The sequence below is a fragment of the Deinococcus aquatilis DSM 23025 genome, assembly GCF_000378445.1.
In the GTDB taxonomy this organism is placed as follows: Bacteria; Deinococcota; Deinococci; order Deinococcales; family Deinococcaceae; genus Deinococcus; species Deinococcus aquatilis.
In genome coordinates this window covers 1-54,248 of the sequence record NZ_KB899728.1, presented here as the reverse complement: position 1 = coordinate 54,248, position 54,248 = coordinate 1, and the positions used below count along the sequence as shown (strand labels likewise).

51 protein-coding genes and 1 tRNA gene are annotated in these 54,248 nt (G+C 63.0%); 33 read left to right on the top strand and 19 right to left on the bottom strand.

Going from position 1 to position 54,248, the window contains the following annotated elements; all coding sequences use genetic code 11:
* A partial coding sequence (locus tag F561_RS27965; RefSeq protein ID WP_157451949.1) for a transposase occupies positions 1–215 on the bottom strand: 215 nt, incomplete at its 3' end.
* 115 nt (positions 216–330) lie between these two features.
* Between F561_RS27965 and murF the strand changes: the two genes are divergently transcribed.
* The 11 genes from murF (at position 331) to aroQ (ending at position 12,822) form a co-directional block, all read left to right on the top strand.
* The gene (murF, locus tag F561_RS0116835) at positions 331–1,626 is read left to right on the top strand and encodes a UDP-N-acetylmuramoyl-tripeptide--D-alanyl-D-alanine ligase (protein WP_019011137.1); all 1,296 of its coding nucleotides are present in this window, start codon (positions 331–333) and stop codon (positions 1,624–1,626) included.
* Between the two features lie 108 nt (positions 1,627–1,734).
* Positions 1,735–2,466 (top strand): hypothetical protein, encoded by a 732-nt coding sequence (locus tag F561_RS0116830; RefSeq protein ID WP_019011136.1) that lies wholly within the window; start codon positions 1,735–1,737, stop codon positions 2,464–2,466.
* A gap of 489 nt (positions 2,467–2,955) precedes the next feature.
* On the top strand, positions 2,956–4,134 hold the full coding sequence (gene pilM, locus F561_RS0116825; RefSeq protein ID WP_019011135.1) for a type IV pilus assembly protein PilM: 1,179 nt from the start codon (positions 2,956–2,958) through the stop codon (positions 4,132–4,134).
* Positions 4,127–4,825, top strand: coding sequence for a hypothetical protein (locus tag F561_RS0116820; protein WP_019011134.1), 699 nt, complete (start codon positions 4,127–4,129; stop codon positions 4,823–4,825). Before pilM ends, F561_RS0116820 begins: the two co-directional genes overlap by 8 nt.
* The gene (locus tag F561_RS0116815; protein WP_019011133.1) at positions 4,822–5,481 is read left to right on the top strand and encodes a type IV pilus inner membrane component PilO; all 660 of its coding nucleotides are present in this window, start codon (positions 4,822–4,824) and stop codon (positions 5,479–5,481) included. Before F561_RS0116820 ends, F561_RS0116815 begins: the two co-directional genes overlap by 4 nt.
* A complete protein-coding gene (locus F561_RS0116810; protein ID WP_026299006.1) occupies positions 5,478–6,908 on the top strand; it encodes a hypothetical protein in 1,431 nt (476 codons plus the stop codon). The genes F561_RS0116815 and F561_RS0116810 overlap by 4 nt, the downstream gene beginning before the upstream one ends.
* A 3-nt stretch (positions 6,909–6,911) precedes the next feature.
* Complete coding sequence (locus tag F561_RS0116805) at positions 6,912–9,110, top strand: type II secretion system protein GspD (protein ID WP_019011132.1); 2,199 nt, start codon at positions 6,912–6,914, stop codon at positions 9,108–9,110.
* A gap of 130 nt (positions 9,111–9,240) precedes the next feature.
* The gene (gene aroC, locus F561_RS0116800) at positions 9,241–10,389 is read left to right on the top strand and encodes a chorismate synthase (RefSeq protein WP_019011131.1); all 1,149 of its coding nucleotides are present in this window, start codon (positions 9,241–9,243) and stop codon (positions 10,387–10,389) included.
* Positions 10,390–10,621: 232 nt separating this feature from the next.
* Positions 10,622–11,209 carry a shikimate kinase gene (locus F561_RS25770; RefSeq protein ID WP_040381044.1) on the top strand — a complete coding sequence of 196 codons (588 nt, stop codon included), beginning with the start codon at positions 10,622–10,624 and terminating at the stop codon, positions 11,207–11,209.
* Between the two features lie 4 nt (positions 11,210–11,213).
* Positions 11,214–12,278 carry a 3-dehydroquinate synthase gene (gene aroB, locus F561_RS0116790; RefSeq protein WP_026299005.1) on the top strand — a complete coding sequence of 355 codons (1,065 nt, stop codon included), beginning with the start codon at positions 11,214–11,216 and terminating at the stop codon, positions 12,276–12,278.
* 112 nt (positions 12,279–12,390) lie between these two features.
* Positions 12,391–12,822, top strand: a complete 432-nt coding sequence (aroQ, locus tag F561_RS0116785; protein WP_019011128.1) for a type II 3-dehydroquinate dehydratase — start codon at positions 12,391–12,393, stop codon at positions 12,820–12,822.
* A gap of 3 nt (positions 12,823–12,825) precedes the next feature.
* On the opposite strand, the gene F561_RS25765 is transcribed toward aroQ, so the two are convergent.
* Both F561_RS25765 and F561_RS0116775 read right to left on the bottom strand, forming a co-directional pair.
* Positions 12,826–13,221 (bottom strand): hypothetical protein, encoded by a 396-nt coding sequence (locus tag F561_RS25765; RefSeq protein WP_019011127.1) that lies wholly within the window; start codon positions 13,219–13,221, stop codon positions 12,826–12,828.
* An 83-nt stretch (positions 13,222–13,304) separates the two neighbouring features.
* A complete protein-coding gene (locus F561_RS0116775; protein WP_157451947.1) occupies positions 13,305–14,510 on the bottom strand; it encodes a hypothetical protein in 1,206 nt (401 codons plus the stop codon).
* Between the two features lie 314 nt (positions 14,511–14,824).
* On the opposite strand from F561_RS0116775, the gene rplM reads away from it, so the two are divergent.
* Both rplM and rpsI read left to right on the top strand, forming a co-directional pair.
* Positions 14,825–15,250 (top strand): 50S ribosomal protein L13, encoded by a 426-nt coding sequence (rplM, locus tag F561_RS0116770; RefSeq protein ID WP_019011125.1) that lies wholly within the window; start codon positions 14,825–14,827, stop codon positions 15,248–15,250.
* A 2-nt stretch (positions 15,251–15,252) separates the two neighbouring features.
* Positions 15,253–15,654 (top strand): 30S ribosomal protein S9, encoded by a 402-nt coding sequence (gene rpsI, locus F561_RS0116765; RefSeq protein ID WP_019011124.1) that lies wholly within the window; start codon positions 15,253–15,255, stop codon positions 15,652–15,654.
* 46 nt (positions 15,655–15,700) lie between these two features.
* Here rpsI and F561_RS0116760 read toward each other — a convergent pair whose 3' ends face one another.
* The 3 genes from F561_RS0116760 to F561_RS25760 are packed head-to-tail and all read right to left on the bottom strand — an operon-like array spanning position 15,701 to position 17,800.
* Complete coding sequence (locus F561_RS0116760; protein ID WP_019011123.1) at positions 15,701–16,342, bottom strand: hypothetical protein; 642 nt, start codon at positions 16,340–16,342, stop codon at positions 15,701–15,703.
* 3 nt (positions 16,343–16,345) lie between these two features.
* Complete coding sequence (locus F561_RS0116755) at positions 16,346–16,822, bottom strand: NfeD family protein (RefSeq protein WP_019011122.1); 477 nt, start codon at positions 16,820–16,822, stop codon at positions 16,346–16,348.
* Between the two features lie 3 nt (positions 16,823–16,825).
* Positions 16,826–17,800 (bottom strand): SPFH domain-containing protein, encoded by a 975-nt coding sequence (locus F561_RS25760; RefSeq protein WP_019011121.1) that lies wholly within the window; start codon positions 17,798–17,800, stop codon positions 16,826–16,828.
* Between the two features lie 156 nt (positions 17,801–17,956).
* On the opposite strand from F561_RS25760, the gene F561_RS0116745 reads away from it, so the two are divergent.
* Entirely contained in the window at positions 17,957–19,408 is a 1,452-nt protein-coding gene (locus F561_RS0116745) for an ATP-binding cassette domain-containing protein (protein WP_019011120.1), read from the top strand.
* A gap of 84 nt (positions 19,409–19,492) precedes the next feature.
* Here F561_RS0116745 and F561_RS0116740 read toward each other — a convergent pair whose 3' ends face one another.
* Together F561_RS0116740 and F561_RS0116735 are read right to left on the bottom strand one after the other, a co-directional pair.
* A complete protein-coding gene (locus tag F561_RS0116740) occupies positions 19,493–20,332 on the bottom strand; it encodes an HAD-IIB family hydrolase (RefSeq protein WP_051096977.1) in 840 nt (279 codons plus the stop codon).
* A gap of 142 nt (positions 20,333–20,474) precedes the next feature.
* Positions 20,475–20,660, bottom strand: coding sequence for a hypothetical protein (locus F561_RS0116735; RefSeq protein WP_157451946.1), 186 nt, complete (start codon positions 20,658–20,660; stop codon positions 20,475–20,477).
* Between the two features lie 247 nt (positions 20,661–20,907).
* Here F561_RS0116735 and F561_RS25755 point away from each other — a divergent pair, with 247 nt between their 5' ends.
* From F561_RS25755 to F561_RS0116705, 6 genes are all read left to right on the top strand, one after another.
* Positions 20,908–22,779 carry a circularly permuted type 2 ATP-grasp protein gene (locus F561_RS25755; RefSeq protein ID WP_019011117.1) on the top strand — a complete coding sequence of 624 codons (1,872 nt, stop codon included), beginning with the start codon at positions 20,908–20,910 and terminating at the stop codon, positions 22,777–22,779.
* Positions 22,779–23,732: an alpha-E domain-containing protein gene (locus F561_RS0116725; protein ID WP_019011116.1), complete on the top strand. Its 954-nt coding sequence runs from the start codon at positions 22,779–22,781 to the stop codon at positions 23,730–23,732. Before F561_RS25755 ends, F561_RS0116725 begins: the two co-directional genes overlap by 1 nt.
* 274 nt (positions 23,733–24,006) lie before the next feature.
* Complete coding sequence (locus tag F561_RS0116720; protein WP_019011115.1) at positions 24,007–24,831, top strand: transglutaminase family protein; 825 nt, start codon at positions 24,007–24,009, stop codon at positions 24,829–24,831.
* A 546-nt stretch (positions 24,832–25,377) separates the two neighbouring features.
* Positions 25,378–25,809: a hypothetical protein gene (locus tag F561_RS0116715; RefSeq protein WP_019011114.1), complete on the top strand. Its 432-nt coding sequence runs from the start codon at positions 25,378–25,380 to the stop codon at positions 25,807–25,809.
* A gap of 127 nt (positions 25,810–25,936) precedes the next feature.
* A complete protein-coding gene (locus F561_RS0116710; RefSeq protein WP_019011113.1) occupies positions 25,937–26,140 on the top strand; it encodes a hypothetical protein in 204 nt (67 codons plus the stop codon).
* Between the two features lie 229 nt (positions 26,141–26,369).
* Positions 26,370–26,454 (top strand) — tRNA-Leu (locus tag F561_RS0116705).
* 136 nt (positions 26,455–26,590) lie between these two features.
* Here the strand turns inward: F561_RS0116705 and F561_RS0116700 are convergent.
* A complete protein-coding gene (locus F561_RS0116700; RefSeq protein WP_019011112.1) occupies positions 26,591–27,736 on the bottom strand; it encodes a glycosyltransferase family 4 protein in 1,146 nt (381 codons plus the stop codon).
* 72 nt (positions 27,737–27,808) lie between these two features.
* Here F561_RS0116700 and hisA point away from each other — a divergent pair, with 72 nt between their 5' ends.
* Positions 27,809–28,573, top strand: coding sequence for a 1-(5-phosphoribosyl)-5-[(5-phosphoribosylamino)methylideneamino]imidazole-4-carboxamide isomerase (hisA, locus tag F561_RS0116695; RefSeq protein ID WP_019011111.1), 765 nt, complete (start codon positions 27,809–27,811; stop codon positions 28,571–28,573).
* A gap of 119 nt (positions 28,574–28,692) precedes the next feature.
* On the opposite strand, the gene F561_RS0116690 is transcribed toward hisA, so the two are convergent.
* The gene (locus F561_RS0116690) at positions 28,693–29,820 is read right to left on the bottom strand and encodes a hypothetical protein (protein WP_019011110.1); all 1,128 of its coding nucleotides are present in this window, start codon (positions 29,818–29,820) and stop codon (positions 28,693–28,695) included.
* A gap of 272 nt (positions 29,821–30,092) precedes the next feature.
* Here F561_RS0116690 and F561_RS0116685 point away from each other — a divergent pair, with 272 nt between their 5' ends.
* Positions 30,093–31,265, top strand: coding sequence for a GGDEF domain-containing protein (locus F561_RS0116685; RefSeq protein ID WP_019011109.1), 1,173 nt, complete (start codon positions 30,093–30,095; stop codon positions 31,263–31,265).
* A 32-nt stretch (positions 31,266–31,297) separates the two neighbouring features.
* On the opposite strand, the gene F561_RS0116680 is transcribed toward F561_RS0116685, so the two are convergent.
* Positions 31,298–31,576 carry a DUF427 domain-containing protein gene (locus tag F561_RS0116680; protein WP_026299003.1) on the bottom strand — a complete coding sequence of 93 codons (279 nt, stop codon included), beginning with the start codon at positions 31,574–31,576 and terminating at the stop codon, positions 31,298–31,300.
* A gap of 95 nt (positions 31,577–31,671) precedes the next feature.
* On the opposite strand from F561_RS0116680, the gene F561_RS0116675 reads away from it, so the two are divergent.
* The 3 genes from F561_RS0116675 to F561_RS0116665 all read left to right on the top strand — a co-directional run bounded on the left by F561_RS0116675 (position 31,672) and on the right by F561_RS0116665 (position 36,585).
* Positions 31,672–34,749 (top strand): alpha-amylase family glycosyl hydrolase, encoded by a 3,078-nt coding sequence (locus F561_RS0116675; protein WP_019011107.1) that lies wholly within the window; start codon positions 31,672–31,674, stop codon positions 34,747–34,749.
* A 179-nt stretch (positions 34,750–34,928) separates the two neighbouring features.
* Entirely contained in the window at positions 34,929–35,567 is a 639-nt protein-coding gene (locus tag F561_RS0116670; protein WP_026299002.1) for a DUF47 domain-containing protein, read from the top strand.
* Positions 35,568–35,586: 19 nt separating this feature from the next.
* On the top strand, positions 35,587–36,585 hold the full coding sequence (locus F561_RS0116665; RefSeq protein ID WP_019011105.1) for an inorganic phosphate transporter: 999 nt from the start codon (positions 35,587–35,589) through the stop codon (positions 36,583–36,585).
* A 335-nt stretch (positions 36,586–36,920) separates the two neighbouring features.
* On the opposite strand, the gene F561_RS0116660 is transcribed toward F561_RS0116665, so the two are convergent.
* The 6 genes from F561_RS0116660 to F561_RS25740 all read right to left on the bottom strand — a co-directional run bounded on the left by F561_RS0116660 (position 36,921) and on the right by F561_RS25740 (position 43,402).
* The gene (locus tag F561_RS0116660) at positions 36,921–37,820 is read right to left on the bottom strand and encodes an ABC transporter substrate-binding protein (RefSeq protein WP_019011104.1); all 900 of its coding nucleotides are present in this window, start codon (positions 37,818–37,820) and stop codon (positions 36,921–36,923) included.
* Positions 37,817–38,671, bottom strand: a complete 855-nt coding sequence (locus F561_RS0116655) for a type III pantothenate kinase (RefSeq protein WP_019011103.1) — start codon at positions 38,669–38,671, stop codon at positions 37,817–37,819. Before F561_RS0116655 ends, F561_RS0116660 begins: the two co-directional genes overlap by 4 nt.
* Before the next feature lie 529 nt (positions 38,672–39,200).
* Positions 39,201–39,902, bottom strand: coding sequence for a hypothetical protein (locus F561_RS0116650; RefSeq protein ID WP_019011102.1), 702 nt, complete (start codon positions 39,900–39,902; stop codon positions 39,201–39,203).
* An 80-nt stretch (positions 39,903–39,982) separates the two neighbouring features.
* Entirely contained in the window at positions 39,983–42,268 is a 2,286-nt protein-coding gene (locus F561_RS27300) for a hypothetical protein (RefSeq protein ID WP_026299000.1), read from the bottom strand.
* A 4-nt stretch (positions 42,269–42,272) separates the two neighbouring features.
* On the bottom strand, positions 42,273–42,692 hold the full coding sequence (locus F561_RS0116640; protein ID WP_019011101.1) for an ExbD/TolR family protein: 420 nt from the start codon (positions 42,690–42,692) through the stop codon (positions 42,273–42,275).
* Entirely contained in the window at positions 42,689–43,402 is a 714-nt protein-coding gene (locus F561_RS25740) for a MotA/TolQ/ExbB proton channel family protein (protein WP_019011100.1), read from the bottom strand. Before F561_RS25740 ends, F561_RS0116640 begins: the two co-directional genes overlap by 4 nt.
* A gap of 263 nt (positions 43,403–43,665) precedes the next feature.
* Here F561_RS25740 and sufC point away from each other — a divergent pair, with 263 nt between their 5' ends.
* The 5 genes from sufC to sufD all read left to right on the top strand — a co-directional run bounded on the left by sufC (position 43,666) and on the right by sufD (position 48,243).
* A complete protein-coding gene (gene sufC / locus F561_RS0116630) occupies positions 43,666–44,451 on the top strand; it encodes a Fe-S cluster assembly ATPase SufC (RefSeq protein ID WP_019011099.1) in 786 nt (261 codons plus the stop codon).
* Between the two features lie 110 nt (positions 44,452–44,561).
* Positions 44,562–45,968: a Fe-S cluster assembly protein SufB gene (gene sufB / locus F561_RS0116625; RefSeq protein ID WP_019011098.1), complete on the top strand. Its 1,407-nt coding sequence runs from the start codon at positions 44,562–44,564 to the stop codon at positions 45,966–45,968.
* The gene (locus F561_RS28970; protein ID WP_157451943.1) at positions 45,961–46,428 is read left to right on the top strand and encodes a hypothetical protein; all 468 of its coding nucleotides are present in this window, start codon (positions 45,961–45,963) and stop codon (positions 46,426–46,428) included. The genes sufB and F561_RS28970 overlap by 8 nt, the downstream gene beginning before the upstream one ends.
* Positions 46,429–46,470: 42 nt before the next feature.
* Positions 46,471–46,827 carry a VOC family protein gene (locus tag F561_RS0116620; RefSeq protein WP_019011097.1) on the top strand — a complete coding sequence of 119 codons (357 nt, stop codon included), beginning with the start codon at positions 46,471–46,473 and terminating at the stop codon, positions 46,825–46,827.
* A 57-nt stretch (positions 46,828–46,884) separates the two neighbouring features.
* Positions 46,885–48,243 carry a Fe-S cluster assembly protein SufD gene (gene sufD, locus F561_RS0116615; protein WP_019011096.1) on the top strand — a complete coding sequence of 453 codons (1,359 nt, stop codon included), beginning with the start codon at positions 46,885–46,887 and terminating at the stop codon, positions 48,241–48,243.
* An 84-nt stretch (positions 48,244–48,327) separates the two neighbouring features.
* Here the strand turns inward: sufD and sthA are convergent, their stop codons facing one another.
* Positions 48,328–49,836, bottom strand: a complete 1,509-nt coding sequence (sthA, locus tag F561_RS25735) for a Si-specific NAD(P)(+) transhydrogenase (RefSeq protein ID WP_211214830.1) — start codon at positions 49,834–49,836, stop codon at positions 48,328–48,330.
* Positions 49,837–50,036: 200 nt separating this feature from the next.
* Positions 50,037–50,732 carry a 50S ribosomal protein L25/general stress protein Ctc gene (locus tag F561_RS0116605; protein ID WP_019011094.1) on the bottom strand — a complete coding sequence of 232 codons (696 nt, stop codon included), beginning with the start codon at positions 50,730–50,732 and terminating at the stop codon, positions 50,037–50,039.
* Positions 50,733–51,070: 338 nt separating this feature from the next.
* On the opposite strand from F561_RS0116605, the gene efp reads away from it, so the two are divergent.
* The 3 genes from efp (at position 51,071) to accC (ending at position 53,862) form a co-directional block, all read left to right on the top strand.
* Complete coding sequence (gene efp, locus F561_RS0116600; RefSeq protein WP_019011093.1) at positions 51,071–51,628, top strand: elongation factor P; 558 nt, start codon at positions 51,071–51,073, stop codon at positions 51,626–51,628.
* A 240-nt stretch (positions 51,629–51,868) separates the two neighbouring features.
* Positions 51,869–52,432 carry an acetyl-CoA carboxylase biotin carboxyl carrier protein gene (gene accB / locus F561_RS0116595; RefSeq protein ID WP_019011092.1) on the top strand — a complete coding sequence of 188 codons (564 nt, stop codon included), beginning with the start codon at positions 51,869–51,871 and terminating at the stop codon, positions 52,430–52,432.
* 92 nt (positions 52,433–52,524) lie between these two features.
* Positions 52,525–53,862: an acetyl-CoA carboxylase biotin carboxylase subunit gene (gene accC / locus F561_RS0116590; protein ID WP_019011091.1), complete on the top strand. Its 1,338-nt coding sequence runs from the start codon at positions 52,525–52,527 to the stop codon at positions 53,860–53,862.
* Positions 53,863–54,248: the final 386 nt, after the last annotated feature.

Below are 54,248 nucleotides of genomic sequence, written 5' to 3'. Positions count from 1 at the left end.
CGCTCATTCCACTCTTGAAAACGCTCGAAACAGGTGGATTTGGGCGGATAGTCCGGCCGGGGGAGTTGCGCCCACTGCGCACCAGTACGCAACACCCATAGGATGCCTTCAAGCAGCTCTTGGTCACCCCGCCGCGGACGTCCGCGGCGGGTCTGCTTCTGAGGGGGAGGAAGGAGGGGGGCGAGGATGGCCCATTGCTCGTCCGTCAACCGCATTCATTCAGGATGCCAGTCGTCCTCGCCTCGCTACCGTAACCAATTTCCGGATGATCTCTAATTGCAGCTCTTGAGACAAGTTTGCTCACCTTGCCCGCTCTGCTACCTTTTCCCCATGCTTGATCCGCACGCCGCTCTGCCCTTTGCTGCCACTGTTGACCCGCTGGCCCGACCCGCCCAACGCCTGACCTGGGACTCTCGGGAAGCCTCACCCGAGGTGGCGTTCGTGGCCCTGCCGGGAGAAAAGATGCACGGCAACCGCTTTGTCGAGGCGGCGCTGGCGGCGGGTGCACCCTTTGTGCTGACTGATCTGGATGTAGAGCGGGGGGTGCGTGTGCCTGACGCACAGGCGGCGCTGTTTACGTGGGCGCGGCAAGAGCGGGCCAAGAATCATCTGGTGGTGGGCATCACGGGCAGCGCAGGCAAAACCACGGCCAAAAGCTACGTGGCCGCCGCACTGGACGCCCATTTTATGCCCGTCTTTAATACGCCGCCTGCTATCGCCTGCTTTTTGATTCAGTACGGCAAGGGCGGCAAGCCGCTGGTGGTGGAAATGGGCATAGACCGCGTGGGCGAAATGGCCGAACTTGTGGATCTGGTGCAGCCCGACGTGGGCGTGATTACCACCATCGGGGCCACGCACCTGGAGGCGCTGGGCACAGTGGACAACGTGGCTTTCGAGAAAGGTCACATCCTGCGGGATATTACGGGCCAGCCGTTACGTAGATCGCTGGGGGCGCTGGTGGGCGCACAGGCCGCCGCCTATTTTCCTGAAACCGCTACTTACGGGTTTGGGGAAGCTACCTTTGCCGGAAAAGACCTGCATGTGACGCCAGAAGGCGCGACCTTCACTTTTGCGGGCCAACCCGTGAGCCTGCCGCACGCCGCCACCGTTCAGGCCGAAGCCGCCGTGCTGGGGCTGGCACTGGCGCAGGGTGCGGGAATTCCGCTGCACGAAGCCGCCGGACGCATGGCCGCTGTGCAGGTTCCGGCAGGGCGTTACCGGGTATATCCGGGCCGCTACACGGTCATAGACGATGCTTACAACGCTTCTCCGATTGCCGTACATGCCGCGCTGGAGGCCCTGAGCAGCTTTCCGGGCCGCCGCGTCAGCGTGCTGGGGCGAATGCTGGAACTGGGAGACACCGAACGCGCCCTACACGCCGAAGTCGGCCAGCAGGCCCGCGCCAAAGCAGACGTGACTTACGGCGTGGGCGCATTTGCCTCCGAACTGGGCGAGCGGGCCTACCGCAATGTGCCCGAACTGTTGGCCGCGCTGCTGGCCGATACCCAGGACGGCGACGTGATTCTGATCAAAGCCAGCCGGGGCATCAGCTGGACGCCCGAGCAGCGGGCCACAGAAGGCGTGGGGCTGGATACGGTGGTGGCGGCGTTGCTGGAGGAGCAGTAAGGGGCACAGAGATGGGCTGAGGATGGGCTGAGCAGAGGCTGCCGCTCAAGCCCCTCGCCCTCCCCCATCCTCACCTACCCCATGCCGCCATAGGCTGAAATACTCCCCATGTCCACGCCCGCCCGCCTGCTTCCCCTGATGGCCCTGCTGCTCTCGGCCTGTGCCCCTGCCTACTCTCCTCCCACCGGAGACGCTGGGTTTCGTGCGGCCTTCAGTGCCGATGGGGTGACGTGGGTGGCAGGCGGACGGGCCTGTGTGGCGCGGGTGCCGAGCTTCCGGGTGGTGTGCCCCAGCCTGCCAGTAGCCGTGGACGTGGCCTGGAACGCAGGTGAAGCGTGGGCCGCTGTGCCGAGCGCGGGTGTGGTGGTCACCCTTGACCGGGCCGCCCGTAGCGTACCTGTAGGCCGGGTGGTGGCCCTCAGCAGCACGCGGGCCTACCGGGAAGATGGCAGCGCCGTGACGTTCGGTGGCGCGGCGGCAACAGGTGTGGCAGGCGCACCCTCGGCAGCCGTCACGGGAGGCGACGGAGAGGACTACGTGCTGCTGGCCGGAAACCTGCGGCGCGTGACCGACAACGTGGTGACCGAGGTCAGCGCCGCCCCGTTTCTGGTGGCCCTGCCCACAGGCGCACGCAGTGCCGATCTGCCCACCGCCGTCACCTCCAGTGGCATCTACCGTCTCGCCAACGGACGTCTGGAACGAGGCGACGGCACAGGCCGAATCCTGAACAGTGTGGCGCATGGAGCAGGCCGGATCGGACAGGTGGGCAATGTGGTCGTTACCGTGTCGGCAGAAGGAGGCGTCAGGGTGTTCTCAGAAAATCTCGAACAGCTGCAATAGGGTCAGTGACTCTCATACAACTCAGCTTGATGAGTACTTTATGGAATTAAGGTTTCTTTATTGATCTCAGGGAAGGTGCCGCATTCCTCTGGTTTCCGCCAGATTGGGGGCTGCCCAAATATAAAGATTGGGATGCCAGGTTCTTCACAAAGCGCCACTGCCGTTCTGGAAATGGGGGGCCAGTCAGTCCAATGGGCCGATTTCTTCACGGCCTGGTAAGGCAGATACCTTCACAGTCTGGGGGTGGAGTATCGGTGACGGCGGCAAATACAAATGCACTGGGACGGGTGAACATTCGGGGTAAGGTGTGCGTGCTGGACGGCTGTGGAATAGCTCTCACCTGTCAGAGTTAAGTAAGCAGGCGAGTGGTTGCATGAAGCGTTCATGTCGCTCCCAGACCTATACCCTCACTCTCACCTCTCATCTTCCTCTGGTCTCAGGCCGTGCCAGATGAGTGAATGCTAAAATCTGTCTGACTCTGGAGGGAGAATGTCGAGCTTCTTGAACCGCCTACTCAATCCGCGCCCATCTGCTATCGGCGTGGAAATTGGCACGAGCGCCATTAAGGTTGTTGCGCTGCGTCCCGGCTCTCCCCCGTCCTTGCTGCATGCCGTCATGGTGCCCACACCCATCGGCAGCATGCGCGACGGGCTGGTGGTCGAGCCTCAGGCCGTCGCCACCGAACTCAAGAATCTGCTGGCCCAACACCGCATCACCACCAAATACGCTGTGACCGCCGTTCCCAACCAGTCGGCAGTCACACGTAACATCATGGTGCCGCGCATGGAACGCAAGGACCTTCAGGAAGCCATCAAGTGGGAGGCGGAACGCTACATTCCGTACCCCATCGACGAGGTCAGCCTGGACTTTGACGTTCTGGACGACATCAGCACCATCCCACCCGATGGACAGATGGAGGTCGTCATTGCCGCCGCGCCCACCGAAGCCATTGCGCGGCAGGTCGAGGTGTTGCGTCTGGCGGGCCTGGAACCCACCGTGGTCGATCTGAAAAGTTTCGCCACGTTGCGGGCCTTGCGCGGCAATCTGCTGGGCGAACACCTCACCAAAAGCACCCTGACCGGCACCAATTACACGGAAGCCGGAGAGGTGGCGCTCGTCATGGAGATCGGCGCAAGCAGCAGCGTCATCAATCTGGTGCGCGGTGACCGGGTGCTGATGGCCCGCAACATCAACGTGTCTGCCGACGATTTCACGACAGCGCTGCAAAAAGCCTTTGATCTGGACTTTACCGCCGCCGAAGACGTGAAGCTGGGTTACGCCACCGCCACCACGCCCACCGAGGACGAGGAAGACCTGCTGAACTTCGATATGGCCCGCGAACAGTACAGCCCCGCCCGCGTGTTCGAGGTGGTGCGCCCCGTACTGGGCGACCTGATCACCGAGATTCGCCGCTCGCTGGAGTTCTACCGGGTCCAGAGCGGTGACGTGGTCATCGACCGAACCTTCCTGGCGGGCGGCGGGGCCAAACTGCGCGGGCTGGCAGCGGCCATCAGCGACGCGCTGGGCTTCCGGGTCGAGGTAGCCAGCCCATGGCTGACGGTACAGACCGATCAGGCCAACGTGGATACCGGCTACCTGCAAACCAACGCGCCCGAATTCACGGTGCCGCTTGGCCTCGCCCTGCGGGGGGTGATGAGCCGTGGTTGAGATCAACCTGCTGCCTCAGCAGTACCGAAAGAGCAATGAGCCGAACGGGTGGCGGCTGGCGACCTACGCCCTGATTCCCGTGACGATAGCCGCCATTCTGATTCCCGAAGTGGTCACGGCCACCCGCGTGGGCGACCTCCAGAAGCAGCGCGACTCTCTGCAGGGCGAGGTGGCTGCCCTGACCCAGGCCAAGCAGGAATTCGACACGCTGACCGCCACCGAAACCCAGCTCAAGCAGGTGACCGATATCGCTACGCAACTGCGCGACCGCAAAACCTACTGGTCAAACGATCTGGCGACCTTCACAGCGCAGCTTCCGGCAGGCAGCAACGTTGCCCTGACCAGTATGAACGTGCGGTCTGTGGAAGCCTCAGCCCTGACCGGGCTACAGCAGAGCGGAATTTATACCGGCAAGAATGTACAGCGCGAAATAGAGCTGTCCGGTACGGCCACCAGTCAGCAGGCGGTGGTGAATTTCCTCAACGCTTTTGAGACCAATCCCAAATTCGGCGTGAACTTCCGGAGTCTGCAAAATGACCAGACCGCCGGAACCTATACCTTTGCTGCCACCGTGGGCGTCGTGAACGCTGAACCCATTGCCGCCGTGCCAGCAGGTACAGGAGCAGCAGCCACACCCGGCGCTCCGGCCACGGCTCCAGCGGCGGCACCTGCTGCGGGGGCCAGCCAATGACCGCCAGCAAACTCGATGCCCGCTCTATTTTTCTGATCGCGCTCGTGTCCTGCATGGCCCTGATCGCCGCCTGGTATTACCTGCGCTTTCAGCCCCGGCAAGCCCAGATCGTGCAGCTTCAGGGCGAGGTAGAAACTGCCCAGACGCAGGCCGATCTGTACCGCGCTGCTTCCCAGCAGTTGCCTGCCCTCAGAACCCGTGTGGCCGCCTTACAGGTAGAGCAGAGTCAGTTTTTGCGTGCGCTGCCCGATGCTGCACAGTTCGGTATCGTTCTGGACGAAGTGCGCCGCAACGTGACTGCCGCTGGAGGACAGCTCAACTCCTTCAATGTGCAGCCCGGCACCGGAACCGACCTTCCCAGCGGCGTGCGGCCCATCGCCCTCACCGTGGGGATCAGCGGGCAGTTCGCGCAGGTGTTTCAGTCGCTGCGCTCTATAGAAACCATGAACCGTTTTACCAATGTCACGACGGTCGGCATTCAGGTGCCTGAGGCCTCCAGCTTTAATCCACGCCTGGAAAGCACCATGGGCCTGACCGTGTACACCTTCGATGCTTCGCAGGCCACGCCCACCGCAGCGGGCAGCACGCCTGAGGCCCCCGCAGCAGGAACCGCGCCCGCACCCGCCGCAGGCTCCACCTCTGGAGGTGTCCGGTGACCCGCGCCCGCGCTCCACTGAACTTGAAGCTGTCCCGCGAGATGAAGATTCTCCTGATCTTGCTGCTGATGGTGGCCCTGATTGGCGGCTGGTACGTCTGGACAAGTACCCGCAATGCAAATGTCATCGCTGACAGCGGCACAGGCACGACCGGAACCGGCGGCCCAGACAACAGCGGAACCGGAAATGACGGCCCCGTGGTTATCGAGGGTGCACCCTCCGATGGCACTCCCACGACCGGCACCACCACAGTCGTCAGTCCTGACGGCACCGGGGCTGAAAACGGGACGGCAACGGGAGAAGAAGGAACCTCTGGTCAGAACAACGTGGCCTCCAACGGTACCGTGACGATTCCGACCCTGCCCCCGCTGGGCAACGATGACGGCACCGTGGCTGGCCCCAACGGAGAAGGCACCACCGTTGCCACGCCCACTCCCGGCGGCATCAACCCCGACACCCCTCTGGTCCTGCTGCCCGGCGTGAACCCCTTCCGGCCTCTGAGCGTGAAGACGGATGCCAACGCTGCTGGCACGACGCCCACCGGCAGCGTGACCGCCGTCAATCCTTCTTCTGGCAACGCCGCGCCCAGCAACACGGGCACGCTGGACAACAGCGGCGCGGTCAGCAACGGCGGGCTTGATCCCCTCGGCACCAACGGCGGCGCAATTCCCATCTCCCCTATTCCCGGTTCGGGCGAGACCGTTCCCGGCGATTCGGCGGATGTCTCAGGCGGCGCGTTCCCTCTGCCCAGCATTCCCGGTGCAGACGGTTCCGGCACAGACAGCGGCGTGACCATTACGCCCGGCATTCCCCCTGTGACGCCTCTCCCCACAACACCTGACCCCGTGATTGCCAACAACGGCGGCAACAGCACAGGCAGCAGCACCAGCAACCCGGCCACAGGCGATGCTGGCACGGGTACGAATGGAGCGGGCACCACTCCCGCCGAACCGCCCTTGCCGCCCATCAAACCACCTGTGGCAGGTGTCAACGTGCCCGGTGTGAGCCGCGTGCCCAACCTGACCGCCAACGCGGGCAGCAACGCCGGAACGAACGGCACAGCCAGCAACGGCGCGAACGGTACGGTTTCCGGCACAGATGGGGGCGTCAACGCTTCGCTGCCCACCACCGCGCCGCGTCCTGGTACGCCTCAGGTGATCACTGAACTTGCTCCTATCGGTACGGGTACGCCCGCCGAAACCACCCGCCCGCTGGATCAGAGCATTGCTGCCCGTGAACTGGCCTTCAACGCAGTGGTTCTCGGCCCGGTGAATACCGCCATCTTCCGCTCCAAAGACGGCTTCTTGGTGGTGTCGGTCGGACAGACCCTGCCCGATTCCGACATCGTGATCAAAGAAGTGACGGCGACCAGCGCCACCCTCGCACTCGGCAATGATACCCAGACCCTCGAACTGGACAAAAGGTGAGCCATGAATAAACGTCACGCCCTCTTGCTGACCGCCGCACTCGGCATGGCCGCCGCGCAGACCAGCACCACGACCGCCTCTCCCGCTGCACAGACCACCTCTGCTGCCACCACGCCCGACCCGCAACTGTCTCAGGCCAGCGTGACCGTGAACGTGGGTGTGTACACCGGACCACTTTCGAGCCTGCTGGCGGCACTCGCCAAGGCGGCCGGATACGAAGTCATTTTTGATGCCAACGTGGACGGCCTGAACACCGCCGCGAATCTGGCGGCTGCGCCTGCTGCGGCCTCGGCCAGCAGCATTCCTGCAACACCAAGCACGGCCACTTCCGGCACAGCCCGCCCGCTGGTTCTGTCCTTTACCGACAAGCCCTTCAACGAGGTCTGGCCCCTGCTGATGGACGTGTATGGCCTGAGCTACCAGACCCTGCCCCTCGGCGGCAAAACGGTGCTGCGCGTGGGCAACACGCCCCCCACCGTGCAGCGCATCTACACGGCACGCGGCACGCAGGCCGACATCCTGGCGCTGCTGACCGCCCAGTACCCCACATTGCGGGTTTCGGGCGTGGGACAGACCGGGCAACTGGTCCTCAGTGGCCCACAGACGCAGATCGATTCGGCACTGGCACTGCTGGCACAGGTAGACCGCCCTGTCATCACCACGGTAGATACCTCTCCCACCGTGCAGCGCGTGTATACCGTAAACGGCCAGCAGGCCGACGTCCTGACCCTGCTGACCTCCCAGTTTCCCACCCTGAAAGTCACGGGCGTGGGGCAGACCGGACAACTGGTGCTCAGTGGGCAGCAGAGTCAACTGGACGCCGCGCTGGCACTCCTGGCGCAGGTAGACCGCGCCCCCGTGCGTGCCCCCGAACCCGCCCCGACCGCTCAGCGGGTGTACTCGGTGAAGGGCCAGCAGGCTGACGTAACAGCCCTGCTGACCTCGCAGTTTTCAGGTCTGAAGGTGACTGGCGTGGGGCAGACCGGACAACTGGTCTTGACCGGGCCACAGACCCAACTGGAAGAGGCACTGGCGCTGCTGGCACAGGTAGACCGCCCGGCTCCGGTGGCCGCCCTGACCACCCAGCGCGTCTTTACGCTCGCCAACGGCAAGGCCGAGGAAATCAAGGCCGTGCTGGAAAATACCCTGGCGGCCAGCGTCACCGCCAACAGCAACGTTCAGAGTGCCACCGGAGGCGCGGCGGGCAGCGGCGGCATCGTGACTGGGGTCAATGTGGGCACCACACCTGCGGCCCAGCCCACGACCTCCACCACCCAGACCCCTGCCACCAGCACCCTGGGCACCCTCCTGGGGCAGACTGCGGGCACAGGCACGGCCACCACGCCGTCCAGCCCCGCCACCATCATTGCCGACAAGCGCACCAATACCCTGATCGTGCGCGGCACTGCCGAGCAGGTCGCGCAGGTGGCCGAACTGATCCCCACCCTCGATGTACGCGTGCCCCAGATCAATCTTCAGGTGCGAATCAACGAGATCACCGAAACGGGCCTGCGGACCCTCGGCGTGGGCTACAAGGCGTCACTGGGCGGCTTCAATGTCTCGCTGAGCAACGGGCAACTGGCTGCATCCTTCGATCCCACCCGTGCCTTCGTGGGATTCAATCTGGGAGCCACGCTGGACAACCTGGAACAGCAGGGCATGACCAAGCGCGTGTACGACGGCACCGTGATGATGCAGAGCGGCCAGACCAACGGCAGCGGCTCGGGCGGGGGCACCTTCCGTTGCGGCAGCCCCGACGATCAGAGCAACATCGCGGCGGCCTCACTGCAATCGGGCGGACGACTGGACATCAACATTGCTGGGTCAGGTGGCAGTGCTCCCGTGGTTCGTACCATTCCTTACGGCGTCAACATGTACTTCCTCGATCCCAGCGTCAATGCCGACGGCACTGTCAGCGTGCGTCTGTGCGGTCAGGTCAATCAACCCCGCACCGCCATTACCAACACGCTGCCCAACCTGTTGGACTTTGCCAACAGCAGCGCCCAGACGGTGGTCAGCTTCAAGAACGGCGAAACCCTCCTGCTCAGCGGCCTGCTGGGTTCCAACGAGGTTTCTACGCGCAAAGGTCTCCCCTACGTCAGCAGCATTCCCGTGGTCGGAGCCTTGCTGGGCGGCAGCGAGAACGTGACCAAAGACAGCACCCAGTTGCTGGTCATCATTACCGGAACCGTCGTCAAGTAAATTCACCCCTCCCAACCCGGACGCCTTCCCAGTGTTGGGGGCGTCCGGGTCTGTTTGGCTGGGCCTGCCTAGGGGGTTTGTTTGGTCATGGCTGCTGCCCCATCTGCACGCGGGCGCTAGAGTCGGAAGTATGAGGTATCTGACCGCCGGAGAGTCGCACGGGCCGCAATTGACGGCCATCATTGAAGGGTTGCCGTCGCAACTGCCGCTGGGCAAGGCCGACATAGACCCGTGGCTCCGCAAGCGGCAGGGCGGCTATGGGCGTGGGCGGCGCATGGTCATCGAAACCGACGAGGCCGAGATTCTGAGTGGCGTGCGGGCAGGCCGAACCACCGGTGCGCCCATCACTCTGGCGATTGCCAACAAAGATCACCGCAACTGGACCGAAATCATGTCGCCGGAACCGGGCGGAGAGCCGCGCAAAAAAGCCCTGACCGATGCCAGACCCGGACACGCCGACCTGACCGGAGGCATCAAGTACCGTCATAAGGACCTGCGCGACGTGCTGGAGCGGGCCTCGGCGCGGGAAACGGCGGCGCGGGTGGCCGTCGGATCGGTGGCCCTCAAGCTGCTGGCAGAATTGGGCGTGCAGGGCGCAAATTACGTGTCCAGCCTCGCGGGAATAGAAACGCGCCAGGGCTTTAGCTGGGACAACCTGGAAGCCATCGAGGAATCCGACCTCCGCACGCCCGATGCCGACGCCGCCGCCCAGATGCGCGAACGCATCGATCAGGCCAAAAAAGACGGCGACACACTGGGTGGCATTCTGGAGGTGCGCTTCCGGGGGCTTCCGGTGGGTCTGGGCAGCTATGTCCACTGGGACCGCAAACTGGATGGCCGAATCGCGCAGGCGTGCCTGAGCCTGCAAGCCATGAAAGGTGTGGAAATCGGCCCCGCGTTCGAGAATGCCCGCAAACCCGGCAGCGGTGTACACGACGCGGTGTATTACCGGGACGGCACATATGCCCGCGATACCAACGGCGCAGGCGGTCTGGAGGCAGGCATGACCAACGGTGAAGAACTGGTGGTGCGGGTCGCCATGAAACCGATTGCCACCCTGATGAAGCCGCTCCCCACCGTGAACGTGGTGTCTCATGAGGCCAGCGACGCGGCGCGGGAACGCAGCGACACCACCGCCGTGCCCGCTGCCGGAGTGATCTTGCAGACCATCATCGGCTGGGTCATTGCCGACGCCATTCTGGAAAAATTCGGCGGCGATACCCTGCCCGAATTGCAGGAGCGCGTGGCCGCCGCACACGCCTTTTCACGGGATTACTGAAGCTGTGCTGGCAAGCGTTTCGCCGGAACAGATCGAGGCGGGGCTGCACGCCTATCTGCAGGACCCGCCCCAGGACCCCGAGGAGCCAGACCGTGCCGCTGTTACGCCGCAGCGGAGCCAGTCTCGTACACTGTCCCCCATGACCGTTCCGCCTGAATCTGTGACGCCCGACTTTGGGCCACCCGGTTCAGAGCCGAATTCTGGTGCCACACGTCCTGCCCCCAACTTCGGCATGGGCCTGATCGAGCGCCCCGTCAGTTGGGTGGCGCTGGCGGGCTTTATGGGCACGGGCAAGAGCCGCGTGGGTTGGGAACTGAGCCGCGCCCTCGCCCTGCACTTCGTGGACACCGACAAACTGATTACGCGGGTGGTGGGCAAAAGCATTCCCGAGGTGTTCGAGCAGGAAGGTGAAGCCTATTTCCGCGCCTGTGAACAGGAAGTGGTGCGGCGCGTCTCGCGACTGGACCACGCGGTGGTCAGCCTGGGCGGGGGCACCTTTATTCACGAGGAAAACCGCCGCACGCTGCTGGAACGCGGCCCGGTGGTGGTGTTGTGGGCCACCCCGGAAACCGTGTACCAGCGCACCAAACACAGTGACCGGCCCCTTCTGGCAACCGCCGATCCCCTATCACGCATCCGCACCCTGATGACCGAGCGCGAGCCGTCTTACCGTCAGGGCACCATTCATGTGCACAGCGATGGGCGGCCCTCTGAGGAAATCGTGGAAGAAGTCATCGAGCGCCTGTGGGACTGGGCCGACGTGAACGCCGCGTGGGGCGAAGACCCAGCAGGGGGAGACAGTGAGCGGGCCGCAGACTGAAGCTTTGAATGTCCAGACCGTCCGGCAGGTGCAGGTCGGCGGCAACGTTCCCTACACCGTTCACGTCGGCCCTGGCGTACTGTCCCGCGCCCATGTGGAGGCCCGCCAGATTGCCCTGATCCACGATGAAGCCGTGCCACAGGTCTGGATAGATCGTCTGTCAGCGGCGCTCTCGCCTGCCCTGCTGCTGACCATTCCCGTGCCGCAGGGCGAGGCATGCAAAACACTGGACGTGCTGGCGGGCGTGCTGTCGCGGCTGGCGGCGGCCAACCTGCCCCGTGACGGCGCGGTGGTGGGCCTGGGCGGCGGCGCGGCCACCGATCTGGCGGGCTTCGCGGCGGCCAGCTACCTGCGCGGGGTGGCTTTCTACACGGCCCCGACCACCCTGCTGGGCATGGTGGATGCGGCAGTGGGCGGCAAAACGGGCGTCAATCTGCCCGAGGGCAAGAATCTGGTGGGCGCATTCCATCCACCCCGCGCCGTGTGGTGCGATACCAACACCCTGACCACCCTGCCGCCTGCCGTGTTCCGTGAAGGGGCCGCCGAAGCCTACAAACACGGCCTGATTTCCGACCCCAGCCTGATTCAGCGGGTGCTGGCCCCCGATTTTGTGCTGGGGTCGGCCATGTTTACCGACACATTGGCCGATGCCATCGCCGTCAAGGCAGGCGTCGTGACCCGCGACCTGACCGAGCAGGGCGAACGCGCCTACCTGAACTTTGGGCATACGCTGGCGCACGCGCTGGAAGCCGTGACCCATCACGCCATACCGCACGGCGACGCGGTGGGCTACGGCCTGCACTACGCGGCGCTGCTGTCTCGGGCACAGGGCGGCGAAGATCTGACCGAGTACACCCGCGCCTTTTTGCGCTGGCAACAGCCTGTCCCCCTTCCGGCCCTCTCCTACGACGAGGTACAGCCGTACATGGCCCGCGACAAAAAAGCCGATGCCGACGGCGTGCGCTTTGTGCTGCTGCACGGTCTGGCCCGCCCGTACCTGACCCGCGTGCCCGATGCCGTCCTGCGCGAGCAGTTTGGAGTGTGGCAGGCGGAGATTTCTGGCCTCTAATCTGGGTCAGACCAACTGCCGGGGCCATATCCACTCTCCACCTCCTGCCAGAGCACCCTGACACCGGGTTTCATACCCCTTCACCGCCCCTTTCTCCCCGGAGGTTTTCCCCTTGCTGCTGATCATCAACGGCCCCAACCTGAACCGCCTCGGCCTGCGTGAACCGGGCGTGTACGGCCTGCAAACGATAGAAGACCTGGAGCGGCAGTGCGAAACGTGGGGCGCGGAACTGGGCGAACCCGTGACCTGCCGCCAGAGCAACTTTGAGGGCCAGATTCTGGAATGGGTGCATGAGGCGCAGGAGCAGGGCTTCGGCGGCATCGTGATCAATCCGGGGGCGCTGACCCATTACAGCTACGCCCTGCGAGACGCGATTGCCAGCCAACCGCTGCCCGTGGTGGAAGTCCACATCAGCAACGTGGACGCCCGCGAAGAATTCCGGCACACGTCGGTCACGGCGGCGGTCTGCCGGGGCAAAATCAGTGGCCTCGGCTTTGTAGGCTACCGCCTAGCAATGGAGTATCTGACGGAGCTGGAAGGCTGAGGCTCAGGGCTGCCGCGCCCACAACAACTCGCCCACCGGCACCGGCAGCGTGACCGTGCTGGTGCGTTCTTCCTCGGCGGGCATCTCCAAGCGCACCCGGCATTCCTGCGGGCTGGCTTCCACAATAAATACCGAGCGCCACCCCCACGACGGCTGAGGCTGCTGCGGGTCGGTGTCTGTTCCCAACAGCAGCTCTGGCAGGAGGCACCACCAGCGCCCGTTGAGGGTCATCAGGCCGCGTTCATGCAGCAGGGCTGCGGCGTCGGCTTCGGCCTGCGCTGCACCCAACGGCATACCTACCAGCGTCACCGGAATAAACAATTCTCCGGCGGGCACGAGGTAGCCGACCAACTCATCATCGGCTGGGCGGCGGCATTCCTGCCAGGTGGGGGGAATCATGGGGGCAGGGTAGCAGGACAACACAGGGAGTGGCATGGCTCAAATGGCCTGCCACTCCTTTCTGTGGGCCTTCCTTTGGCTGATCAGTTCAGGGCCACTTTACCTTCCAGAAGTGCCTGCAAGTTGGTCACGATCAGTTTGCCTCGCAGCACGAATTGCACGTTGGCCTGATCTCCGGGGAGCAGGTCGGCGTCGGCTCCATCGGCCAGCGGGCCAAAGGCACTCATGACAGCTTTGCCGTTGTGCTGGGCACTGGCACTCAGCGTGCCCGTGACCTTGGAGAACCAGTTGCGGGCCTTCAGTTCGGTGTCGCTGAACACCACGTTGGTCAGGTCGCGCAGTTTCAGGTCGGCGCTGGCCGTGTTGTTGGGCACGTTAATGCTGGCGCTCATGTCGGCGCGGGTGGGTGTAAAGGCAAAGGTAGAGGGCGTGCAGCGGTTGGCCGTGCTGCCCCCGATGCTGGATTTGATAGAGGCACTGGCGCTGCGGGTCCGGGTCAGGTAGGTGGCTTCGGCACTGGTGGTCACGCCCGTGGCGGCCCACATATGGCTGAATTTCAGTTGGGCGGGCGAGTTGGATTCGCGGCCTGCCCACGCGGTCAGGGTGAGGGCATCGGGTCCAGTGATGCTCACGCACGCGCCGGGGGTCATGGTCATCTGGGCCGCCGCCCGCTTCACTGTGCCTTTGGTCAGGATGACGCGGGCATTGGTGGGCACTTCTACACGCATCGCCGCGCTCGTCAGGTTGCCGTCGCCATCAATCAGGACAGTTTTGCTGCCGCCCACTTCCCACTCGGCAGTCAGGGCTGTCGTAGACGACATCAGAATGTAGCCGTCTGTAGGTTGAGCACTGGTCTGGGTCAACTGGCCCTGTGCGCCCGCCACCCAGGTGCCGCGTGGCAGCAGCGTGGTTGTCGTCGTCAGTGCGCCCAGGCCAGAGGCAGGGCGGGAACGGGCGGTGAGCATCCCCTTGATCTGCTGGCCCAGTTGTGCAGGGCTTTGCATCCGTAGAGGCTGATTCATGCCGCTCATCACGCCGCCAAAGGTCTGCAACACCGCCGTCAGATCAGGGTCGAAGTCGGTGCTGGATGGGTTTAACATATCGCTGAAGGTGCGGGCCGCCTGATCAGCCACCATCGGCAAATTCTGAAGTTCGGTGGCCTGCCCCACCACGGGTACGGCGGGCTGGGTCAGCACTTCAGGTTGAGGCTCCACGATGGGATCAGGACGACAGGCGGAAAGAGTAAGCGACAAACCAAGAAGCACGGCCAACGACGGCAATTTGGACATAAGTCGGTTATAACAGCCAAGCCAAAAGCTCTGGTGCAGATATGACCACCCTGATGAATCCTGCAAGCCGATGCCCCCACTGAATACCCCTCCCCTTGCCCATGCCTCCCCCGCTCTGGTACACTGGCGTTTAGTGTCTCGCGCTTGGTAGAGCCGGGATAACCGGGAGGCTCCCGGACGCGCACGACCCTTTTCCCCCAGACGAGGCGGGGCGCGCTCACAGCCACGGCGTAACCTCGGCCAGATGCCAGCAGTTCCGGCAGACCGCAGAAGCGTTGCGCCACCAAATCCCACTTTTTTTACGGAGCAAAACGGTGAAAACCTACACCCCCAAAAACGACGAGCAAAACTGGATCGTAGTCGATGCCACGGGCATTCCCCTGGGTCGCCTCGCCACCTTGATTGCCAGCCGCATCCGTGGCAAGCACCGTCCCGACTTTACGCCCAACATGATTCAGGGCGATTACGTGGTCGTGCTGAACGCCTCTCAGGTGGCCCTCACCGGCAACAAGATGGACGGCAAGGTCTACACCCGCTACTCCGGTTACCAGGGTGGCCTGAAGACCGAAACCGCCCGTGAAGCCATCGCCAAGCACCCCGAGCGCGTGATCGAGCACGCCGTGTTCGGCATGTTGCCCAAGGGACGTCAGGGCCGCGCCATGCACGGACACCTGAAGGTGTACCCCGGTTCCGCCCACCCCCACGCCGCGCAACAGCCCCAGAAGCTTGAGGTCCGATAATCATGGCGATTCAACAAGTTGAGCAGTTCTACGGCACGGGCCGCCGCAAGACCGCCGTTGCCCGCGTGTTCCTCCGCCCTGGCGAAGGCAAGATCATCGTCAACGGCAAAGAGTTCCAGACCTACTTCCGTGGTCTGCTGCGTGCCGTTCACGCCCTGCAAGCCTTCCGCGAAACCGGCACGGCTGGCCGTTACGACGCCGTGATCACGGTGGCTGGCGGTGGCCCCACCGGTCAGGCCGACGCCATCAAGCTCGGCATTGCCCGCGCCCTGCTGAAGGTCAACCCCGACTTCCGCGCGATGATGAAGCCCAAGGGCCTCCTGACCCGCGACCCCCGCGAAGTCGAGCGCAAGAAGTACGGCCTCAAGAAGGCCCGCCGCGCTCCTCAGTTCAGCAAGCGCTGATTTCAGGAAAGCAACTTCGTCCCCTACCGTCTGGTGGGGGATTTTTCTATTCCCCGATCCATACCCGCCCGCGCTCCAGCCAGATCACCGCGCCGCCTGCCTGAAGTGGGGTGAGGCGGTGAGGCCGGGTGCTCAGCCACGCCTCTGGGTTCTCGGGCAGGTCTTCGGAAAGCAGCGGGACTTCATCCAGACTTTCGCGCCAGCGCAAAGCGGCGAGGCGGGCACGCAGGGCAGGCGTGAGGCCCAGCGCGGTGGGGAGGGGGGCAGACGTTTCGAGTACCGGGTGAAGCGAGCGGTAATACCTGGCCTGATCCCCGCTTGCCACCACCACCTGAGACTCCATGAACTGGGGCCATCCTACCCACACCGCCAGATACTCGGGCGGCTGGTGATCTGACGGCTGGCTCTCTGATGACTGCTTATCTGACGGCTGGGCCAGAGCTTTGGCCCAGGCTGCCCGAACATCCAGAAGCGCGGCAAGCATTTGGCGGCGCAGGCGTGCCGGGGGCGTACGGCGAGACAGGCGGAACCACGGGTCTAGGGTCAACCTGGCATAGTCGAATCCGTAAGATTCGAGGTGGGCCAGGTCGGGCGTCTGGTGGGCCTGCCGCCACGCCTCTACCCGCACCGCCTGGCGTTTGCCGCCGCGTACCTTCTTCTTGTTGCTCAGCGATCCGGCTTGCCCCACCTGCTACTTCACCCCTTCCAACAGGGCTTCGGGCACGACCTGCACCGTGCTGCCATCTGCACCCACCACCCGCACACGGCTTCCGGCGGGGGCGTCCGGCCCGGTGGCCCGCCAATCGCTGTCTCCGACCCGTACGCGGCCCACGCCGTTCTCTATGGCCGTGGTCACGGTGACGGTGCGCCCTGTGAAGCGGTGTGCGCCCATGTTCAGGCTTTCGCCCTCTTCTCCGCCAATTGGAATGCGGTTCAGGTAATAGCGGCCCACCACCACAGCCACCACGCTCAGGCCTGCAAACAGCAGCAGTTGCAGGGGCACAGGCATCGGGAGCACGAACACCAGCAGACCGAGACTGAAAGCCGACAGCGCCAGCCACACGAAAAAGACGCCGGGGGCCAGCACTTCCAGAATCAGGAGGGTAGCCCCCAGCACCCACCAGTGCCACGGTTGTATCCGTTCCAGCGTGGGCAGCCAGTCGGGCATGGCTTAGCCTCGGCCCCGATTTGGGCCAGAAGTATTGCCGAAGCCGCCAAGGCCCGCATTGCTGCCGCCCACGCCAAAGGCTTCCTTGGCGATCTCGGCAATGCCCTGCAAGCTGCCCAGAACGGCGGTGGCCTCGATGGGCAAGATCAGGGTCTTCTGGTTGGGAGCCACGGCGATTTCCTTGAGGGCGTCGATGTACCGCTGGGCAATGAAGTAATTGACAGCCTGAACACTGCCGCCCGCAATCGCGTCACTGACCACGCGGGTCGCCTCGGCTTCGGCCTGCGCCTGACGCTCGCGGGCCTCGGCTTCCAGAAAGGCGGCCTGACGGCGGCCCTCGGCGTTCAGGATCTCGGCCTGCTTCTCGCCCTCGGCCTTCAGAATGGCGGCCTGCCGGAAACCCTCGGCGTCCAGAATATTGGCCCGCTTTTCGCGTTCGGCCTTCATCTGACGGGCCATGCTTGCCACCAGATCGGCAGGCGGCTTGATGTCCTTGACCTCGATTCGCGTAACTTTCACTCCCCACGGCTCGGTGGCCTCATCCACCACCATCAGCAAGCGGGCGTTGATCTGGTCGCGGTTGGACAGCAGTTCGTCGAGGTCCATGCTGCCCATCACGGTGCGGATGTTGGTCATGGTGAGGTTCAGGGTGGCCTGCTCCAGATTGCGAACCTCATAACTGGCTTTGGCAGAATCCAGCACCTGATAGAACACCACACCGTCTACTGTGACCAGCGCGTTATCTTTGGTAATAATTTCCTGACTGGGCACGTCCATGACCTGTTCCATCATGTTCACGCGGCGGCCTATGCGGTCGATATAGGGAATGATGATATTCAGCCCCGGTTTCAGGGCACGCTGGAACTTGCCGAAGCGTTCCTGGGTCCATTCATAGCCCTGCGGCACGCTTTTGATGCCGGACAGCAGAGTGACGAACACCAGCAGCATCAGGACGATCACAAAAATTGTAAATCCCATACTGAAAGTACGCGGCGCGGGAGGCAGAAGTTCCCAGCCAGAGGCAGCCTCCAGAGGTTGTCCGGTAGGTCGGGGGATCAGCGTTGACGCCGGGCTACCAACCCCCAGCATCAGGGCAGAGGACGTTCCTAACTCCGGGCCGCTAAACTGGCCGGAATGACGGCAGAGACGGCAACAGACGCACACGCAGCAGTAAGAACCGCTCCCCTGATAGAACTGCGTGGGGTGCGGGCAGTGGCGGGCGGGCACACCCTGCTGGACGGCGTGACGCTGACGCTGAACCGGGGCGAGGCCGTGCGGCTGGCCGGGCCAAACGGGGGCGGCAAAACATCGCTGCTGAGGCTGCTGTCGGGTGAACTGGCCCCCGCAGCAGGCGAGAGGCTATATAGCTTTGAGCACCATGAAGGCCAGATTCAGCGCCACGCCGTCCACGCCCGCCGCACCCTGAGTGTGGTGGGACCGGACGCCGAAGCCTTCTTTCTGACCCGTGATTGGGAACAGACCGTACAGGATGTGCTGCTGGCCGGATTTGAGGGCGATACGCTGAGACTGTGGGAACCCACGCCCGCAGCCCTGACCCGGCTGGCCGAGGTGGTGGCCCTGACCGAGCTGGAGCCGCTGCTGGAGCGAGATTTCCGAATGTTAAGTCATGGGCAGCGGCGGCGGGTGGTGCTGGCCCGCGCCCTGATGCCCCGCCCCGAAGCCCTGCTGCTGGATGAATTCACCGATGGCCTGAGCACAGGCGCACGCCAGACGCTGGGCCGCGTGCTGGAGCGGATATACGCGGCGGGTGTGGCCGTGGTCCTGGCAACCCACAGACCCGAGGAGGCCCCCGATCTGCCCTGGCGCACGGTCAGCATCGCCGACGGACAGGTGCGGCATGAAGATGCACCCGCGCTTCAGCCTCAGCCCAGAGCCATCAACCTCCCCCTTCCTCCTGGCACCGGCGACCTGATTCGGCTGCACAACGTGATGGTGTACCGCAACGGACACGCCGCGCTGGGGCCGCTGAGCTGGACGTGGCACTCGGGGCAACACTGGCTGGTCACGGGCGAAAACGGCAGCGGCAAAAGCACGCTGGCAAGGCTGATCGCCGGAGAACTGGGCGCGGCATTGGGCGGAACGGTGGAGCGGCCTTACCTCGCGGCCTCCGGTCAACGCGACCTGCTCAGTACGCGCCGCCGCACCATCGGCCTGATCGGGGCCGAAGTGGGCATCCGCCAGCGCCGGGACTGGACCGGGGCCGACATTCTGGCAAGCGCTTGGGACGGCACCGAGGGCTTTGCGCCCGACCTGACGCCCGCGCAGGCCGATGCCGTGCAACACCTCGCCGCCCGCCTGCACCTGCAAGACCTGTTGCCCCGCACTGCCGATACGCTTTCACAGGGGCAGTTGCGCCGCCTGCTGCTGGCCCGCGCCGTGCTACACGCGCCCAAACTCCTGATTCTGGATGAAGGGCTGGACTTTCTGGACACCGACCACCGCCAGCGGTTTCTGGCCTTGTTACCCGAATTGGCGGCGGCGGGCACGCACATCATGGTCATTGCCCACCGTGAAAGCGACGCGCCGGAAAGACTGACGCATCATCTGCGGTTGGAAAAAATGTAGTTGGTCAGGAGTGAGGGGGCAGTGGAAAAGATGGAGGATACCCAGCAAGCCCACCGCCCAAAATCCCTCCCCCCGATTGACTTCTTACTGTTGCTGCCCTTCTACCCTGTCTGCCAACCCATTCAAATACTCCGCCAGTGCCAGATGATCCGGCAATTGCTGATGCGCGTGCTGGGCCAGCAGAGGCAGCGTGCCGACCTGCACGGCATGTCCAGCCACTTCCAGCATCGCCTGATCGTTGTCGCTGTCTCCAAAGGCAATCGTGTACTCTATCGGCACATTCAGCGCCTCCGCGATCAGGGTCAGTGCCGCGCCTTTGTGTGCCCCGTCTGGCGTCACAGTCAGAAAATGGGGGTAGGGCGGCTGCGCTCCAGTCAGCACCAGATGAGGATGAGATAGGCGCAACCGGCCTGCGAAATCCGCCACGCCAGGGTGGTAAAACCCCACCTTCTGGATGTCTTCCTGGGGCGCTTCCGAGATCGGTTTGTGGGTACGAAGCAACATCCACGGCTCTGGCTCTAGATTTTCGGGAATATCTACATAGAGGCAATCAGCGGCAAACAACACCATACGGGCGTCGTCGAGTTCATGCGCCAGCACCGCTTCCAGGTCGCCCGGCCCAAAGCGTGATTCCTGATGCAGCTGGCCGCCTATTTCGATGCGTCCACCGTTGTTGGTGGCAACGGCGTCAGGCTGCACAGCTTCCCGCACAGCATCGGGGGGCAGGTCGCGGCCCGTGATGATCGCAACTTGTACGCCCAATGCCTTCAGGCGGGCCAACGCCTCTGCCGTAGATGCTGGAATATCCCGCGATCCGTCGGCAATCAGGGTGCCGTCCAGATCGAAGGCCACCAGCAGGGGCAGCGTGGCGGGGGGCTGGGTGGTTTGAGGCTGGGTTGGAACGTCAGTGGGCGGGCGGGTCACATGGGTAGGGTAGCAGGCCCGGTGCCGGGGGAAAGTCAGGCCCAAACTTTACTTAGGGTTTCCAGAACTTCCTCTTCTTGACGACCCACACAGTTCATGCTCACTGATGCTTTTCCTGCTCACCACAGACAAAACGTTTGACTTAGCCAGACGCCTTATTTCCGTAAATCAGGACTTCTCCCACGAAGAACGCCCCCACGATCCAGCCGCGCAGGTGGGCAACGCCCAGCGCATCGGCAAAAAAAGCCAGGGCAGCGCAGGCCAGCGCCCACAACACCAGCCAGGGGACAGACTTCTTGCGGAAGATCGGTGTGGAAGGTGGGGTCACATCCAGCAGCATACAGTTCAACTGACCGGGCATCAAGCAAGTTTCCAACGCCGGGCAACCTCTGCCGATTCAGCCCATCCAGAACCGGAAATATCTGCTCTACAGCAGAGAAACCTGCGCCGTGCAGCCCTCTCCAGACGTCCTTTGTCTGCCGCTTGTCTGACTGCCGAGTGCTGTATTTTTTTTCGTCCGCTATCTTGGGGCATCTAGTCACAGCGAGGGAAACCTCACTAGAGGAGGCGGGGACATGAAGTACGAGCCAGGAGACAGGTTCTTTGACGAGATGTTCACGCCAGATGGACAGGTTCGCCCGCACTATCAGGGCGTCGAGGAGTACATCAGTGATCTGGGGGTGGCCGAGTTCGAGCGGCGTCACCGCCTGCTGGATCTGGCGTTTCGCAATCAGGGCATTACCTTTACCGTATACGGTGATTCTCAGGGCACCGAGCGCACCTTTCCCTTTGACCCCGTACCCCGCATCATTCCGGCCAGTGAATGGTCGCATGTGGAAGCGGGCCTGACCCAGCGCGTGAAGGCGCTGAATGCCTTTTTGCGCGACATCTACAGCGACGCGCAGATTCTGGGCGACGGCGTCATGCCTGCCGAACTGGTCTACACCTCGGCCCATTTTCGGCGTGAGGTCCACGGGGTGCAGGTGCCGCAGGGCATTTATACCCACATCGTCGGCACCGACCTGATCCGCAACGAGCAGGGCGAATATCTGGTTCTGGAAGACAATCTGCGCTCGCCCAGCGGCGTGTCCTATCTGCTTGCCAACCGTCAGGCCATGACCCGGATCTATCCCGGCATGTTCGAGGCGCAGGGCGTGCGGCCCGTGCAGCACTACGCCACCGCGCTGCTGGAGGTCTTGCAGTCGGTCAGTCCCCGAGACAACGGCACAGTCGTGGTGCTGACCCCCGGCATGTACAACAGCGCCTACTTCGAGCACGCCTACCTTGCCCAGCAGATGGGCGTGGAACTGGTCGAAGGCCGCGACCTGTTTGTCGATGCGGGCCGGGTCTGGATGCGCTCCACAGGCGGGCGCAAACAGGTAGACGTGATCTACCGCCGCATCGACGACGATTTCCTTGATCCGCTGGCCTTCCGCCGCGACAGTTCTCTGGGAGTGGCCGGACTGGTGGAGGTGTACCGTCAGGGCCGCGTGGCGATTGCCAATGCCATCGGCACCGGCGTGGCCGACGACAAGGCCGTCTACGCTTACGTGCCCGACATGATCCGTTATTACCTCAACGAAACGCCGCTGCTGAACAACGTGCCCACGTACCTCGGCTGGAATGCCGACCATCTGGAATACATGCTTGCCAACGCCGGAGATCTGGTCTTCAAGGCCGTGGGCGAGGCGGGCGGCTACGGCATGCTGATCGGCCCCTACGCCACCCGCGACGAGATCGACGCCTATCTGGTCAAGGTGCGCCTGGAGCCGCGTGAGTTTATTGCCCAGCCAGTGGTGGGCCTCAGCCGCCATCCCACCTTCTACCCGGACGCCAGCCAGTTCGAGGGCGCTCACATCGATCTGCGCCCCTACGTGCTGTACGGCACCAAAGACGTGACCATCGTACCCGGCGGCCTGACCCGTGTGGCCCTGCGGCGCGGCAGTCTGGTGGTCAACAGTTCTCAGGGCGGCGGCAGCAAGGATACGTGGGTGCTGGATCACGACGGCCCCGCCACCCCGCAGGGCATGAGTCAGATCATGCACGGCGACGGCCAGAATGCACAGAATCAGGCCCAGAGCCAGTTTCAGGGCGGGTTCGGCGCGGTTCCGGTGGGCGGCGGCCAGAGCCAGTCTCAGAGTCAATCGCAGGGGCAAGTCCAGGGCCAGGCACAGGGATTGGGGCAGGCACAGGGCCAGAGCCAGAGTCAATCTCAGCCCAGTTTCAGTCAGGCCCGCGTGCGTGCCGCCGAAGACGCCCAGATCGAGGCGTATGGGCAGAGTCAGCACCAGGGGCAATCTCAGACACAGACTTCTGAGGGCACCCTGCCACCGCCCGAACCTCAATCGCCGGAGCGTCATTCGTATCAGCAGGAGCTGGAAAAAGACCAACTGGACGGCGACGAGCTGAACCAGAATGAAGCCCAGACCAAAGAAGGGGAACGCTGATGCTGCTGCTCTCTCGTTTGGCCGAGAACCTGTTCTGGATCGGGCGCTACGTGGAACGCGCCGAGAATACGGCCCGGCTTCTGAACGTCAACTACTACGCCACGCTGGAAATGGCAGGCCGCGCCCGCGAATACTGGATGCCCCTGCTGGAACTGACGGGCGGCGACGCCGATCTGCGGGCCAAATATGGCCGCGTGGATGCCCGCAGCATCAGCGCGTGGCTGGCCTTCGACCGCGATAATCCGGCCAGCATTGCCACTAGCGTGGCCCGCGCCCGCGAAAATGCGCGTGGTCTGCGTGACCGGATTCCCTCGGAGATGTGGGAAGCCCTGAACCGCACCTACCTGAACCTCTGCTTTGAAAACGAATCGGTGCTTGACCGCGACGGCCTGTTTGAATACTGCGCCGCCGCCCGCGATGCCAGTCAGTTTTTCTTTGGGATCGCCTTTGCCACCCTGCCGCGTGATGAGGGCTGGTCGTTTATGCGGGCAGGACAGATGCTGGAACGCGGAGACAACACCCTGCGCGTGCTGCAGAGCCGTTACCGGGGCATCGATGCCCGCCCGGTCGAAGACCCCGGCCAGCGGGCCATGCAGGATCAGCGCTGGGTGAGTGTGCTGAAGGGAGCCAGCGCGTATGAGGCCTACCGCAAGCGCATCCACAGCGGTATAGACCCCCAGACCATCGGAGACTTCCTGCTGCTCGACGAGTTTTTCCCGCGCAGCGTCCGCTACAGCGCCGAGAATCTGGAAGCAGCACTGATGCAAATTGAACGCCACCACCCCGGCGCACATCCCGAAATTCCGCGTCTGTCTCGTTGGCTGGTGGCGAGGCTGCAATATGCCCGCGTGGCCGACATTCTGGATGAAGACAATCCCTCTCTGGAAGAGTTGCTGGGCGACTTTAACCGGGTGGGCGCCGCCATCAATGCAGCGTACTTCCAGCAAGAATGACCCACGAGAATGCACAGGCGGCAAGCAACATGAGGGTCACCATTCCGGCAAAGTCACCCCTTTTGCAGCATCCCCCCAAATGGCCGCCCTCGCTGCGCCCCCGCCTGTGTCAGACGACATCGGCGGCAGCGGGAGCCTGTTGCCTAGGCGGGTCGTCTGCTCTACGTAACATTGCGGTGCGGGGCCGCGTGTCAGACTGCCGCCCGAACATTCCCCCGCGCCGCCCTCATGTACGGCCCGGCAGTTGGTGCGGAATGAGGATGAGGCCAGAACCATGCGCTGCGAGATAAGGCATACCACCGAATACCACTACCCCGAACCCGCCTGGGATTCGTTCAATCAGGTGCGCCTGCACCCGGCCCGCGAGGTGCGCCAGAGCGTGCGCTCCTTTCACCTTCAGGTGGAACCCGACGCCGAAATCACGTCTCACAAAGACTATTTCGGGGCCATCGTGCACCATGTGCATGTTCACGAACCCCACCGCTACCTCAAAATAGAGGCGCAGGCCATCGTCGACACGCACGCCGTCACCATGCCCGCGCCCTCTCCTTTCAGCGTGCTGCGCAGTGCAAGGGCCAGAAACACCGAATTTTTGGTCGCCAGCCCCCGTGTGCCCAGCGGAGATTGGCCCGAAGTGTTCGGTGTGGCCCGTCCCAACCCCACCGACGACCTGCCCAGCTTCCTGATGGATCTCACCACCCGTCTGAACCGCCAGTTTTCCTACGACACCAAGGCCACCGCCGTGAATACTCCGCTGGCCGAATTTGCCCAGCACGGGCGCGGCGTATGTCAGGACTTCACGCACGCCATGTTGGGCATTACGCGGCAGCTCGGCATTCCGTCGCGCTATGTCAGTGGCTACCTGTACAGCGGCGGCGACATGCTGGGCGCAGAAGCCACCCACGCCTGGGCCGAGTGCCTGATTCCCGAATACGGCTGGCTGGGCTACGACCCCACTAACAACTGCTTGGCAGGCGAAAAGCACATCAAGATCGGACATGGGCGCGAATACGGCGACGTGTCTCCCGTGCGCGGCACCTACTTTGGCGGCGGGCGCGGCAAGCTGGATGTAGAGGTGAGGGTGTACGGCGAGCAGTAATCTACCGCTCTCAGGCAAAAAATGACTTTCTCCGTTCAAATCAGATCATTTTTTGGCTCAGCCCTCACAACAGTGTTGTTGAGTTCCTGTGGAGTGCCCCAGAACTTCACTCTATTCAGAACCTCTACTCCAGAGCTGGGCAGATTCTCACTTGTAGGCAGAAACGTTTTCGATGGCGGTATGTCAGAAATAAGAGTGAGTGAGCAATCCTTGATTATTAGATGTCAAAACAGCAGGAAGATCATTCTTGATAAAATAGTATCTGCGATGCCTGATAATATAGATTAGCAGCGAATCAAAGATGATTCCACCAAATACATCACCGTCTATCCCAACTCTATCCGGGCCAAGCTCGCCAATCTGACCGTAGACATTGATACAAGCAAGCTACCGAAATGCCACTGGTGGACACTGTTTTGAGGCCAACCAAACCCAAAGGGAGCGTGCCCGCCGTGACGCTCCCTTTGGATTACCCTCAAAGCGAGCGGCCCTCTGGTATGTCATAGGTGCGTGATTAGGGCACCTAGACTCTGGAAACTTCAAACCTTGGAAACCAACATCAATTCCTCTGATAAATTCTATAAATCAATGAAGGATTTAGGATTGCATGCTTTTGCATTTCTTTCTGTAGCCTCTCTTTTCTTCTTAACTTTTCTTTTCTCTGGCAACAAAAGTAAAGATACAACCCTCACCCAATTGAATCACCCGAGCTTGGGAAGTATTGAGATCATCGGGAAGGATTCCGAGATTGGGATCGGTGCAAGCTCAGGAGACGGCAGACAGTATGTAATAATCGAATGTTCAGACTATAAAAAGACCCTGTACGATAATGAGGTAATTGTTTTAGGTGACTATATATACTGGAACAATATTAAGAATGACCTAGCCAAATATATTACAGCCCATCCGAAATTCATTGAAATTAAGTTCACTCGTTTAACACTAAAGATTGATACAATCCGCTTGAGCAAATGTTAGAAACGAGTTTGTTTTAAAACACATCAAATCCAAAGGGAGCGTGCCCGCCGTGACGCTCCCTTTAGCTTGCCCTTAACTTGATTCCACTCCCAGCAACTTTCCCGCTCGCTTTCCCGTACTCGGTGGTATGAAAACTTCCCGCTCTGGCAGCAGCCTGAAAAAAATCGCCGTATTCGCCCCTATCGTGCTGGAAATTATCAGCATGGTTCGGCGTAGCAAAACCGGGCAGCGCAGCAAGTACAGCAAGGCCCGCAAACGTGACCGGACCCTGGATTTTTTGCTGACGCAAGCACGAAAGCGTTTTGGCGCAACGCCCACACGTCGCCGCTGATCTCAGAGGCTCTCCGGCAAAGAGACGCACCGGGTAGACTCCATTGACGATTTTACCCGGCTTTTTGTCGTGCCAGTGGGCCAAACTGCCGACAGGCCGCCCCTACCAGCGCATAGGCCATCTGGCCTCCCAACTAGATTCTCTGGCCTTGCCTGTTGACAGTTGGGGAAGTCGCGGCTAAAGTAAACAAGCCCTGAAACGCGCCCTGCGCGGGCGCAACCAAGATGATGCCGAGGTGGCGGAATTGGTAGACGCACTAGTTTCAGGGACTAGCGCTTCACGGCGTGTGGGTTCAAGTCCCATCCTCGGCACCACAGTACGGCCCCCAGCAGCGATGCGGGGGCCGTTTTGCTGTGTACATGGGCGGGAACAGAAATCAGAGGCATGGTTTGTTGTTGGCCCTTAGACCCTAGCCCCTTAGACGCCCTTCCTACATCCCCACCACCCTTCTCAGCGCCGCTTCTTGGCAATAGCCCGCAGATACACCTGTTCCAGCGCCTCTGCGCGTGCCCGCAGGTCGTATTGCTTGGCGCTGTGGCGTGCGCCTGCCTGCAAGCTGGGCAAGTTGGCCGGGTACAGCACTTCCAGCAGTCCGGCAGCCAGGGCGTCGGCGGTCGGCTCGCGCACAGTGCCGTTGATGCCCTCCACAACCAGATCAAGGGCAGCGGGGCTGCGGGCGGCCACCAGGGGCGTCCCGGCGGCCAGCGCCTCAATCATGCTCATGGGCAACACTTCAGAGGTGCTGGCGGTGATAAAGGCGTCGGCGGCGGCCAGAGCCTGCGGCACCTGCGTGTAGGGCACTGGCCCAGTAAAGGTCACAGCGTCGGAGGCCAGCGCCTGCGCTTCCTCGCGGCTGGAACCGTCTCCGACCACCAACAACCGCAGATCGGGACGGCTGGCACGGGCCTGCTCGAAGGCGCGGAGCATCACGCCCAGATTCTTTTCGGGGGCGAGTCGGCCCAGATACATCGCCAGTGGCGCGTCCTGCGGAATGTGGTACTGGGCCCGGAAGGTCAGTCCCTCGGCCTGCTGAAAGGCAGCGAGGTCAACGGGGTTGGGAAAGAGCTGGATATCGCCCGTGAAACCGTATTCCCGCAGCATCTCCAACATGGCGCGGCCCGGTGCCAGTACCGCATCCACCCGGCGGGCAAAGGCGGCCACGTGCGGGCGCAAAATGGCGCGGCCCACCCGCCTGGGCATGGGCGTGTAGTGCAGGTACTGTTCATATTGCGTGTGGGCCGTGAACACCACCGGAGCGCCCGAGAGCCGCGCCCAATTGAGGGCCAGCCGTCCGGCCAGAAAGGGATGCATGGTGTGCAGCACATCCAGATCCCGCAGCGGCAGGCGGGAAGTGAGCAGCGGCCCCGGAGCCAGCATCACCGGATAATCGGCAGGAGCGCCCATCGCCCGCGCCCCGGCAAAGGAGGAATTCAGGCGGTACACGCCCCGCTCGTGCGGCGGCATCAGGGGGTGACGCGGCGCGAAGACGCTGACTTCGTGTCCCCGCTGGCGCAGGCCCTGGGCAAACAGCGCCGTACTGGTGGCAACCCCATTGCGTGAGGGCTGATAGGTGGCAGTCACAATCCCGATTCGCACGTCAGGGGGCAGTGTAGCCCGGTTTGGGGAGGGCGTCAGCAGGGGGCAGAGTTTCGGCGCGGCAGAGTCGGTATGCTGGCCCGCATGACCGCGCCCGTTTCTGGCCCCAACCCCACGCCCCGCCTGATCCCCCTGATCATTCCGTGCGTCGATATTCAGTCGGGCCGCGCTGTGCGGCTGTACGAGGGCGACCCTGACCGCGAAACCGTGTATTTCGAGTCTCCGCTGGATGCGGCGCGGCACTGGGTGACGTTGGGAGCAGGACTGGTACATCTGGTGGATCTGGACGCTGCCACGGGCCGGGGCGAAAACCGCGCCGTGATTGCCCAGATCACGCAGGAATTGGGCGTGCCTGTAGAGGTCGGCGGCGGCATTCGTGACCGTGCCAGTGCCGAAGCCCTGATCAAAATAGGTGTGGAGCGTGTGGTGATCGGTACGGCTGCCGTCAAGAATCCCGAACTGGTCGCCGAACTGATCGCCGCCCACGGCCCTGAACGGGTGGTGGTCAGCTTGGATGCACGCGGGCTGGAAGTGGCCACCCACGGCTGGGCACAGGGCAGCGGCCTGAATGTGGCCGACCTGACCCCCCAGTTGGCCGATGCGGGCCTGGAGACCCTGATCTTTACCGACGTGACCCGCGACGGCACGCTGCGCGGCCTGGACCGCGACCTGATGCGGCAGGTGCGCGGCCTGTGGATCAATACCCTGATCGTGGGCGGCGGCGTGGCAAATCTGGATGATGTGCGCCTGTTGCAGGAGGAAGGCATTCACGGAGCCATCGTGGGCCGCGCCATCTACGAAGGGACGCTGCCCTACCCGGTGCCCGCGCTGGACTGATAGGGGTGTGGACCGTGGAAAGGTGGCAGGAACAGAATCCAGACCTGCGCTGAGCCTCTGCCCTTCTGCACGATCCACAGTCTCCTCACGCCTTTCCTACGCCCCACAAGTCCTGCTCTCTAGTTGCGGGGCGGAACCACTGTCACCGGGCCTGCCCACGGATCTTGGACGGCTGAGGTGGTACTCCAGACATTCATCACAGGCGAATGGGGCAGCGGCGCGTCCAGCACGGTGGCGACGTTGGCAGCCAGCCCCCGCGACCAGGCCATCATTGCCGTCAGAAGGCCGTATATCAGGCCGCTGAACACCAGCAGCACCGCCATCCACACAAAAAGCGCCTTCAGATTGTCTGGAGTCAGGCCCAGGCCAGAGAGGCCCGACAGACTGGGATCGTCGGCGATCAGCGTGCTGAACAGGGCAGGCAGCGCCAGCAGGGGCACCGCGCCGAGAAGCAGGCTGACCGTGCCCAGGATCAAGACGATCAGTACGAACAGCAGCCAGCCTTCTACGGGGCGTGAAACAGGCGTGACTGGAGCCGTACCGCCCTGAGCGCGGGCCACCACGGCGTCCAGCCAGCGGCGAATCGCGGCCAGAATGAGCCAGGTCAGGATGATGCCGGGCAGACTCTGAATCACGGTAGACAGGAGGGCAAAGGCCGTCAGGAACGGTTCTGATTCGGTGTTCCCGGAGGTTGCCGGGTCAAGGCGGCCCAGCAGCGCCAGGGGCAGGGGAAACCACAGCAGGGCAAACCCGGTCCAGATCAGCGGTGTCCATTGTCCCAACGTGATCCAGGGGCGCACCGTGCGGGCCGCCTTGATCAGGGCTTCTGCATGGTCGGCAGAGGGATTCAGCGTCTGGTCGCGCACGGCTCCGATGGTCGCGCGGGCACGTAACGTGGCCCAGATCTGAAGGGCAGTGCCTGCCAGACTCAGGGCCACCACCACAGGCAGCATCCAGCCCGGAATCAGGTCGGTCAGGGTCTGGCCTGCGGGCAGATTCAGCTCTGTCTGCATTTCGGGTAAGGCCAGAAGCCGCTGGAAGGCCTGCCAACCCACATTCGCCAGCCACGCCGCCACCAGCAGTCCCAACCCCGACAGGACGGCCAGCAGGCCCAGCGCGGTCATCAGGTGGGAAGCCCGCCGCTCCAGGCCTGCACGAGCTTCCCGCAGCAGTTGATCAGGACTGGGTTGACCAGGGTCGTTGGGCGCGTCTGGGAAGCCTGGTGGCGTGGGCGCAGGAGCAGTCATAGCTGCATGGTGACACGCCTCCTCCATACCTTTACGCAGCGCGGCGCGGCACCCTGTCAGGGTCGGGTCAGAGGAGGGGTGATCTGCTGCCAGTATGAGGGTTGCGGTTGTTTCTCTATTCGTTTCTGGACAGGTCGGTGGCAAGTCGGCCTGCAGGCAGGACAATCCCACACGGGCGCGTTGGATGGCCCGCCACAGACAGGCTCCTGTCGCTCGGCTGCACCTGAGACCGTCATCCCAGTGGCCCGACCAGTTGCTTGACAGGACGCGGCATGCCCAGTAGGTCAGACCACGTTGTTCCCGGTCCCGACAGCGTCACCACAGCCAAAGGCGGCAGCGTGTTTCGTCTGGGTCATGATCGCCGCGCCACGTACTGCCTGACCCTACCTCTGGCAGCAGTGGGAGCGCTCGCCTCGTTGGCGCTCCACCTGGGCAGCAGCAATGCCTTCGATCAGATCGGGCTGCCCGCGCTGGTGGTGCTGATTCTGGGGCTGTGGGTGCTGGCCTGTACGCGCCGCGCCTCGGTCCGGTTCATAGACGGCGTGTTGTTGGTGGGAGCGTGGGTGTTCCTGCTGGGACGCATCGGCTTTACGCTGTTTGCGCCAGATGTGGTGGGCCGCACCGAACTGATGGCCGCCACCGCTCCCTGGCTTCCCATCCTGCTGATGGCCCATTCCTGGGGACTGGGTGAGCGGCGTGCCCTGCGCCTCAGCCTGACTGCTCTGGGGGCCACCAGCCTCCTGCTGCTGGTCTACGCTCTGGGGAATCAGGGGGCGCAGGGGCCTATGCCCGACGCCGGAACACTGAATACCTTGACGCAGATGCTGTTGGCAGGGGGCGTGACCGTGCTGGGCCAACGGGCAGTGCTGCGCCACATGCGTGACCAGACCAACGGAGGCCGCACCTGGCTCGCCACCCGTGGAGCCGACCAGGATCCACTGACGGGGCTGCCCAACCGGGTCGCCTTCGAGAAATTGCTGATTGGCCTGACCGCCCGCCGTCCATCCGGGTTGGCCGTGGCCGTGCTGAGCCTCGATCACCTGGAGCGCATGGAGCAGGAGCGCGGTGAGGCGTTTACCGAGCGCCTGACCGCGCACGTCGCCCGAACGCTGAGCGCGACAGTGCGGGATCAGGATGTGGTGGGCCGCCTGAGCCAAACCGAGTTCGCCCTGCTGCTGCGCGTGCCTGACGACCGCGCTGCCCGGGCCGCCTGCGAGCGACTACGCGTGCGGGTCGCCTCATTACCGCTGGGCGGGGTGTTGCCCACCATCAGTGTGGGCGTCACGGTCTGGGCACAGCATCTCAGCAGCCAGGACATGTTGGAAGACGCCGCCCGTGCCCTGCGACAGGCCCAGGACGATGGACACAACCGGGTTCAACTGGCTGGGCAGCTCAGGACCCTGCCCACCGATCTGGACGACTTGGAGGAAGCAGCAGCCGTCTGATCAGGACACTGCACCACACTCAACACCTGCTCTCAGCCCACCTGCACACCCTTCCAGAAGGCGACCCGTCCGGCAATCTGCTTGGCAGCGTCTTTGGGGGCAGGGTAGTACCACGCAGCATCTTTGTTGGTCTGGCCGCCCACGCTGAGGCTGTAATAGCTGGCCTCTCCCTTCCAGGGGCAGGTGGAATGGGTGGGGCTGGCCTGCAAGACTTCGGCCCGAACGCTTTCAAGAGGAAAGTAATGATTGCCTTCTACAACCACGGTGTTGTCAGATTCAGCAATCACTTCACCATTCCAGACAGCCTTAATAGAACTTGACATGATTTAGATTAAGCCACCCGTAAGGCCAAAGACCGTCAGGGAATTGACAGGTTCCCCTGCGGCGTTGTTCATTGAATACACACATGGCAAAAATTCCGTCTGTTGGACGCTTCGGCGTGCTGTCGGCCATCACCCTGTCTCTGGCCCTCTCCTCGTGCGACCTGATCAAGCCGCCCGCGCCCGTGGACGCCCGCGACTGGCGCGACGAGGTGATCTACTTCGCCATGACCGACCGCTTTGCAAATGGAAGCGCATCCAACGACCTCGGCCCGGCCCGCAATGCCGGAGACACCGCTGACAAGACCAATCCGTTGGGCTGGCACGGCGGCGATTTTGCCGGACTGATGAGCAAGATCAACGAGGGCTACTTCAACAAGATGGGCTTCACGGCGCTGTGGATCACGCCCGTGGTGTTGCAGGTTCCGGCCATTCCGGTGGGCGACGGCCCGAATGTGGGCAAGCCGTTTGCGGGCTATCACGGTTACTGGGCCGAGGATTTTTTCAAGACAGACCCGCATTTCGGAACGCTGGACGAATACAAATCGCTGGTGACCGCCGCCCATGCCAAGGGTCTGAAGGTGATTCAGGATGTGGTGGTCAACCACGCGGGCTACGGCTCCAAACTGGTCACCGATCACCCCAACTGGTTTAACACCGACGCCGACTGCGCCGCTGCAAGGCCCGAAGATCAGGTCACGGTGTGCGCCCTGGCTGGCCTGCCCGACTTCAAGCAGAGCGTGCCGGAAGTGACCCAATACCTGAACAACTTCGTGACCTTCTGGCGCGATCAGTCGGGCATAGACGGCCTGCGGATCGACACCATGAAGCATGTGCCGGACGCGTACTGGAAGCAGTTTTTTGCAGCGGGCGGCGCGGGTGACCCGGCCAAACTGTGGTCCGTCGGAGAAGTCTTCGACGGCAACCCGGCGTATCTGGCCCACTTTATGGACGATCTCGGCTCGCCCAGCGTGTTTGACTTTGCGCTGTACTACGCCATCAAAGACCAGCTCAGCAGCGCGGGCGGCGACCTGGGGCGTGTGGCCGACGTGTTTGCACAGGACGGCGCGTACAAGGACGCTTCCCGCCTGACCACCTTCGTGGACAACCACGATGTTCGCCGCTTCGTGAGCGAAGTGACCGAGCGGGGCGGCACGGGCGCTCAGGCTGCCGAGCGTCTGGATACGGCGCTGAGCCTGATCTTTACCTCTCGCGGCACGCCCAGCGTGTATCAGGGCAGCGAAATCGCGCAGCCGGGGCAGGGCGACCCCTACAACTATGTGCTGGGACAGGGCAACCGCGAGGATATGAATTTTGGGGCGCTGGCAGGCAGCCCGCTGGATGAACGTCTGGCGGCGCTGGCTTCGGCCCGCAGCAAATACCGTGTGCTGACCAGAGGCGCACAGCAGGAACTGTGGCGACCCAACGGCGGCGCACCCATCCTGTCTTATCGCCGGGTAGCCACCGACGGCAAGGGTGGGCAGCCGGTAGTCGTGGTGATCAACAACGGGGATACGGCGGTGGATCTGGCGACCCTCAGCGGGGGCGGAATTCCGCTGCTGGGCACCTTCGGCACCTCGGCCCTGACCGAGATCACGGGCCGCGCCAACCCCCTCAGCGTGTCGGACGGCAAGTTGATTGGTACCCTGCCGCCCCGCACCACGCTGGCCCTGAGTGCCCCGGCGGGAGGCGGCTCGGCGGGCAACATCAATCCGGCCCTACCGGAGTTGGGCGGCCTGAATGCCCGCGCAGGCGACGGCGCAGTCGAACTGACCTGGACCCCCAGCACGCAGGCCGCCGTCACGGGCTACCGCGTGTACGTGAAAACGGCGGGCGGCACAGAGCGGCTGCTGAACTTTGCCCCGCTGCCCAGCACACAGGCCCGCTACCTTGCAACCGGGGTTCGCAACGGAGAGGCCGCCACCTTCCGGGTCGTGACCGTGGATGTCAACGGCGCAGAAAGCCGGGGCACCAGCATCAGCGCCACGCCCAGCGCCAGCAACACCGTCAAGGTCACGTTTACCGTGGACGCCCGCACGCAGGGCAACGGCCCCATCGAACTGCGGCGCTTTGATACGGGCGCTCAGATCGAATACCCCATGACCCAGACCAGCCGGGGCCAGTGGAAAACCGACATCGACCTGCCCCTGTTCCGCGAGATCAAATTCAAGTTCGGCAACGACGGCGCGGGCGCAAAAAACAGCGGCTACGAGGGACCGGGCCAGGGAGACCGCGTGTATGTCACGGGCAGCACCACCACGCCCGCCAATACCTACAGCGGCACCTACGACTTTATCGACAAACCCGTGCCCGCCATCATCGAAGGCAAAGTGACGGGCGCAGGCACAGCCCTTGCGGGCGCACTGGTCGAGGCCACCACCGCCGACCCCAACCTGAATTACGCCCTCACCTTCCCGGACGGCAGCTACTCGCTGTTTGCGCCCGCTGGCCCGCAGACGCTGAAGGCCACGGCGGGCGGCTATCTGGAAGCCACGCGCACGGCCACCGCACCCCAGACCGGGGCCGACCTTGATCTGGCCCGTGATGACCGCACCAAATACGCCATCGACGGCGACCTCAGCGACTGGACGGCTCCCGCTGTCAAGCTGGACAGCCCTGCCGAGGGTGTGTTCGGCGCAGACAACAACTGGCTGAGCTTGCAGGCCGACAGCGACGCGCAATACCTCTATCTGGCCTATACCTACCGCGTGGCGGGCAACAGCGGCATTCTGTATCTGGATTACCAGACGGGCGGCGCGGCACAGGCCGACAACTTCGACGCCTGGAAGCGGGCGGCCACCTTTGGCGGCGGTGTAAACGGCGTGGATGCATTTGTGGCCCGCTACGAGAACCAGAGCGCCCAACTGCGCCGCGTGACCAGCGATACCACTGCGCCCGAGGTGAATACCGCCGATTACAAATACGCGGCGAGCGGCACCCTGCCCGCCCAGACGGTTGAACTGGCGATTCCGTGGGCCTCGCTGGGCCTGACCGGGAAGCCTGCCGGGGGCGTGGGCATCATGGGCGGCGTGTTCGGCGGCGACGGCTATGGCGCGGGCGACATCGCGCCGGATGCGGGCAGCACGCCGTCCGGCGCAAATACCATCGGCAGCGATGCCCAGCAGCGTCGGGCCACCTTCACGCAGCCGCTGAAGCTGCCCTGAGTCCTCGTACACATTTTGATTTGACACCCTGATTTGCTGGGGAGAGGCATCAAATCTGGCCTCTCCCCCCTTCTTGTCTGCATGACCTGACACAGCCCTGACATACTCTCTGAGAATCAAGCGGAGTTGTCAGGCTTTTGTCTGCTGCTCCAGCAGCGTCACGTCCCCGGAGGAACATCATGGTTTTGTCTAAATTTATGCCCCGTAATCCGCAGTTCAGCGCCAAGTTTGCCGAGGCGGCCCGCAATGCCCACGCCACGGCCAAAGCGCTCGTAGACCTGCTGGAGAACTACACCGATGTAGAGAACAAGGTACAGAAGGTACGCGACCTGGAACATGAAGGCGACCGGATCACGCGGGAAGTGACCAGCCTGTTGGCCGAAAGCTTTATCGTGCCGTTTGACCGCGAAGACATCATCGACCTGAACAATGAACTGGACGATCTGGTGGACGATATGGAAGACGCCGCCCGCAAACTGAGCCTGTACGGCATAGAAAAGCCGCTGCCACAGATGGCGCAACTGGCCCGTGTGGTCGAGCAGCAGTGTGCGCTGCTGGCACAGGGCATGCCCATGATCGAAGACAAGGCCCGCGTGAGCGAACTCGCGGCGCTAGCAAACCAGATCCGGCAACTGGAAGATCAGGGCGACACCATCAGCGATGAAGTGCAGCGCACCCTGTATCTGGGCGTGACCGACGTACCGGGCATGATCCGGGCCATGCGGGGCGGCGAAATCGCCAACCTGCTGGAAGACGCCAGCGATCAAGCTCAGCGGGTCGCCAAAACGGTCGAAAGCATCCTGCTGAAGAACGCATAACGGACGGGTTTCTACCATCATGGAACCTGCTCTTCTCAGCCTGATTGCCATCATTGCGCTGGCTCTGGCCTTCGATTTCATCAACGGTTTTCACGATACCGCCAACGCGATTGCCACCAGCGTCGCCACCAAAGTCCTGACCCCCGGACAGGCCATCGCCATGGCCGCCGTCATGAACGTGGTGGGCGCACTCACGGGCACTGCCGTCGCCAAAACAGTCAGCAAAGACATCGTGTCGCAGGACATTGCCACGCTGGAACTGACCGCCGCCGCCCTGATCAGCGCGATCATCTGGAACCTGTTCACGTGGTGGAAGGGACTTCCCAGCAGTTCCAGCCACGCCCTGATTTTCAGTCTGGTGGGCGCAGGCGTGGCGGCGGGCGGTTGGGGAGCCATCATTCCCAAAGGCGTCAACAAAACCCTGACGGGCCTGCTGACCAGCCCGGTGCTGGGCTTCCTCGTGCCCATCTTGCTGATGTTCCTGCTGTCGTGGCTGGTGCTGCGCTGGATGCGGCCCCGCACCGTCACGCGCACCTTCCGCTGGGCACAGATCGGGTCGGCGGCATTCATGGCCTTCAGTCACGGCGGCAACGACGCCCAGAAAACGATGGGCATTATGACTTTTGCGCTCAGTGCCTACTTCGGCACGCAGTTCGACACCGTACCGCTGTGGGTCATCCTGAGTGCCGCCGCTGCGATGGGCCTCGGCACCAGCGTGGGCGGCTGGCGCATCATCAAAACGATGGGTTTCAAGGTCGTCGATCTGAAACCCGTGGACGGCTTCGTGGCCGAAACCAGCGCCGCTCTGATCATCGAAACGGCCAGCCGACTGGGGATTCCGGTCAGTACCACGCACACCATCAGCACCAGCATCATGGGCGTGGGCACCACCAAGGGATTCAGGAAAGTGAAGTGGCAGGTGGCCGGAAAAATCGTGACTGCCTGGGTGCTGACCGTGCCCACCTGCATCGCGCTGGGCTGGGCCGTACACAAAATCATGCTGCTGATCAGCGGCTGAAGTTCAGCAAGACTCAGAGGCCCGGACGCGAGAAAGACTGTGTCCGGGCCTTTTTTGTGGTGTCTCGGGGCTGTGCGGCCTTGGGGCTGGCGCTGGACTGGAACTGCTCAGGAGCGGCTTCTTTTTGCACCATACGTTGAGAAAGTTGAAAAAACGGCGTCCCACGAAAGGGAAACGCCGCTTTGGTCTGATAGGGACTCCGCTTAATTCCGCCACAATCGGGAAAGCACCGCTTGCGGCTCCATATCGCGTAGCCCCTATCTTTTCCTACTCGTTCCGCTCGGATCAAACACCAAAAAGCACGGTGTTTAATCGGAATCCCTATGATGAGCGATTTAGCCCACGCGCACGCTTTCGCCCGCGTTTTCCTGCCCGCGCAGCAGGTCGGCCAGGACCGCCGCGCCGCGCACCACGCCGAGGCTGGGGCGGCTGAACTGGGCGTTGGCGTCCACGGCCCACAGTTGCCCTTCGCGCACCGCCCGCAGATCGGTTCGGGTCAGCAGCGTGCGGGCAAAGTCGGCATTGTCGCTCAGGCCGTAGCCGCAGCACATCACCACGATGATGTCGGGGTCAAGGGCGGCGATCTGGGGCCAGGTGGCGCGGCCAGAGTCGGTGCCTGCCGCGCCCAGCACGTTCACGCCGCCTGCTCGCTCCACCTGTTCGGGCACCCAATGACCGCCATAAAAAGGCGGCTCGACCCATTCCAGCGTCAGCACACGCGGGCCGTGCGGCGCGGGAACGATGTTCTGCCAGTCGTGTAGAGCATCGGCGGCCAGTTGCTCTCCCCTGTCCCCCACTCCGGCAGCTACCGCCAACGCCCGCAAATCGTCCAGAATGCCCGCCACGCTGCGGCCTTCCAGACTCAGGACGTGGGCGGCGGGCAGGCAACCGGGCAGGTAGCGCACGGCGGCGTCGATGGTTCCGGGCGTGACCGCGCAGACCTCACACACGCCCTGCGTGACCACCAGATCAGGATTCAGCCTGTCCAGCAGCGGGCCATCGACCTGATACAGCGCTCGCCCCTCGCGCACCGCCTCGCTGACGGCGCGGTCTATCTCGGCCTGCGGCGCATCCGGGGATACGATGGAGCGCGTGAGAATCGGCAACCCCGCCGCGCCGGAATGGTCGCAGGAATGGCTGACGCCCACCACATTCGCACCCAAACCCAGATCAAACAGCAGATCGGTGGCGCTGGGCAACAGGCTGACGATCTGGAGGCCAGTAGCCTCACTCATGCCCGCACTCCGACGCGGCTGGCCCACAGTTCCACCAGACCGCGCAGGGTCAGGGTTTCGTCGTAATGGTCGATTTCGCGGCAGATGCCCTCGATGGTGCGGGCAAAACCGCCCGTGGCAATCGCCACCGCAGGCGCGGGCAACTCGGAGCGAATTCGGCGCAGCAGGCCGTCCACCATCTCGGCGTACCCGAACACCAGCCCGGATTGCAGCGCGTGGATGGTGTTTTTGCCGATGGCGCTCATGGGCGCTTCGAGGGTAATCCGGGGCAATTTGGCGGCGCGGGAAAACAGGGCGTCGGCGCTGACCTGCGCTCCGGTTGCCAGCACCCCGCCGATAAAACGCCGCCCTCGCCCGATCACGTCGAAGTTGGTACTCGTGCCGAAATCCACGACCACCGCGTATTCGTGCGTTCCCAGATACTTTTCTGCGCCGAACAGGTTACAGAGCCGGTCTGCGCCCACGGCGTCGGGAATATCGAGTTCTACGCGCACATCCGGCAGGGCGGCAGCCGAGACCTCGAAGGCCGTGACCCCAAAATGCCGCCGCAGCGCCAGCGCGTAATTCTGGCCCACGGGCGGCGCAACGCTGCTCAGAACCGCCGCACGCGGCCCTGCCACGCCCGCACCCCCCAACCCCGCCAGATCGAACAGGCCGCGAAGTTGCAGCGCCAGATCATCGGGCAGCACGTCACGGTTGGTGCGAACCCGCCAGGTATGCGTGAGATTCAGGCCCGCGTCGGCCAAGCCCAGCACGGTGCTGGTGTTGCCGATATCCACGACCAGCAAGGGAAAAGCTGAAGCCGGGGCAGATTCGGGGGGCAAGAAGGCGGAGGCTGACACGCCGTGCATTGTACGGATTTGGGGGGGGAAATGGTCAGAGATCAGCGCTGTCTAAGGGTCAGGAACTCAGGGTCTAAGAAAGTGGAAGGGCAAGGGCAAAAAGCAGCCGATACGGACTCTCTTTCATCTCAGATGAACACGACAAGATCACCCCTGCCAAGCGCACCCCTGACCCCTCTGGGAACGGGCAGCAAAGGTGAACCCCCCCGTTGCTGTGCAACGCCCCCCCTTAGAGGGGAGGACAAGAGCGTTGGTGCTCCCCTCTAAGGGGGCGGGCTGCAAAGCAGACTGGGGGGTTCGCCCACCCCAAACCGTTCCCGCCCCATCCGTGTGAGGCCGTCGTGCGTGCAACGCGCGGGCCACTTCCAGCTCAGAATGAAGGGGCAATTCCGCTTCAGATGAGCGAGAAAGCCAGGTCTGAACGCGACAAGATCACTCCTGCCCAGTGCAACGACCACTCCCCTGACCCCTTTGGGGGCGGGGGCGGGGGGGTGGGGGAATCCAACGTGGGAGAAGACCAACAACTAAACTCCAGTCCTCAGCTAAAGCTCCCCAAGTCCAGCGGCACGCTATAGGCGCAGTTGCTGTCGGCTTCCGTCCTCAGCAACAATTCCACCTTGTCGCTTGCGCCCACGCCCGCCTTCAACGGCTCAAAGTAATAGACCAGGGTGCCCTGCCAGGTGCCCGCATCCTGCTTGAAATCGTTGACGAAGGTGGCCCGCACAGGCGCGATCATCTTGCCGTCGGCAGCTTTCAGGCGCACGTTGTAGGCCTGCCGCGCCTTCTCGCTGGGCAGACCCTTCACACCGATGTCTACGCGCAGTTGGCCGTCGGGCATGCGCTTGCTGGCAAGGTCGGCGGCCAGGGCGTCGGCGGCGGTCAGGTTGCCGAAGCTGTCGCGGGCGGCCTGAGCCTGAAAATACAGTTGGTCGGCCTGCCCGATCACGGTGATGCTCTGGGGGCGGCTGCCTGCGGCAAAATCGCTGGGGGCGGCCAGCCAGTCGGCCACACATTTTTCACCGCCCGCAAAGGCATTCACCGTTCCGGCCACAAATTTGCCGTCCTTCACGGTGAGGTCGAGGGCCTGAAAGGTGGGCACGGGGTCACGGCGTCCATACGCGCCGTCTATGACGTTCTTGGCGGTGACTTCCTCCAACTTGGGCACCCATGCGAAGGCCGGGGCCGAGATCAGGGCGGCGAGGGTCAGGGCAATCGACGTTTTGAGGATGAAGTTAGGCATGGTTGTTCTCCATTGAACAGGGACAGGGTGACGGCCAACTGATGCTGTGGCACGGCTGCTGGTGGGCAGAACTGATGGGATCAGGGGACTTTGAGATAGACCACGCGGCACGCCTGCCCCGCCGAACGGAATTGGGCGGCGGTGGCCGCGTCCAGCACGGCGTCAGTCAGAACGGCAGACCGGGGCGCGAGGCGGTTGGGCTGCACCCGGCTGGCCGTCAGGCGCGTGATGTTGGGAAAGCTGCCCAGCGCCCCCTCGGAGGTCACGTAGGTATGCAGGTTGCCTTCCTGCACCAGTTGGCTGCTGACGCCCCTGACCAGTGCTGCATCGGGCCAGATTTGCGTGCCGCCCGCGTCGTACACGAAGCTGGTCATGTCGCGCTGGAATTTGGGGAAGGCGCGAACGTCCAGCACCACGGTGCAGTTGAGGGGCCGGGTTTCCGTGCCGCCCGCCGCGCCTGCCCTGCCGCCTGCGCGGGCCACTTCCGCGCCGCCGTCTGCCGTGCCTGTGCCCGAGGCGGCTGCGCCCGCTCCTGCACCGTTGCCGGGACGGGCCGCGCCTGCTTCCTCTCCTGTACCTGCCGTGCCCGCGCCTGTGCCGCCGCCAGTGCCAGCAGCGCCACCTGTGCCCGGACGGGACGCCGCCGCCGCATCGCTGCCCCCACTTCCGGGCGCGGGCGTGCGACCTGCGGTGGGGGCCGCCGCTTCTGCCGCGCTGCCCGTGGAAGCCGTGCCGGACGCGGGCCGCGTGCTGGGTGCAGCGTCGGGCGTGCCGGATGGAGCAGGAGCCGCCGCGCCGGATGTTCGGGCTGTGGGGGCGGCGGTTTCTGGGGTCGCTGCACCGCTTCCAGAACCGTTCCCCGGCGTGCGGGCCGAGGTCTGAGGCGCTGGCGCTTCTGCCGCCGCTGGAGCAGCATCGGCAGGGCGCACGCCTGCTCCACGGGCTGCCGAATCTGGAGCGGCTGAGCCTGAGGTCGCTTGAGCTGCGGCCCGTGCGGGTGCGCTGCTGGCCGGAGCCGCCGCTTCTGCTGCTGCCGGAGTCCGGGCGGCGGATGTGGCTGGCGCACTGGCTGGAGCAGAAGCCGCTGGCGTGCGCGTCGTCGGTGCGTCGGTTGCTTCTGTGGCAGACGGAGCCGGACGGGTGGTAGGCGTCCGGGCCGTTGCCGCAGCGCTCTGCTCTGCCGCTGCCGCAGGAGCGACAGTTCCAGCGCGTCCAGCCTCGGCCTGTGGGGTCACGGGAACGGGCGTGCCCCGCGTGCCTGCCGAGGTTTCCGGGGCGCTGGCCTGCGGAGCCGCCGAGGAGAGTGGCCGCGCTGGAATGCGGGCCACTGCATCCGCTGGGCCGCCGTCATCCTGCGTGCTGCTGGCTGCGCTGGAGCTGCGGGCCGGAGCCGCCTCACCCGGGTCGGGCGAATCGCTGCGGGCAGTGGCAGTGCTTGGGGCGCTGGTTTCAGGCGTGTTTACTGAACTGTCTTCCCGCCGGGGCAGGGCCGAGACCGTTTCAGGTTCCGCACTGGTAGGAGGCGCAGCGCTGGTAGGCTGGGCCGGAAGTTCCGGCGCGGCGGCTTCCGGCTGGGCCTCGGGTTGGGTCCGGGCGGCTTCGGGGGCAGGTTCCGGTGTCTGGGGCGTGGGGGTGGCGCTGGCCTCCTCCAGCACGGGCTGGGCCACCTCCGGCGAGGTGGGAAGCGGGTTGGGCAATGCGGCCACAGGTTCGCTTGCTGCGGGGGCCTGCGCTGCCGGGGCCACGTCTGGAGCGGCTGGAGACTGTGTTGCTAGGGTCTGGGCTGCGGGTGCTTGGGTTGCTGAAGGCTGTGTTGATGAAGACGGGGTGGCAGGCGCTGGGGCAGCAGGTGCGGCGGTTCTTCCAGTTTGCGGGGCAGTCTGTCCGGCTGGGGCAGAGGCAGCGGGCGCGGGTGCAGGGGCGGGCGCGACGGGCGTAGGCGTGGGCCGAGCCACCGGGGGCCGTGGGGTCTGAACAGCTGGAGCCTGAGCCGCTGGAGGGCGTGCTGCTGGGGTCTGTGCTGTTGGAGTTTGGGCAGCCTGTGCCTGCGCCCGCGCTGCATTTCGTTGCGCCTGCTGTCGCTGCTGCTGTGCCTGTTGCTGGGCCTGCCGTTGCGGAGGCGTCAGCGTGGCGGTGGGCGTAGACGGCAGGACGTCCGGGGAAGGCGCGAGGGTCAGCACTTCCATCGGGGCGCGGGTGGGGTCGGGGGCGGTGCGGGTGCTGGGGGTGGGCGCAGCGGGGCGCAGGGCCAACAATCCGGCCAGCAGCGCCACATGTAGGGCCACCGTGGCCGCCACCGCACGCACCCGCTCGCGCTGTTCGGGGCTGGCAGGCGGGCGGGGCGGCACACCGGGCAGGGCAGTCACAGCCTCATTCTCCCTTGCGCGTGCCCAGCGCCAGCCGTTCGCCGCCCGCCTGCTTGATGGCGTCCATCACCCGCACGACTGTTCCGTAATTGCCGCGCTCATCGGCCCGCAGGCCCACCACTCCGCCCGAGGTCTTCAGCAATGGCTTCAGGGCCGCGCCCAGTTTGGTCAGGGTGGTTTCCTTGCCGTTCAGAAAGAGCTTTCCGGCCCGGTCCACGCTGACGATGGGCAGGGCGGGCGTTTCCTGCACGGTGGTGCTGGCACGCGGCAGATCCAGCGGCAGGGCATTCTGGCGTGCGCCGAGGCTGCTGGTCAGAAAAAAGAAGATCAGCAGCAGCAGCACGATATCCACCATCGGGGCAAAGTCGAAGGTGACACCGTCTCCCCCTTCCCGAAATCGGCGGCGCATGGCGGGCCGGGTCATCCCCGTACCGTGCTTGCCGGAACCGCGTCGAACGAGAGAGCGACTTCGGGCATGGCGTCAGAGGCACTCCGGAAGTTGCTTCCCACCGCCAATGGACGCGACAACCACGAGGGCAGCTCTTCGCGCACCCGCTCGGCCTGCACCGCGATCCGGTCGGCGCGGGCACGCAGGGCATTGCGGGCCACATACGCCAGAATAGCCACGATCAGGCCGCCCGCCGTATTGATCAGCGCCTCACTGATGCCGGTGGCGAGTTGCGCGGGCGTGGGCGCAGCCGTACTGCTGAACACCAGAAACGAGCGCACCATCCCGATGACCGTACCCAGCAACCCCAGCAGCGGGGCCACCTGAGCCGCCGTGCCCAGCGCACTCAGGCCCGCGTACAGCCGCGCATCTTCGGCCAATAGGGTGGCGTTCATGGCGGCGAGGCTGGCGTCCGGCCCCCGGTCTGCGCGGAGCAGGCCCGCCCGGAGCACATGGGCGGCGGGGCTGGCCTGCAAGTCGGTGGCCCGGTCTACTTCGGCCAGGGCTGCGGCTGGCCCACTTTCGGCAGTGACGGCGCGGGCACGCTCGATCAGGGCCGAGGCGTCGCGCCCCAGCCGTGCCAATGCCTGCGCCCGTGCAGCAGCCAGATAAACGACGTAAATCGAGAGGGCCAGCAGCACCCACAGCAGCGGCCCGGCAGAGCGGGCGAGATCAAAGGCATTCATTCCTTTCACGGTTAACACATGCCCGCGTGGCAAGCGTGAAAATGCTGTGCGGCGCACTCATGAAGCCCGGCTGACTGATGAAGAAACGCCTTGGCCGTTGCCCGGTTAAGGGCCGCAAATCCATACCAAACCACTCGACTTTAAGACCGTTCTGCGGGTAGAATGGGCCAGTAAGTAGGAATCATTCTCAAGAAGGATTTCTCAAATTCAAGCCGCGCAGCTTCCAGCCGCACCGCTGCCCCACCGCAGCGACAAGGAGATTCATGACCGACCAGAGCAGCCCCGTTCAGACGGCCCCCTACCAGATCGAAATTCGCAACCTTCACGCCTCTGTGGGCGACATGCCCATCCTGAAGGGCATCAACCTGACCATTCCCCGCGGTGAGCTGCACGCCGTGATGGGGCCGAACGGCAACGGCAAAAGCACGCTTGCCAAGGTGATCGTGGGCGACCCCGAATACACCGTGACTGAAGGCGAAGTGCTGGTGGACGGCCAGAATATTCTGGAGATGGAACCCGACGAACGCGCCCGCCTCGGCGTCTTTTTGGCCTTCCAGTACCCCGTCGAAATTCCGGGCGTCACCATCGCCAACTTCCTGCGTCTTGCCATGCAGGCCCGCAAGGCCGAGGGCGAAGAAGTGAGCTTCAGCGAGTTCTACGGCAAGCTGCTGGCCGCCCTGAAGGTGCTGGAATGGGACGAAAGCATCGTGGAACGCTACCTGAACGCGGGCTTTTCCGGCGGCGAGAAGAAGCGCAACGAAATTTTGCAGATGCTGATGCTGGAACCGACCTACATCATCATGGACGAAACCGATTCGGGCCTCGATGTGGACGCGCTCAAGATCGTCGCCAAAGGCGTGAACTCCATGCGCGGCGCAAACCTCGGCGGTCTGATCATCACCCACTACCAGCGCCTGCTGGACTACATCGTGCCTGACCGCGTTCACATCATCGTAGACGGCAAAGTCGTGCAGTCGGGCGGCCCCGAACTCGCCAAGAAGCTGGACAGCGAAGGCTACGACTGGGTCAAAGAGTTGGCGTTGGCGTAAGCAGTTGCTGGACAGGTGAAAAGCGTCTCAGCAACCTCTGCGGGGCGCAAAGATTCCTGTCTATCAGAGGCCCACAGCACTCAAGAAGGACTGAGCTTTAAGGAGTCACCATGACCGTTAATCCTGAAGTCAATGACATCAACAACACCTACGAATACGGCTGGAGCAACCCCGAACGCTACGCTGTCAAGGCCCCCAAAGGCCTGAGCCGCGAAGTCGTCGAAATGATCAGCCGCAACAAAGATGAGCCGCAGTGGATGTTGGATTTCCGCCTCAAAGCACTGGAAATCTTTTACAGCAAGCCCATGCCCACCTGGGGCGCAGACCTGAGCGGCCTGAACCTCGACGAAATTTACTACTACATCAAGCCCGAAGGCATGAACGCCCGAAGCTGGGATGACGTGCCCGACGACGTGAAGAAGACCTTCGAGCGGCTGGGCATCCCCGAGGCCGAGCGTGCCGCGCTGGCAGGCGTGGGCGCACAGTACGAGTCGGAAATGGTGTACCACAACCTCAAAGAAGAGTGGGAAAAGCTGGGCGTGGTCTTCCTGAGCATCGAAGACGGCCTGAAGCAGTACCCCGACCTGTTCCGCGAGCATTTTGCGACCATCGTGCCGCCCGAAGACAACAAGTTTGCGGCCATCAACAGCGCCGTGTGGTCAGGCGGGTCGTTCGTGTACGTGCCCAAGGGCGTGAAGGTGGACATCCCTCTGCAAACGTACTTCCGCATCAACGCGGAAAGCAGCGGCCAGTTCGAGCGCACCCTCATCATCATCGATGAAGGCGCACAGGCCCACTACATCGAGGGTTGTACCGCCCCCGCCTACAACTCCGACTCCTTCCACTCCGGCGTGATCGAAATCGTGGTGAAGGAAGGCGCACGCTTCCGCTATTCCACCATCCAGAACTGGAGCCATAACGTCTACAACCTCGTGACCCAGCGGGCCGCCGTGTACGGGCATGGCGTGATGGAATGGGTGGACGGCAACCTGGGCAGCAAAGTCACCATGAAGTACCCCGCCTGCTACCTGCTCGAAGAGGGCGCACGCGGCGAGGTGCTGAGCATCGCCATGGCCGGACGCGGGCAGCATCAGGACGCAGGCGCGAAGATCGTGCATTTTGCGGCCAACACCAGCGGCAGCATCGTGTCCAAGTCGATCAGCAAGGATTCGGGCCGCAGCTCTTACCGTGGCTTGGTCAAGATTTACGAAGGCGCCCGCAACGCCAAGACCAACGTGGAATGCGACGCCCTCCTGCTGGACGAGGAAGCCCGCACGGACACCTACCCTTACATCGAGATCGAGGAAAAGACCGCCCGCGTGGGCCACGAAGCCACCGTGTCCAAGATCAACGACGAGCAGATTCTGTACTTGCAGAGCCGTGGTCTGAGTGAAGATCAGGCAGCGGGCCTCATCGTGCGCGGATTCATTGAGCCGATTGCCAAAGAACTGCCGCTTGAATACGCCGTGGAACTGAACCGCCTGATCGAGCTGGAGATGGAAGGCTCGGTTGGCTAAAGCAGTCAGGCCATTCATCCGGTTTTTGGGCTGGATGTTTGGCCTTCTTGTTGTGGGGATTGCACTGCTCTGGTTTTATCTGTGGGGCACAACCGATATTAATGGTTGGCGAACGTGGGGCTTTCGGCTCACGCATCAGATTGTCTGGGTCAACGAGAAACAACTAGGCTCCAGAGATATCTATTTCGTAACGAAGGCCCGCGAGAATCCTACACGAGCTGTCAAATCTTGTATTCGGGCCTTTGATTACACGCTGTATTACGAGGGTCTGTTCAATCACTGTATTGCTTTTGGTTCAGCCGATGACGCCAAAGCACAGCTTAAGAATCCTGATCTGAGTTGTGAACAAGCCAGAGCAACCCAAACACCTTACGACACGGCCAGGAACGCTGACATTAAGGTGAATACCGGAAAACGCTGTGCGGATCAAAGAAAAGTATTGCCACCGGGTTCGACATGAAAGAAGACGCTCTATTCAGAAACAGAAGATTTAGGAGTCCACTTGAAACTAAATCACATCAATTTAGGCGTAACAGATGTGCCCGTAGCCGTAGAAATCTTTGAGCGTTACTTTGGCCTTAAGCAGGCAGAAGGCATGCCCCGCAACGACAATATGACGTTCATGCACGATGACGGTGGTTCTCTGATCTCTGTCTTTAAAAGTAAGGATGTGTCGTACCCGAAAGTCTTCCATATCGGCTTTCTGCAAGACACGCCCGAGCAGGTGCGGGCCATTCACGCCGAACTCACGGCGGGCGGCTACCAGATTCCCGGCCCCAATGAAAATCACGGACGCCTGACCTTCTACTTCAATACACCTTTCGGCGTCATCGTCGAAGTCGAATCGTTTCTAGGCTAATTCAGTAGGCTCCTTCAGGCCTTTTCCGGCTGATAGGGCTGCTTCACAGGAGGATCAATGACCCAAACCCCCTTTACCACCGAACTGCTTGCAGCGGGCGGCCCCGAGTGGCTGACCACCAAGCGCCGCGAAAGCCTGGACCTCTTCAATACGCTGGAAGTGCCGCATGAAGGCGTGGAAGCGTGGAAATACACGCAGGTCAGCGTCGATTTTGCCGAACTCCGGCCTCACGGAAAGCGTGAGCGCGTGGCCGATGTCGCCTCGTTGCCTGCCAGCGTGCAGGAGCGGCTGAACGGAACCGATGTGGGCGCGTTCCTTGTGCTGGACGGCCCGGACGTGGTGTACCGCACCGAGCTGCCCGCCGAGTTGAGCGCGAAAGGCGTGATCTTCACCGATCTGAAGACCGCCGTGGAACAGTACCCCGACAAGGTGCAGCAGTACCTCTACAGCGTGGTGCCTGCCGAAGTGCCCGACGACACCACCATTGCTGCCCCCGGCACCACGCCCAGCAAGTCACCCGATCCCAGTGAAGGCAAATTCAGTGCGCTGGCGGCGGCCCTGTGGACAAACGGTGCGTTCGTGTACGTGCCACGCGGCGTAGAAGTGGAATTGCCGCTCGGCTCCTTCCGCGTGATGAGCGAGGCTGGAACCTACACGGCGACCCGTACCCTCGTGGTGGCCGAAGCCAACAGCAGCGTGACCTTTATCGACGAGCAGGACAGCGAAGACCTGCCGGGAACCTACGCCATCGGCGCGGTAGAACTGGTCGTGAAGGACGGCGCACGCCTTCGCTACGTCTCTATTCAGAACTGGGGCAAAGGCGTCACGCACATCCAGCGACAGCGCGGCGACGTGGGCAAAGATGCCACGCTCAACAGCCTCGTCGTGACGATGGGCGGAACCCTGAGCCGCACCGAAATGCAGAGCTATCTGCGCGGTCAGGGCAGCGATTCTGAGATGCTGGCGCTGTACTTTGCCAACGACGATCAGCACTTCGACCACTACACCCTGCAGCACCACGCCGCCGCCAATGCGCACAGCGACCTGCTCTACAAGGGCGTGGGTGACGATTCCTCGGTGGGCGTGTTCAGCGGCATGATCAAGGTGGACCTGCACGCGCAGAAGACGGACGCGTACCAGAAGCACCGTACCCTGATGCTGTCCAGCGACGCCCGCAATTACAGCGTGCCGCAACTGGAGATCAACGCCAACGATGTGCGCTGCTCTCACGGCAGCACCACCGGGCCTGTGGATCAGGAGCAGCTGTTCTTCCTGCGTTCACGCGGAATTAGCCGGGAACTGGCCGAAAAGATGCTCGTCACGGCCTTTCTGGAAGACGTGCTGACCCGTGTGCCCCTCAAGAGCGTGGTGGCCTACATCGAAGGCATCATCGCCAAGAAGGTCGGCGCAGCCTAAAGTTCCGTTCAGACTGACCAAAGTGGCCTGCTCCCTAGCTTGGAGCAGGCCACTTATCTGTGTTTTGCTTGTTTCGCCTTGCGACTACACCACTTCGCCCACAGCGGCAGCCGGTTCCAGCTTCGGCTCCAGCGCCGGAACACTGCCCAGCCGGTTAATGCCATCAAACGCCGCTGTTTTGTAGCATTCTGCCAAGGTGGGGTAATTGAAGACCGTGTTGACAAAGTAATCCACGGTGCCGCCGAAAGCCATGACCGCCTGACCAATGTGGATCAGTTCGCTTGCGCCTGTGCCGATGATATGCACGCCCAGCAGTTCGCGGGTTTCGAGGTGGAAGATCAGTTTGAGCGTGCCCTGTTCGTCACCGATGATCTGGCCGCGTGCGATTTCACGGTACTGGGCCTTGCCAATTTCGTAGGGCACGCCCGCCGCCGTCAATTCCTCCTCGTTTTTGCCCACCGTACTGATTTCGGGAATGGTGTAGATGCCGTATGGGAACAACTCGGGCACGCTCTGGGTCGGAACGCCGAAGGCGTGGCAGGTCGCCAGTCTGCCCTGTTCCATGCTCACACTTGCCAGGGAGGGAAAGCCGATCACGTCGCCCACCGCGTAGATGTGAGGCACTGCCGTCTGATAGTGCTCGTTCACGGCAATTCGGCCACGCTCATCGGCGCTGAGGCCCGCTGCATCCAGATTCAGCTTGTCGGTGGCTCCCACCCGCCCGATGGAATAAAGCACCATATCGCTGACGATCTCTTTACCGCTGGCAAGCGTGACGCGCACGCGCTGGCCCAGATGGTCGGTGACCTGCTCCACCGACTTGACAGCCTCGCCCAGCCGCAGAGTCATGCGGTTCTGGCGCATCTGGTAGGCCAGTACATCTGTGATTTCAAAGTCCACGAATTCCAGCAGGCGTGGGCGCTTGTCTATCAGGGTGACGCGCACGCCCAGCGCGGCAAACATGCTGGCGTATTCGCAGCCGATCACGCCGCCGCCGATCACGGTGACGGTGCGCGGCAGGTTCTGCAAATCCAGAATATCGTCGCTGATGATGATGCGCTTGCCGTCAAAAGGAATATTTCGGTCACGGGCAGCCCTGGTGCCTACAGCTATGACGATGGTGCGGGCGGTCACGTCGCGCCAGGCATCTCCTTGCCCGCGCACATCCCGCAGCCTGACCGTGTTTGGCCCCATAAAAGACGCCTCGGCGTTGATGGTTTCGATTCGGTTGCGGTGCAGTTGGTGGCGTACCACATCCAGTTCGTGCGCCATCACGCTGCTGGTTCTGAGCAGCAAATCCTGCACGGTGATGTCGTCTTTGACCGAATAGGACGACCCATACAGGCCGCGCTGGTTGTAGCCGCTGAGGTGCATGATGGCTTCCCGGAAGGTCTTGGAGGGAATCGTGCCCGTATTGATGCACACGCCGCCCACCACCGACTTCCGTTCGACCACCGCGACTTTCTTGCCCAGTTTGGCGGCCTGAATCGCCGCACGCTGTCCGCCGGGGCCAGAGCCGATCACCAGCAGGTCGTAGGTAAAGTCTTGTGCCGGAGCCTGCACCGGAGTGGATGGTGAAACAGTCTGCATCATGCGGCAACCTCGGAGGGAGCGGAAGGCGAAAGGGCAACAGGAGTGGTCTGTTCACGCTACCATCCCCCACGCATCCGCACAGGCAGTCATCTGCCCCGGTCGGTCCGATTCAGCAAAGAACAGAGCCGGAACACCCGTGTGGGGCGTCCCGGCTCTGTTTAAAGCGTTGGCTGAGCTGTTGGAGTTGAGGCGGCTGAAGCTTACGCTTCGCTGCTGTCTTCGCTCTCGGCAGCGGCTTCGGCCTTGACTTCCTCGATGCTCGCGTCGCCTTCCAGCACGGCGGCGGCGGCTTCTTCGGACAGTTCGCCCGCAGCGACCATGCCAGCAACCTGAACGGCCTGCGTTTCGGCAGCCAGTTCGTCGGCGCTCATACGGGGAGCCAGCAGGCTGATGACGACGGTATCTTCGTCCAGACCGAGCTTGACGCCTTCGGGCAACTTGATCTGACCGGCGGTGATGTGATCACCGATGTTCAGCTTGCTCACGTCCACCGAGATTTCCTGAGGAATGCGGCGGGGGCCAGGAGCAACAACGGCGAGGTTGTGGACAACGATATCCACGAGGCCGCCCATGATTTCACCCTGGCTCTTGCCGGTGGTGTGTACGGGCACGCTGACGGCCACAGGCTCACCGTAGGTCACCATGTAGAAATCGACGTGGATGGGCACGCGGCGGCGCTTGTCCATCTGGACAGCCTTCACCAACGCAGGGAAAGGCTGGCTGCCTTCGACGGTGATGTCGAAGATGCCCGTGGTGCCTTGCTTGCGAAAAGCGCGGTCAAATGCCTTCAGATCGAGGGCAAAGCTCACGTTGTTTTCTTTGTTGTAGGCGACGGCGGGGATCATGCCTTCGGCCATTTTTTCCTGACTTTTGCGGGGTTGGGCGTTCAGTTCCATGCTGGGTGACTCTCCTTGGGGGTGTCTCTCGTCTGGCCGCCTCGCTCTCTTCCGTACCCAAAGCTTAAAAGCGTCGGGGCGCGGGGGCGGGCGTCAAGCAACCGTGACAGTGTAGCAAAACTGGGGGATGGGGGGAAGGGCTAATCAGGACACCGGTGATGAAGGGTGGCCGGGAATGCAGGATCACCGCTGCTCAGAACACGCAGCCCTCTGCTAGAATCGTTCCTGTTGCCGCGAGGCCCCCCGCATTGCCGCCCCAACCCGGTGGCAACGCGCCCAGAGAATGGGTCTAGAACACAGGCCCAGTGGCGGCCCCGGCCCGCACAAGGAGAACCAACATGATCAGCGTAACGGAACTGAGAAACGGCACCAAAGTGGAAATGGACGGCGGCCTGTGGGAATGCCTCGATTACTCTCACCTGAAGATGGGACGCGGCGGCGCGAAAGTCGTCACCAAGTTCCGCAACATGGAAACGGGCAGCATCGTGGACCGCACCTTCAACAGCGGCGAAAAGTTGCAGGACATTTTCGTTGAAGGCAAGAAGATGCAGTACCTCTACCGCGACGGCGACGACTTCATGTTCATGGACATGGACACCTACGACCAGGTCAGCCTGCCCCCCACCCTGGTGGGCGACGCCGCCAAGTTCATGAAGGAAAACACCGACGTGGAAGTGCAGGTCTACGGCGACAAGGCCCTGAAGATCACCCTGCCCAACATGGTGGTCCTGAAGATCACGCAGACCGACCCCGGCGTACGCGGCGACACCGTTTCGGGCGGCACCAAGCCCGCCACGCTGGAAACCGGCGCGATCGTGCAGGTGCCCCTGTTCGTGGAGCAGGAAACCAGCGTCAAGGTGGACACCCGGACGGGCGAATACCTCAGCCGCGCCTGAGAATTTCCCCAGCCCCTGTGCCCCAAGAGCACTGAAGAACCGCCCTGCATGACGTGGGGCGGCTTTTTTGTACCGGCGTTTGCATCGGCCTAAAAGGTCGGTGTTTGTGGTTAGACTCAGTGCAGACAATCCGCCTTTTGCCTGATCCCTGCTGTCCTCTCACCGTTTGCGCGGCATGATGAGCGGCGACGTTTCATTCCGTTTCACTTCGTAGACTTAACCCGCACCACAGGAGGGGCCATGAACCCAGAAGACCTCAAACGAATCCTTGACGCCCTGAGCGCCGCCGATGTCCGTGAATTCAGCCTGAAGACCGGCAGCTTTGCCCTTGACCTCAAACGCGGCCCGCAGGCGATGGGCGGCCCCGCCTTTGCCCCCAGCGCCAACTTCTCCAGTCCAAACGGTTCCAGTGGCCCCGCTGCGCCCCAGCCAGCGGCCTTTGCTCCTGCACCCAGTGCCAGCACACCCAGTGGGCCAGCCGCGCCCGCAGAAGTGGCCCCTGCTGCCTCTGCGCCCGCCGCTCCTGCCACGCCAGAAACGCCCGCTGCCCCCGCCAAGGCCGCCAGCGCCGGAACACCCGTGAAGGCTCCGATTGTGGGCACGTTCTATGCGTCCAGCAGCCCCGACGCCGCGCCGTTCGTCAAAATTGGCGACAGCGTGAGCGCCGGGCGGGTGCTGTGCATCATCGAAGCCATGAAACTGATGAATGAGATCGAGGCCGAAACGGGCGGTGTGGTGCGAGAAATTCTGGTCAAGAACGCCGATCCGGTGGAATACGGCCAGACGCTGTTCATTATCGAATAAACAAGCAACAAGGGATCGTGGATTGTGGAGCGTAGACCGGGGTCAACAACGGTCTTTCTACGCTCCACGATGCTGATCTTCTCGGAGGCAACATGTTCAAGAAAATTCTGATTGCCAACCGGGGCGAAATTGCCCTGCGCGTGATTCGCACGGCCCGCGAAATGGGCATCAAAACTGTAGTGGTGTATTCCACCGCCGATGAAAAGAGCCTGCCTGTGCTGCTGGCTGATGAAAGCGTGTGCGTGGGGCCGCCCGCCAGCAACGCCTCATACCTCAATATTCCCAACATCCTATCGGCGGCCCTGATGACGGGCGCAGAAGGCATTCACCCCGGTTACGGGTTCATGGCCGAAAACCCCGACTTTGCCGAAATGTGCCGCGACCACGGCATCGTGTTTATCGGCCCCACGCCGGAAAGCATGCGGGCGCTGGGCAGCAAGGCAGGCGGGCGCGAGATCGCCGCGAGCAGCAATGTGCCTGTTGTGCCCGGAACCGGCGTACTGGAAGACGTGGACGCCGCACTCTTGGCCGCCAAGCAGGTGGGCTATCCGGTGCTGCTGAAGGCCAGTGCGGGCGGCGGCGGGCGCGGGCAAAAAGTGGTCCGGACGCAGGAAGAACTCAAGTCGGCCTTCAATCAGGCGCAGGAAGAAGCGCGGCTGTACTTTGGCGACCCCGCCATCATCATGGAAAAGTTTCTGGAAGAATTCCGCCATGTCGAGGTGCAGGTCATGGGCGACGGCAACGGCCATGTCATCCACATCGGCGAGCGCGACTGCTCTATCCAGCGGCGCAACCAGAAGCTGATTGAGGAAGCGCCCAGCACTCTGCCCGCCACGCTGCGTCAGGAAATTTTGGATGCCGGTGTGCGGCTGGCCCAGCACGTGAACTACGCCGGGGCAGGCACGCTGGAATTCATCGTGGACCGCGACGGCAACTACTACTTCATGGAGATGAACACCCGGATTCAGGTGGAACATTGCGTGTCTGAGATGATTTCCGGGCTGGATTTCGTGAAGATGCAGCTTCAGATCGCGGCGGGCGAGGGCTTGCCGCTGAAGCAGGAGGACATCGTGCTGCGCGGGCACGCCATCGAATGCCGCCTGAACGCCGAAGACCCCGACAAGGATTTCAGGCCAGCGGCAGGCAAAATCGACGACGTGCATTTTGCAGGCGGCCCCGGCGTGCGGGTAGACAGCCACGTCTACACGGGCTACGTGATTCCGCCCCACTACGATTCACTGATCGGCAAACTGATCGTGCACCACGACACCCGCGAGCAGGCCATTGCCCGCATGAAACGTGCGCTGGAAGAAACTGTGATTCACGGCCCGAAAACCACCATTCCGCTATACGTGAAGATCATGGACAACCCGTTCTACAAGCGCGGTGCGGTGATGACGAACTTCCTTAAGACCAGAATGGAGATGTAATGCCAAATTGCGATGATTCGTGAGAATCATCCGAGCAGAGCGAGTGGCAAAAAGTACGGGCTGGCGGCGATGGACGAATATCCGGCGCTTTCCCGGATGTTCGGGAATCAGAGCAAGTCCGCTGAGGGACTGACAAAACAGATGAGAATGCCCCCGTCGGGGCATTCTTGAGCTGCGATGACACAAGAACAACGCACCGATGGGGACGCCGTCATTCTATTCAGCCGGGTCTTCGATCTGCTCCGGTCAGCCCCATGGCGGGACCGCCGACACGCTCTGACGATGGCTTGGATGGTCGTGGGCCTCTTGATGTCGCAGGTTCCACACCCTGCGGCGTGGTGCTCTTTTCGTTGTTTCACGCGCTCGATACGCTCAGAGCCATGAAC

Bases quoted from the DNA above. Each gene is read 5' to 3' on its own strand.
- F561_RS0116640 (WP_019011101.1), bottom strand. From the start codon at position 42,692: ATGACCCGGCCCGCCATGCGCCGCCGATTTCGGGAAGGGGGAGACGGT.
- F561_RS0116670 (WP_026299002.1), top strand. From the start codon at position 34,929: ATGGTTTTGTCTAAATTTATGCCCCGTAATCCGCAGTTCAGCGCCAAG.
- aroC (WP_019011131.1), top strand. From the start codon at position 9,241: ATGAGGTATCTGACCGCCGGAGAGTCGCACGGGCCGCAATTGACGGCC.
- sufD (WP_019011096.1), top strand. From the start codon at position 46,885: ATGACCCAAACCCCCTTTACCACCGAACTGCTTGCAGCGGGCGGCCCC.
- F561_RS25765 (WP_019011127.1), bottom strand. From the start codon at position 13,221: ATGATTCCCCCCACCTGGCAGGAATGCCGCCGCCCAGCCGATGATGAG.
- F561_RS0116660 (WP_019011104.1), bottom strand. From the start codon at position 37,820: ATGAGTGAGGCTACTGGCCTCCAGATCGTCAGCCTGTTGCCCAGCGCC.
- F561_RS25770 (WP_040381044.1), top strand. From the start codon at position 10,622: ATGGGCCTGATCGAGCGCCCCGTCAGTTGGGTGGCGCTGGCGGGCTTT.
- rpsI (WP_019011124.1), top strand. From the start codon at position 15,253: ATGGCGATTCAACAAGTTGAGCAGTTCTACGGCACGGGCCGCCGCAAG.
- F561_RS0116650 (WP_019011102.1), bottom strand. From the start codon at position 39,902: ATGCCTAACTTCATCCTCAAAACGTCGATTGCCCTGACCCTCGCCGCC.
- F561_RS0116710 (WP_019011113.1), top strand. From the start codon at position 25,937: ATGAAAACTTCCCGCTCTGGCAGCAGCCTGAAAAAAATCGCCGTATTC.
- F561_RS0116745 (WP_019011120.1), top strand. From the start codon at position 17,957: ATGACGGCAGAGACGGCAACAGACGCACACGCAGCAGTAAGAACCGCT.
- F561_RS0116655 (WP_019011103.1), bottom strand. From the start codon at position 38,671: ATGCACGGCGTGTCAGCCTCCGCCTTCTTGCCCCCCGAATCTGCCCCG.
- pilM (WP_019011135.1), top strand. From the start codon at position 2,956: ATGTCGAGCTTCTTGAACCGCCTACTCAATCCGCGCCCATCTGCTATC.
- F561_RS0116665 (WP_019011105.1), top strand. From the start codon at position 35,587: ATGGAACCTGCTCTTCTCAGCCTGATTGCCATCATTGCGCTGGCTCTG.
- sufC (WP_019011099.1), top strand. From the start codon at position 43,666: ATGACCGACCAGAGCAGCCCCGTTCAGACGGCCCCCTACCAGATCGAA.
- F561_RS25755 (WP_019011117.1), top strand. From the start codon at position 20,908: ATGAAGTACGAGCCAGGAGACAGGTTCTTTGACGAGATGTTCACGCCA.
- F561_RS0116605 (WP_019011094.1), bottom strand. From the start codon at position 50,732: ATGGAACTGAACGCCCAACCCCGCAAAAGTCAGGAAAAAATGGCCGAA.
- F561_RS25740 (WP_019011100.1), bottom strand. From the start codon at position 43,402: ATGAATGCCTTTGATCTCGCCCGCTCTGCCGGGCCGCTGCTGTGGGTG.
- murF (WP_019011137.1), top strand. From the start codon at position 331: ATGCTTGATCCGCACGCCGCTCTGCCCTTTGCTGCCACTGTTGACCCG.
- F561_RS0116720 (WP_019011115.1), top strand. From the start codon at position 24,007: ATGCGCTGCGAGATAAGGCATACCACCGAATACCACTACCCCGAACCC.
- F561_RS0116685 (WP_019011109.1), top strand. From the start codon at position 30,093: ATGCCCAGTAGGTCAGACCACGTTGTTCCCGGTCCCGACAGCGTCACC.
- F561_RS0116775 (WP_157451947.1), bottom strand. From the start codon at position 14,510: ATGTCCAAATTGCCGTCGTTGGCCGTGCTTCTTGGTTTGTCGCTTACT.
- F561_RS0116725 (WP_019011116.1), top strand. From the start codon at position 22,779: ATGCTGCTGCTCTCTCGTTTGGCCGAGAACCTGTTCTGGATCGGGCGC.
- F561_RS0116675 (WP_019011107.1), top strand. From the start codon at position 31,672: ATGGCAAAAATTCCGTCTGTTGGACGCTTCGGCGTGCTGTCGGCCATC.
- F561_RS0116830 (WP_019011136.1), top strand. From the start codon at position 1,735: ATGTCCACGCCCGCCCGCCTGCTTCCCCTGATGGCCCTGCTGCTCTCG.
- sufB (WP_019011098.1), top strand. From the start codon at position 44,562: ATGACCGTTAATCCTGAAGTCAATGACATCAACAACACCTACGAATAC.
- hisA (WP_019011111.1), top strand. From the start codon at position 27,809: ATGCTGGCCCGCATGACCGCGCCCGTTTCTGGCCCCAACCCCACGCCC.
- sthA (WP_211214830.1), bottom strand. From the start codon at position 49,836: ATGATGCAGACTGTTTCACCATCCACTCCGGTGCAGGCTCCGGCACAA.
- F561_RS0116815 (WP_019011133.1), top strand. From the start codon at position 4,822: ATGACCGCCAGCAAACTCGATGCCCGCTCTATTTTTCTGATCGCGCTC.
- accC (WP_019011091.1), top strand. From the start codon at position 52,525: ATGTTCAAGAAAATTCTGATTGCCAACCGGGGCGAAATTGCCCTGCGC.
- F561_RS0116690 (WP_019011110.1), bottom strand. From the start codon at position 29,820: ATGACTGCTCCTGCGCCCACGCCACCAGGCTTCCCAGACGCGCCCAAC.
- F561_RS0116755 (WP_019011122.1), bottom strand. From the start codon at position 16,822: ATGCCCGACTGGCTGCCCACGCTGGAACGGATACAACCGTGGCACTGG.
- accB (WP_019011092.1), top strand. From the start codon at position 51,869: ATGAACCCAGAAGACCTCAAACGAATCCTTGACGCCCTGAGCGCCGCC.
- efp (WP_019011093.1), top strand. From the start codon at position 51,071: ATGATCAGCGTAACGGAACTGAGAAACGGCACCAAAGTGGAAATGGAC.
- F561_RS0116805 (WP_019011132.1), top strand. From the start codon at position 6,912: ATGAATAAACGTCACGCCCTCTTGCTGACCGCCGCACTCGGCATGGCC.
- F561_RS25760 (WP_019011121.1), bottom strand. From the start codon at position 17,800: ATGGGATTTACAATTTTTGTGATCGTCCTGATGCTGCTGGTGTTCGTC.